The sequence below is a fragment of the Microbacterium sp. 05T445 genome, assembly GCF_056395865.1.
Genome location: NZ_JBFTKJ010000001.1, coordinates 620,702 through 675,844, shown reverse-complemented (window position 1 = coordinate 675,844; position 55,143 = coordinate 620,702). Strand labels below are relative to the sequence as shown.

The following is a 55,143-nucleotide window of genomic DNA, read 5'->3' as shown; positions in this document are numbered from 1 at the left end:
CGACGGTCAAGACGCACCTGCTCAAGGTGTTCGAGAAGCTCGGCGTCGCCGATCGCACCCGCGCCGTGACCCTGGCCATGGAGCGCGGCCTGCTCGGCTGAGAACGACGGATGCCTCGGACCGGCCGGTCCGAGGCATCCGTGGTGTTCGAGGGCAGCGGCCTCAGTTGAACTGGTTCATCGTGTTGTGCTGTCCGCCCGCCTTGAGTGCGGCGTCACCGGCGAAGTACTCCTTGTGGTTGTCGCCGATGTCGCTTCCCGCCATGTTCTGGTGCCTGACGGTGGCGATGCCCTCGCGGATCTCGCGCCGCTGCACGCCCTTCACGTAGGCGAGCATGCCCTCGTCGCCGAAGTACCCCTTCGCGAGGTTGTCGGTCGACAGCGCGGCCGTGTGGTACGTCGGGAGCGTGATGAGGTGGTGGAAGATCCCGGCGCGGGCGGAGCCGTCGCGCTGGAACGTGCGGATCTTCTCGTCGGCCAGCCGCGCCAGCTCGGTGTCGTCGTACGCCGCGCTCATCAGGTCGCCGCGGTCGTAGGCCGAGACATCCTCGCCCTGCTCGGCGAGCAGGTCGTACGCCTGCTGGCGGAAGCTGAGCGTCCAGTTGAACGACGGGCTGTTGTTGTAGACGAGCTTCGCGTTCGGGATCTCCTCGCGGATCGCGTCGACCATGCCGGCGATCTGCTCGACGTGCGGCTTCTCGGTCTCGATCCACAGCAGGTCCGCGCCGTTGCGCAGCGACGTGATGCAGTCGAGCACGACGCGCTCCTCACCGGTTCCTGGGCGGAACTGGTACAGGTTGCTGGCGAGACGCTTCGGTCGCAGCAGCTTGCCGTCGCGCTTGATGACGACGTCGCCGTTGCCGAGGTCGGCGTCCGAGATCTCCTCGACGTCCAGGAACGAGTTGTACTGGTCCCCGAGGTCGCCGGGCTGGTGCGTCACGGCGAGCTTCTGCGTGAGTCCGGCGCCGAGCGAGTCGGTGCGGGCGACGATGATGCCGTTGTCGATGCCCAGCTCGAGGAAGGCGTAGCGCACCGCGGTGAGCTTGGCGATGAAGTCCTCGTGCGGGACGGTGACCTTGCCGTCCTGGTGGCCGCACTGCTTCTCGTCCGACACCTGATTCTCGATCTGGATGGCGCAGGCGCCCGCCTCGATCATCTTCTTCGCGAGCAGGTACGTGGCCTCGGGGTTGCCGAAGCCGGCGTCGATGTCGGCGATGATCGGCACCACGTGGGTCTCGTAGTTGTCGATCTGCGACTGGATGAACTCCACCGCGGTGTCGTCGCCGGCGGCACGCGCCTCGTCGAGCCGCGTGAAGAGCAGGTCCAGCTCGCGGGCGTCGGCCTGGCGCAGGAACGTGTAGAGCTCCTCGATGAGGGCCGGCACCGCGGTCTTCTCGTGCATCGACTGGTCGGGCAGCGGGCCGAACTCCGACCGCAGCGCCGCGACCATCCACCCCGACAGGTAGAGGTAGCGCTTGTTCGTGCTCTTGAGGTGCTTCTTGATCGAGATCAGCTTCTGCTGCCCGATGAAGCCGTGCCACACGCCGAGGGACTGGGTGTAGACCGACGAGTCGGCGTCGTACTCGGCCATGTCGCGGCGCATGATGTCGGCCGTGTACTGGGCGATCTCGAGTCCGGTGCGGAACCGGTTCTGCGCCCGCATGCGGGCGGCCGACTCGGGGTCGATGGCGTCCCAGCTCGATCCGTGCTGCTCCTTGAGCGCCTGGATGGCTTCGATGTCGTCCTGGTAGGCGGTCATGTTCGTCTCCTTGTTGGTCTCGGGGGATCAGTCGGACTCGGCGAGGTACTTCGCGTAGGCCGGCAGCGTCAGGAACGCCGGGAAGTCCTGGCCGAGCGCCACCTCGCGGAAGATGTCCGCCGCGTCGTCGAACCGGTCGCCTTCGCGGCGCTCGACCTCGCCCAGCACCTGCGCGATCAGACCCTCCACGTACTCGCGGGTGATCGGCGTGCCGTCCTCGGTGGTGCGGTCCTGGTGGATCCACTGCCACACCTGGCTGCGGCTGATCTCGGCGGTCGCGGCGTCCTCCATGAGGTTGTCGATGGCGACGGCGCCCAGGCCCCGCAGCCACGCCTCGATGTAGCGCACCGCCACCGACACGTTGCCGTGCACGCCCGTCGCCGTGATCGGGCGTCCGATGTGGACGTCGATCAGGTCGGAGGCCGACACCTCGACCTCGGGGCGCTGGCGGTCGAGCTGGTTCGGCCGGTCGCCCAGCACCGCGTCGAACTCCGCGCGCGCCACCGGGATGAGGTCGGGGTGGGCGACCCAGGTGCCGTCGAAGCCGTCGCCGGCCTCGCGCTTCTTGTCGGCCGCGACCTTCTCGAACGCGCGCTCGGTCACCTCGGGGTCGCGCCGGTTCGGGATGAAGGCGCTCATGCCGCCGATCGCGAAGGCCCCGCGCTTGTGGCACGTCTTCACGAGCAGCTCGGTGTAGGCCCGCATGAACGGCACGGTCATCGTGACCTCGCTGCGGTCGGGGAGCACGAAGCGCGCACCGCGGCCGCGGTAGTTCTTGATGATCGAGAAGATGTAGTCCCAGCGACCGGCGTTCAGGCCCGCGATGTGGTCGCGCAGCTCGAACAGGATCTCCTCCATCTCGAACGCCGCGGGCAGCGTCTCGATGAGCACCGTCGCGCGGATCGTGCCGTGCGGGATGCCGATGTACCGCTCGCTGAAGGTGAAGACGTCGTCCCACAGCTTCGCCTCTTCGCTCGACTCGAGCTTGGCGATGTAGAAGTACGGGCCGCGGCCGTTGGCGATGAGCTGCTGGGCGTTGTGGAAGAAGTACAGCCCGAAGTCCACCAGCGACCCCGACGCGGACATGGTGCGCCCGGCGCGGTCGGTGAAGCGGATGTGCTGCTCGGGCAGGTGCCAGCCGCGCGGGCGCATCACGATCGTGGGCGTCTCGGTCGCCGTGACCTCGTAGCGCTTGCCCTCGGGGCTGGTGAACGAGAGTTCGCCGCGGATCGCGTCGCGCAGGCTCAGCTGGCCTTCGATGACGTTCTTCCAGGTGGGGCTGGTGGCGTCCTCCTGGTCGGCGAGCCACACCTTCGCGCCCGAGTTCAGCGCGTTGATCGTCATCTTCGGGTCGGTCGGGCCCGTGATCTCGACGCGGCGGTCCTCGAGTCCGGGACCGGCGCCGGCGACCTTCCACTCGGCGTCCTCGCGGATGTGCCGGGTGTCGTCGCGGAACTGCGGGTCGTGCCCGTTGCCGATCTCGAACCGGCGGCGCATGCGGTCGGCCAGCCGGTCGTGGCGGCGGGCGCCGAAGCGGTGGTGCAGCTCCGTGAGGAACGCGAGCGCCTCGGGCGTCAGGATCTCGTCGTAGCGGGGGCCGAGGCCGGCGACGATCTCGATCGCGGGCTCGTGGGTCTGGGTGGGGATGGGACCCGTGCGCGTACGCATCGGGGTGGCGGTTGCAGGTGTCATGTCCCTGCCTTCCTGTGAACGAATGTGTGGAGAGTGAGGGATGCCTCGACTCGGCGTGTGCGTCGGGTCGCGGCATCCGGTGATCCGGGTCCGGGTCCATCAGTAGGTCGTGACACCACTCTGCGGTGAAGTTCGGGGGTGGACCTGACGAAATCGGGTGTGAAGTTTTCGCAGATTTCTGTTTTCGTGACAGAATCGGCCCATGACGACGACGTTGACCCCCGATGTGCGCGGTGAAGTCCCGGACGATGAATCCGTGGATCCGCTCACCATGGGCCGCCGCATCCGGCAGCTGCGCACCGATCGCGGCATGACGCTCGAAGAGCTCGCCGCCGCCGTCGACCGCGCGCCGAGTCAGTTGTCGATGATCGAGAACGGCCGCCGCGAGCCGAAGCTCACGCTGCTGCAGGCGATCGCGCGGGCACTGGGGTCGTCGATCGACGCGATCCTCGAGTCGGAGCCGCTCGACGAGCGGGCCACCCTCGAGATCTCGCTCGAGCGGGCCATGCGGGGGCAGACGTTCCAGGCGCTCGGCATCCCGCCGTTCCGCATCGGCAAGACGGTGCCGACGGAGGCGCTGAAGGCCATGCTGGCACTGCAGGGCGAGATCGAGCGGCTCCGTGACGAGCGCGCCGCGACCCCCGAGGAGGCCCGTCGCGCCAACGTCGCCCTCCGCAAGCTGATGCGCACGCAGAACAACTACTTCGCCGAGCTCGAGCAGCAGGCGCGCGGGATCCTCGACGCGGTCGACCACCCCGGCGGTCCGCTGACGCAGCGGACGGCATCCGACATCGCCGCGCATCTCGGGTTCACGCTGCACTACGTGCCCGACCTGCCGCAGACCACCCGCTCGATCGCCGACATCAAGAACGGCCGGCTGTACCTGTCCAGCCGCCTCGCCACGAAGGGCGACCCGCGCACGGCGGTGCTGCAGGCGCTGTCGAGCCGGATCCTCGGGCACCGCGAACCGACCTCGTACGCGGACTTCCTGCGTCAGCGCGTCGAGACCAACTACCTCACCGGCGCGCTCCTCATCCCCGAGGCGCACGCGGTGCCGTTCCTGCAGGAGGCGAAGAAGGATCGCTCGATCTCGATCGAGGACCTCCGTGACGCCTACTCGGTGTCGTACGAGACGGCCGCGCACCGCTTCACGAACCTCGCGACGGTGCACCTCGGACTGCCGGTGCACTTCCTCAAGGTGCACGAGTCCGGCGTCATCACGAAGGTGTACGAGAACGACGACGTGAACTTCCCGACCGACCGGCTCGGGTCGATCGAGGGGCAGATGTGCTGCCGGAAGTGGACCTCGCGCGTCGTCTTCGACGTCGACGACCACTTCAACCCCTACTACCAGTACACCGACACCGGCAACGGCACGTACTGGTGCACCGCCCGCGTGGAGCTCTCCAGCGAGGGCGCGCACTCCATCAGCGTCGGCGTGCGCTTCGACGACACCAAGTGGTTCCTCGGCCGCGACACCCCGAACCGCGGCGTCTCGAAGCACTCCGTCGAGGTGTGCTGCCGGCGGGCCCCCGCCGAGCTGGAGGCATCCTGGCGCGAGCAGGCGTGGCCGAACGTGCGCACACCGCGCACGCTGCTCGCGACGCTCCCCACGGGCGCGTTCCCGGGCGTGGACACCACCGACCTGTACGCGTTCCTCGAGGCGCACGCGCCGCGCTGAGCCCCGTCCGGCTACCGGACGATCCGCCGCAGGGGGGCGCATCGCGTGCGTGCCCGGAGAGGTCGCGGCGACGCGGGGTTGCCGCTGCGGCTCCGTCCACGTTCGTCACACAATGGTTCGATCTTGTTTAGTCAAGCTTGACTATGTTAGTTTTGAGCTGCCATCAATGACGAACGGCCGAGAAGGGACTCTCAATGGCTCAGACCTCTGCGGAACGGACCCGAATCCGCGCAGCCGCCACCCTGACGTGCGTACTCGCTGCCGCGCTGACCCTCGCGGGATGCGCCACGCAGCCCGCCGGCGGCGGGAGCACCCCCGCCGACGCGGCAGTCGACGCGGACACCTGCAAGCGCAATCAGGATGCCGGCACCATCACCTACATCTCCGGCTACGGCTACTCCGCCAGCGCCGGCCAGCTGGACGTGTTCCTCGCCGACGAGCTCGGCTACTTCGACGACCTCTGCCTGGACGTCGAGATCAACGCGTCCGGGGCCAACGGGCAGCAGCTGGTCGCCTCCGGCCAGGCGCAGTTCACCGCGCTGGGCTCGGCATCCGATGTCATGCTCGCCGCCGCCAACAGCAAGAACCTCACCGCGGTCGCGACCTACGGCACGACCTCGCCGTTCTCGATCTTCGGCAACGAGCGGCTCGAGAGCCTGAAGGACCTCGAAGGCGGATCGCTCGGCTACTTCATCAACCTCACGCCCATCGCCTCCGCGATGCTCGACAACGCCGGCGTGGACGTCTCGAAGGTCGAACTGGTCAAGATGACCAACTACGACCCCACCGTCGTGGTGCGCGGCCAGGTCGACGCGATCGTCGGCTACGCCTCCAACCAGCCGCAGTCGCTGAAGGCGATGGGCGAGCCGTTCTCCGAGTTCCTCCCCGCCGACCTCGGCGTCGAGGGCACGTACAACGTGATGGAGGCGAACTCGAAGTTCCTCGCCGAGCACCGCGAGGTCGCCGCCGACTTCATGCGCGCGACGCTGCGCGCCCTGCAGTTCTGCCTGGACGACGCCGACGAGTGCATCGACATCCTGGCGAAGCTCGCCGAGGACGGCGGCCAGGGCGCCGCGTTCCCGCGGGAGCAGCTCGCCCGCACCTGGGCCGTCGAGTCCGAGTGGGTGCGCACCAGCGCCGGCGGCAACCCCGGCGTGCAGACCGAGGCGATGTGGGAGCCCGAGTACGAGCTCGTGCTGAAGTACGGCGACGTGAAGAAGCTCCCCGAGATCGCGGACATGATGGACGTCGACCTCGTGGCCGGCCTCTACGACGGCGACACCCTCGTGTGGCCGGAGGGCAAGTGATGTCGGCGATGGGAACCGGTGTCGAGGTCCGCGGGGTGTCGAAGTCCTTCGGCGTCGACGGCCGCCGGGTCACCGTGCTCGACGACATCAACCTCACCATCGGCATGGGCGAGTTCGTCTCGGTCATCGGCCCCAGCGGCTGCGGGAAGTCGACGCTGCTGAAGGTCGTCGCCGGCCTCATCGACGCCGACGAGGGCTCCGTCACGATCGACGGCGAGAGCGTCAGCGCGGCATCGCGCGACAAGAAGATCGGCCTGGTGCCGCAGTCGCCGGCGCTGCTGCCGTGGAAGACCGTGCTCGACAACGTCCGCCTGCCGCTGCGCATCAACCGCAAGGCCGACGACAGCCGCACCCTCGGCGACGCCGAGTCGCTGCTGTCGCAGTTCGGCCTCGGCGCCGCGATGTCGAAGTACCCGGGGCAGCTGTCGGGCGGCATGCAGCAGCGCGCCGCGATCGCCCGGGCGTTCGTGTTCGACCCCGCGATCATGCTGATGGACGAGCCGTTCTCGGCGCTGGACGAGATGAACCGCGACCTGCAGCGCATGGCGCTGCTGGAGTTCTGGCAGTCCAACCGCAAGGCGGTGATGTTCGTCACGCACTCTGTGCCGGAGGCGATCATGCTCTCCGACCGCATCGTCGTCATGGCGGCGCACCCCGGCCGCATCGCCGAGGTGATCGACGTGAACCTGCCGCGACCGCGCACCGAGGACGCGTACGCCACCGACGAGTTCCGCGACCTGGAAGCCGTCGTGCGCGGCTCGCTGCGCGCGCAGATGGAGAAGGCCCATGTCTGAGACGACCCTCCGCGACACCACCGCGACGCTGGCCACCGCGGCCGCCCGCAAGAACCCCCGCTCGGGCATGCCGGCGTGGCTGCACTGGCGGGGATGGGTTCCCACGGTCATCACGTTCCTCGTCGCGGCCATCCTGTGGCAGCTGACCGCGATCGCGAACCCGTACGTCGTGCCCACGCTGGACGCGATCGCCGCGAGCCTCATCGAAGACGCGGACATGTACTGGTCCAACTTCCTGGTGACGCTCCTCGAGGTCGTCGTCGGTGCATCGGTCGGCATCCTCGCAGGGTTCGCCCTGGCCGTCGTGATGGCCGAGTTCCAGATCATCGAGCGGGCCATCATGCCGCTCGTGATCGTGGTGATGGTCACCCCGATCGTGGCCATCGCGCCGGCGCTCGTCGTGGCGTTCGGGTTCGGCATGATCCCGAAGTTCATCGTCACCGGGCTCGTGGTGTTCTTCCCGATGCTCGTCAACTCCCTCGCCGGGCTGCGCGACGTCGACCAGAAGGCGCTCGACGTCTTCAAGACGCTGCACGCGAGCCGGTGGGAGATCTTCCGCGAGCTGCGCTTCCCGGGGAGCATGCCCTACGTGTTCGCCGGCCTGCGGATCGCCCTCCCGCTGGCGGTCGTCGGCGCCGCCGTGGCCGAGTTCGTCGCCGCCGGTCAGCAGGCGGGCCTCGGCTCGCTCGTGACCACCTCGGCCGCGCAGGCGAACCTCCCCGTGACGTGGGGCGCCATCACGCTGCTGTGCGTGCTCGGCGTGCTCCTCATCGTCCTCCTCGCCCTGGTGCGCAAGCGCGTCCTGTGGTGGAGCGAGGGCGACGTCACCGCTCGCTGACGCCGCGAGGCGATCCCGCGAGGCCCGTGCCCCGCGGGGTCTCCTCGGCGCGCCTGAAATCGGCGGCATCCGGGCTCCGCCCCCTGACCCCTTCATCGAACGAAAGGCATCACTCATGGTGAAGCAGCTGCGTCTCGGACTCTTCGAGAACGCCCAGGCGAACGACTCGGGCACGGCGACCTGGCGCCATCCCGACAATCAGCGGTACCTCTTCGACCGCCTGGACTACTGGCGCGACACCGCGACCCTCGTCGAGGACGCCGGGTTCGACTTCATGTTCCTGGCCGACGCCTGGGGCTGGGCGGATGTCGCGGGCTCCCGCCCCGACGTCTGCTCCATCGAGGGGCTCGACCTGCCCCGCCTCGACCCCGCCATCGTGCTGGCGGCGCTCATCCCGCAGACCAGCCGCCTCGGCCTCGTCGCCACCGGTTCGACGCTGCTGGAGGCGCCCTACGCCTTCGCCCGCCGCATGGCGACGCTCGACATCCTCTCGGGTGGGCGCATCGGCTGGAACGTGGTGACCACGGGCACCGCCGACACCGCCGTGCAGGGGTTCGGCGTGCCGATGGTCGGCCACGACGAGCGGTACGCGATGGCCGACGACTTCATGCAGGTCGTCTACAAGCTGTGGGAGCAGGCATGGGACGAGGGCGCGCTCGAGCGCGACAAGTCCGGCCGCTTCGCCGATCCCGCCAAGGTCCACCGCATCGCGCACGACGGGCCGTACTTCCGTTCGCACGGCTACGGCAACACCTCGCGCTCGCCGCAGGGCACGCCGGTGCTGTTCCAGGCCGGAGCGTCCCCGGCGGGCCGTGCGTTCGGCGGCAAGCACGGCGAGGCGATCTTCGTCGGCAGCGGAACCGTCGAGCAGCTGCGCGACCACTCCTCCGGCATCCGCGCGGAGGCCGTGAAGAACGGCCGCGCCGCGTCGGACGTCAAGATCATGTCGGCGTTCGCGGCCGTGGTCGGCTCGACCGAGGAGGAGGCGCGCCGCACCTACGCCGAGGTCGCCGACGCGCAGAACCCGGAGGTGACGGTAGCGTCCTACGCATGGTTCACGGGTCTCGACCTCTCGTCGTACGATCCGGCCACGCCCATGGCCGAGCTGAGCACCGAGCTGTCGCAGACCCAGGTCGCCCGCTTCGCCGACAAGACGGTCGGCGACGTGCTGGGGGACTGGCACGCGCACGGCGTCGGGGCGCGGCCGATCGTGGGGACCCCCGAGCAGATCGCCGACCGGATGTGCGAGCTCGCGGAGGGCGCCGACCTCGACGGCTTCCTGTTCTCGCCGGTCATCCCGCCCGCGTCGACGAAGGACTTCATCGACCACGTCCTGCCCATCCTCAAGGACCGCGGCGTGATCGCGCCGCAGCCCGCCGAGCCGCAGTCGCTGCGCGAGCGCCTCATGGGCACGCCGACGGCCGCCCTCGCGGCGTCGCACACCGGCTCCGGCTACCGGCGTTCGGTCTGACGAGGGCCCCGGCATGACGACGCAGCTGTCCGGCGTCGCCGTCGTGGGGAGCGCGAATCTCGACCTCGTGGTCGGGATCTCGCGCCTCCCCGTGCTCGGCGAGACCCTGCTCGGCACCGCCGTGGGCCGGTTCTCGGGCGGCAAGGGCCTGAATCAGGCGGTGGCGTCCGCCCGTTACGGTGGGCCGACCGTCCTGTGCGCGATGGTCGGCGACGACGAGGCGGGCGAGTTCCTGCAGCGGGCGGCGACGGATGCCGGGGTGCGCGGTTCGCTGCGGCGGACCGCTGCGCCCACCGGTGTCGCGCACGTGCTCTCGGTCGGCGGCGACAACAGTATCGTCGTGGCTCCCGGAGCCAACGCCGAGCTCACCGCCGAAGACGCCGTCGCCGACATCTCCGGCGCGGCCGTCGTGCTCGCCCAGCTCGAGGTGCCCGTCGAGGCCGTCGCCGCTGCGCTGGCCGCCGGCAGGGCGGCCGGAGCGGTCACGATCCTGAATGCGGCGCCCGCCTCGCCGGCCGCGCTGCCGCTGCTGCCCGACGTGGATGTGCTGGTGGTCAACGAGACCGAGTGCGACGAGCTCGGCGGCCTCGAGTGCCTCAGCGCCGCGGGCATCGTGGTGCGCACCGAGGGCGCCGCGGGCGTGACCGTCCATCGCGCCGGCATGTCGCCGCTGGCGATCCCCGCGTTCCGGGTCGATCCCGTCGACACCACTGGCGCCGGCGACGCCTTCTGCGGCGTGCTCGCCGCTGCGCTGGCGGCGGGGGAGGCGATCGAGGATGCCGTCGTGCAGGCGTCGGCGGCGGGGGCGATCGTCGTCCAGCACCTGGGCGCGACGACCGCTCACCTGACGCCGGCGGCGGTCGCCGCGCTCATCGCGCGCTGATCCGCGCCGCGACCCGCGTGCCGACCGGCGCGCGGGTCAGGCGGTCGCGGCGGCCGGCTCCTCGCCGGCGAAGGTGTACTCGCCGGCGCGGATGCGCTCGATCAGCGCGATCGCCCATTCCTTCTCGGCCTTCAGGCGTGCCGTGGACAGGTCGAAGATCTCGCGTACGTACTTGGGCGTCGACTCCGACCGCAGCGTGTCCTGCACGTGGAAGCCGTTGGTCGTGATGATCGCGTCGCTCTTGGTGAGCCGGTGTTCGAGACCCGCGATCACTTCCTGCCGGCTCAGCACGAACATGAACGACGCGATGGTCATGATGCGCTGCGTGTCGAACGGCTCGACGTTCCACAGGTTCTCACGCAGCATCCGCTGAAGTTCGATCTCCCCGGACGGGGTGATGCGGTAGGTCGTGCGCGCGGGCCGCTTGCCCTCGGCCTCGGTGCCGCTCTCGGCGATGTAGCCGTCCACCTCGAGCGCGCGCAGCGCGTTGTAGATCGAGCCGGGCTGGATGTGGGCCCATTCGTCGACGTGCCAGGTCATGAGCTCGCGCCGCAGGAAGTACCCGTGGACGGGCTGGAACTGCTTGACGGCGCCGAGGATGACGAGTCGCGTGGTCGACATGGTCCTCATGCTATCGAGGGAGGGCCCGATCCGTCCTTGTTTGTATGGTCAAGAATGCGTATGATCTTACATAGTCAAAGTTGACGAAGAAAGGATGTCGCGATGACGACCGTCACCACCGAGACCCTTCCCTGGGACCTGGCGCTGCGCCGCGCCTTCTCGTCGTTCCCCACCGGCGTCGTCGCCCTCGGCGCCCGCGTCGGCGACCGGACGGTGGGCATGGCCGTCAACTCCTTCACGTCGATCTCGCTCGAGCCGGCGCTGGTCGGTGTCAGCGCCGCGCGCACCTCCAAGACCTGGCCACTGCTGCGCTCCGCTCCGGCATTGGGGATGAGCGTCCTGGCCGCAGGGCACGAGCCGCTCAGTCGCCGGCTGTCGGCGCGCGACCAGGAGGATCGCTTCGGCGACCACGGTCGGCACGTGACCGACGACGGCGCCGTCCTCATCGAGGGTGCGGCCCTCTGGCTCACTTGCCGGCCGCACAGCTTCTTCGACGGCGGCGACCACGAGGTCGCGCTGTTCGAGCTCGCCGACGTCACGGTGTTCGACGACGTGGAGCCCCTCGTCTTCCACCAGAGCCGCTACCGCGCGTTCGCCGGCGACGTCCCGCCGCCGGCGTGAGCGCACTCCCGTCCCTGCACGGGCTCGTCGTCCACGGTGACGGACGGGGGAGGGGCATGGGGTTTCCCACGGCGAATCTGCTCGTGGACCCCGGCGACCTGCCCGCGGACGGCATCTACGCCGCGCGGGCGGGCCGACAGGGAGAAGGTCTTCCCTGGTGCGCGACCGTCAGCGTGGGCGCCAACCCGACCTTCGCCGGTGACCGCGAACGACGGCTCGAAGTGCACCTGCACGACGTCGACGTCGACCTGTACGGCACGACGCTCGTCGTCGAGTTCGTCGAGTTCCTGCGACCGACGGCGCGCTTCGACGACGTCGCGCACCTCATCCGGCAGTCGGCGCTGGACGTGACGCTGTGCCGAGAGCGGCTCGCCGCGGCGGCCTCCGGGCACCTGCAGGAGCGCTGACGGGCGGATGCCGCTGCGTCAATGGCGGCCCGCCACCAGGTCTGCCACGTGCGCGGGCCATGCCGTGCGCTCGGAGCCGGACGCCTCCATGCGGTCGGCCATCCCGTAGGCGGTGTAGATCGCGTTCACGGCCGTCCACCGCAGTGGTTCGACCTCCCACCGCTTGGCGCGGTGACCCACCCACGGCAGACGCGCGAGCTCGGTGTCGCGTCCGAGCACGAGATCGGCGAGCGTGCGCCCGGCGAGGTTGGTCGCGGTGACGCCGGTACCGACGTAGCCGCCCGCCCAGCCGAGGCCGGTCGCCGCGTCGTGCACGACGGCCGCGGCCCAGTCGCGCGGCACGCCGAGCACACCGGCCCAGGCGTGGGCGATCGGCGTGGTCGCGGCATCCGGGAAGAACCGTCGCAGCAGCGCCGTGAGCGAGCGGATCGTGCGCTCCTGGGTGGTGCCGTCGGTGTCGACGCGCGAGCCGTAGCGGTAGGGCACGCCGCGCCCGCCGAAGGCGATGCGGTCGTCGCCGGTGCGCTGCGCGTACATGTAGACGTGGGCGAAGTCGCCGAGCACGTCGCGGCCGTCCCAGCCGACGGCGTCCCAGAACGACGCCGGCAGCGGCTCGGTCACGATCATCGACGAGTTCATCGGCAGCCACGTGCGGTGCTCGCCCCGCAGATCGGCGGTGAAGCCCTCGGTCGCCCGCAGCACGTGCGCAGCGCGCACCGTGCCGCGGTCGGTGAGCGCGCGGCCGGGAGCGATCTCGCGGACATGGGTCTGCTCGTAGATCGGCACCCCCAGGCGCTCGACCGCCTCCGCGAGCCCGCGCGCGAGCTTCGCCGGGTGCACGCGGGCGCAGTGCGGGTGCCACAGGGCGCCCAGCGCGCCGTCGATGCGGATCCGGGATGCCGCGGCTGCGGCATCCAGCATCTCCACATCGGTGTGCGGCCACTCCTGCTGGGCCGCCGCGGTCGCGCGCAGCCGGGCGAGCTGCGACGGGGTGCGGGCGACGTCGAACTCGCCGCCCTTGACGATGTCGGCGTCGATGCCCTCGCGGGCGGCGACGGCGATGACCTCGTCGACGGTGTCGTTGAGGGCGCGCTGCTGGGCGTTCGCGGCATCCCTGCCGTGGGACGCGACGTAGCGGCCGCGGCCCCCCGTCACGGTGTTCGTGAGCCAGCCGCCGTTGCGACCGGATGCCCCGAACCCGGCGAAGCGCTGCTCGAGCACGACGATGCGCAGGTCGGGCTGCGCCCGCTTGAGGTAGTACGCGGTCCACAGTCCGGTGTACCCGCCGCCCACGATCGCGACGTCGGCGTCGATGTCGCCGGGCAGCGCGGGGCGCGGTGCCGGCGTCCCGCCGAGGCTCCGCCACCACCACGACACCTCACCGTTGGGCACTGCGGGCTCGGTCATGGGCCCATCCTGCCGTGCCGCGCGGGCGCGCTCGGCGGGCAATCCGTCCCGATCTCCGGCCCGCGCCGGTCGATCGAACCGGCGACGTCCCCGGCGGCCGGCCACCCCCTGCACCAACCCCTCGCCCGCGAGAACGTACGTGCTCGCCGAGACCGCACGTCGTCGCTGTCGACGACATGTGGAATCGCCGAGACCGTACGTCCTCGACCGGCGAAGGAGAGCGCCGGCCGGGCCTCGTCAGGCGTCGAGTGCCCGCAGCGCCGCCCACAGCTCCGCGCGCGTGGCGAACGACGACAGGTCCCGGCCGAGCACGCGCTCGAGCAGGGCGAGCCGGGTGCGCACGGTGTGGCGATGGACGCCCAGCGCCTGCGCCGTCGCCTCGTGGGAACAGTCCTCGTCGAGCCACACCCGAAGGGTCTCGACCAGCCGCGTGCCCTGCGCGGCGTCGTGTGCGTACAGCGGCTCGAGCTCGGCGCGCGCCAGCGAGCGCGCCTCGTCGGTGAAGGCCGACAGCACGCCGCCGCGCGAGACCTCCGCGAACGCCGTCACCGGCCCTGCGCCGCGGTCGCGTGCGACCCGCGCCTGGCCGACCGCCGCGGCGAAGCCGTCGTAGGCGGTGGGGTCCGAGATCCCGATGTGCACGTCGAACCGCTCGGCGAGCTCCTCGACGCCCGACAGGTCCCCGGCGGGCACCACGAGCACCAGGCCGTCGTCGCCGCGGCCGAAGAACAGCGCGCCGCGGCGCTCGTCGGCCCACAGCTCCAGCAGCTCCGCGATGCCGTCGACGCGTGCGGCTGCGGCATCCGTCACTCCGACGACCACCGGCGCCGACGGCAGGGGTCCCCACAGCTCGCGCGAGGTGCGGCGGGCCAGCGCCGGGTCGCCGGCCATCAGCGACTGCACGAGGCCCGCGCGCAGCGCGCTGCGCGCGCGGGTGAGGCCCTGCTGCTGCTCGAGGGCGAGCCCGGCCATGGCGATGACGGCGGTCACGACCACCCGGCCCTCCTGGTCGAGGTCTCCCGCGGCGATCGCGATGACGCCCCGCAGATGCCCGCCACGGCCGAGGGTCTGCAGCGTGAACGGGGTCTCGCCGATCCGCAGCGACGAGCCCGCCCTGGCGCCGCGGTGCAGCACGCCGGTCACCTCGCGCTGCAGGCCGTCGGCGGTCTCGTGGCCGAGGCCGCCCGCGGGGTGCTCGCGCGCCAGCTCGCCTGCCGCGTCGAACATGCCCACCCAGGTGTCCAGCTGCTTGGCGAGCTCGGCGACGGTGGCGCCGAGCCCGTCCGGGCGGAGCGCCGCGAGGGCGATGGCGCGCTGCGCGGCCAGCGCCCAGCTGCGACGGGCGTAGGCCTCTGCGGCGATGGCCTCGGCGTTGGCGCGCGCGACCGCGATGAAAGGGGTCCGGTACGGCACCTCGAACAGCGGCATCCGCTCGGTGCGGCACGCGTCGACGAGGGCAGGAGGGATGCCGGCGCGCACGACCTCCGTGCCGAAACCGAGCCCGACGACGCCCCGCGCGGCCAGGCGCTGCACGTAGAAGTGGTAGGCCTCGGTGCTGTCCCCGCCGTCGCCGTGGGGGAACTGCGTGCCGGTGGTCAGCAGCACCAGCCCCTCGGACAGGAACGGGGTCGGGTCGACCAGGTCGGAGCTGTGCACCCACCGGATCGCGCGGTCCAGCGCGGCCGGTTCGACGTCGTCGACCGCGAGCGACAGCTTCAGGTCGCGGCGCGCCAGCAGGGCGCGAAGGGTGGGGGCGTCGGAGGCGTCCATGATGCTCCGAGTGTACGGCCGGTACAGCTGGGCGGGCAGAATGTACAGCGAGGCAGGTGCGGGTGTTCGCGGGCACGACATACGCTCCCCACCATGAGCAGCGCAGCCGACACCCTCACCGAAACGCCCCTCGGCGGACCCACCCTGCCCCAGGAGCGCCGCCTGGTCACCAGCATCCCCGGACCCCGTTCGCAGGAGCTGATCGACCGCAAGTCCGACGCCGTCGCCGCGGGCGTCGGCCACACCGCGCCGGTGCACGCCGTCGCTGCGGGCGGCGGAGTCATCGTCGACGCCGACGGCAACTCGCTCATCGATCTCGGCTCGGGCATCGCGGTGACCACGATCGGCAACGCGCACCCCAAGGTCGTCAAGGCCGTGCAGGACCAGGTCGCGCAGTTCACCCACACCTGCTTCATGATCGCGCCCTACGACTCCTACGTGTCGGTCGCCGAGGCGCTCAACCGCATCACCCCGGGCGACCACGCCAAGAAGAGCGCCCTGTTCAACTCGGGCGCCGAGGCGGTCGAGAACGCGATCAAGATCGCTCGCAAGTACACCGGCAAGCAGGCCGTCGTCGCGTTCGACCACGGCTACCACGGCCGCACCAACCTCACGATGGCGCTCACCGCCAAGGCGATGCCCTACAAGAGCGGCTTCGGCCCGTTCGCGTCGGAGATCTACCGCGCCCCCGTCTCGTACCCGTACCGCGACGGTCTCGACGGCGGTCTCGCCGCCAAGAAGGCCATCTCGATGATCGAGAAGCAGGTCGGGGCCGAGAACCTCGCCGCCGTCATCATCGAGCCCATCCAGGGCGAGGGCGGCTTCATCGTCCCCGCCGACGGCTACCTCCCCGCGCTCGTCGAGTGGTGCCGTGCCAACGACGTCGTCTTCATCGCCGACGAGATCCAGACCGGCTTCGCCCGCACCGGCCGCATGTTCGCCAGCGAGGTCTTCGGCATCGTCCCCGACCTCATCACCACGGCCAAGGGCATCGCCGGCGGCCTGCCGCTGGCGGCGGTGACCGGTCGCGCCGAGATCATGGACGCCTCGCACTCCGGCGGCCTGGGCGGCACCTACGGCGGCAACCCGGTCGCGTGCGCCGCGGCCGTCGCCGCCATCGACGTGTTCGAGAACGACGGCATGATCGAGCGCGCCCGCGAGATCGAGAGCATCCTCAAGGGCCGCCTGCAGCAGCTGCAGGCCGCCGACCCGCGCGTGGGTGACGTGCGCGGTCACGGCGCCATGATCGCCGCCGAGTTCGTGGACCCCGCGACGGGGGAGCCGGATGCCGCGCTCACCGCCGCGGTCGCGAAGGCGTCCATCGCACAGGGCGTCATCGTGCTCACCTGCGGCACCTACGGGAACGTGATCCGTTTCCTGCCGCCGCTGTCGATCACCGACGACCTGCTCCACGAGGGCCTGGACGTGGTCGCGGCAGCGCTCGCGGCATCCTGATCCTCCGATCCCGCCTGACAACACCAGATCCGCATCGGATCGTTCCCGCGGCGGCCTGATCGGCCGCCGCGGGTTCCCGAACGAATCCCACCAACGAACGAAGCGCGCACGCGCGCGCCCTGACGAAGGAGTCCGAATGACCGAGCTGACCCGCGACGTCGTCATCGTCGGCGCCGGCGCCGCCGGCCTCACGGCCGCCAACCAGCTGAAGAAGGCGGGCCTGTCGGTCGTCGTGCTCGAGGCGCGCGATCGCGTCGGCGGACGCCTGTGGACCGACGTCGTCGACGGCGCCATGCTCGAGATCGGCGGCCAGTGGGTCTCGCCCGATCAGGACGCGCTGAAGGAGACGCTCGCCGAGCTGGGGCTGGAGACGTACAGCCGCTACCGCGAGGGCGACTCGGTCTACATCGGCCAGGACGGCGAGCTCACCCGCTTCACCGGCGAGATCTTCCCGGTCGCCCCCGAGACCGAGAAGGAGATCGTGCGCCTCATCGAGGTGCTGGACGGCATGGTGGCCGAGATCGACCCCGACAAGCCGTGGGAGCACCCCGACGCCGAGGCCCTCGACCGCATCTCGTTCGAGGCGTGGCTGGAGGAGCAGACCCAGGACCAGGAGGCGCGCGACAACATCGCCCTCTTCATCGCCGGTGCCATGCTCACCAAGCCCGCGTACGCGTTCTCCGCGCTGCAGGCGCTCCTCATGGCCGCCAGCGCGGGCAGCTTCTCGCACCTGGTCGACGCCGACTTCATCCTCGACGAGCGCGTCGTGGGCGGGCTGCAGCAGGTTCCGCTGCTGCTGGCCGAGCGCCTCGGCGACGACGTCGTGCTGGACCAGCCGGTCAACGAGGTGCACTGGTCCGAGGACGGTGTCCGCATCGTCACCGACAACGGCCTCGAGGTGCGCGCCCGCTACGTCATCCTCGCCCACGCGCCGATCCTCTACCCGTGGATCGAGTTCCAGCCGGCGCTGCCGCGCCTGAAGCAGCAGATGCACCAGCACATCTCGATGGGCTTCGTCATCAAGGTGCACGCCGTCTACGACCGCCCGTTCTGGCGCGAGCAGGGCCTGTCGGGCACCGCCTTCAGCCCCTACGAGATCTCGCACGAGGCGTACGACAACACCAACCACGGCGACGAGCGCGGCACCCTCGTGGGCTTCGTGTCGGACCGCAACGCCGACGACCTGTTCCGCGTGTCGGCCGAGGAGCGCAAGGAGCGCATCCTCGAGTCGCTGTCGCACTACTACGGCGACGAGGCGAAGAGCCCGCTCGTCTACTTCGAGAGCGACTGGGGCGCGGAGGAGTGGACGCGCGGCGCGTACGCCGCGAGCTTCGACCTCGGCGGCCTCGCCCGCTACGGCGCGGACCTGCGCACCCCGGTCGGCCCGATCCACTTCGCGTGCAGCGACATGGCCGGCGCCGGGTACCAGCACGTCGACGGCGCGATCCGCATGGGTCGCCTGGTCGCCGACAACATCCTCGAAGCGGCCCGACGATGAGCGCGCGCGTCGTCGTCGGCTATACGGCGACCGATGCCGGGGCCGACGCGGTCGCCCTCGGCATCCGGCTCGCCCAGGCGACGGCGGCGCCGCTCGCCCTCGTGCTGGTGCTCCCGGGTGAGGACCGCAGCGTCATCACCCCGCCGGACGCCGGCTACGACCGCTACCTGGTGACCCAGGCGGAGGCCTGGCTGGCGGAGGCGGCGGCCTCGATCCCGGATGCCGTCGCCCACACGCTGCACGTGCGCTTCGGCGAGTCGTTCGCCGAAGGCCTGATCGCCGCGGCGCACGAGCTGGACGCCTCCCACATCGTGGTCGGCGCCGCCAACGGCGGCCGTCGCGGGCGCCACCGCCTCGGCACCGTCGCGAACGAGCTGCTGCACTCCTCGGACGTGCCCGTGGTGCTCGCTCCCGAAGGCTCCCGCCGCCTCGAGGTCGCCGGGGTCACCCGGGTCACCGCCGCGATCGGCACGCGTCCCGGCGCGAGCGCGTTGCTCGAGGAGAGCGTCGCGCTGGCCACGGCCACCGGCGCCGGGCTGCGGCTGCTGTCGCTGGTCTCGGTCGACCTGCCGTCCAGCGTCGACACCGGCGTCATCCGCATCGCGGGTGCCGCCCACGCCGATGACGTGCTGAGCAAGGTGATCGCGGCACTGCCCGACGGCCTCACGCCCGAGGTCGTGGTGGCACGCGGCGACAGCATCGAGGATGCCGTCGCGCACCTCGCGTGGGAGCCCGGCGAGCTCGCCGTGGTCGGCTCCAGCCGCCTCGCGCAGCCCCGATTCCTGTTCCTCGGCTCGACGGCGGCGAAGATGCTGCACGAGCTGCCCGTCCCGATGGTCGTCGTGCCCCGCACCCGCGGCCAGGAAGGTTCCCGCGCATGAGCGCTCCTCGCAACGCGGCGGCACCGCTGGCCCCGTCCTCCGGCGCCCACTCCGGCGAGCTGTCGAAGAAGGGCCTGAGCGCCGGCGCCGTCGGCGTGCTCGGCGCCGTCGTCATCGGCGTGTCGACGATCGCCCCCGCCTACACGCTGACCGCGTCGCTCGGTCCCACCGTCGCCGTCGTCGGCACCCAGGTGCCCGCGATCATCCTGGTCGGCTTCATCCCGATGCTGCTCACCGCGTTCGGGTACCGCGAGCTGAACCGGGCGATGCCCGACTCCGGCACGTCGTTCACATGGGGAGTGAAGGCCTTCGGCCCCTGGATCGGCTGGATGACCGGGTGGGGCCTCATCGCCGCGACCGTCATCGTGCTGTCGAACCTCGCCGGCATCGCCGTGGAGTTCCTCTTCCTGCTGATCTCGCAGCTCAGCGGCAACCCCGACATCGCCGATCTCGCGTTCAACCCGTTCGTGAACGTGATCGTCTGCCTGCTGTTCATGCTCGGCGCGACCCTCATCTCGTACCGCGACATGCAGACCACGCAGAAGTTCCAGTACGTCCTGGTCGGCTTCCAGGTCGTCGTGCTCGTGCTGTTCGCCGTCGTCGCGATCGTCAAGGCCGTCGACGGCGACGCGCCCGACCCCACCGCCTTCTCGTGGTCGTGGTTCAACCCGTTCGAGGTGCCCACCTTCAGCGCGTTCGCCGCGGGCCTGTCGCTGTCGATCTTCATCTTCTGGGGCTGGGACGTCGTCCTCACCATGAACGAGGAGACCAAGAACCCGGCGAAGACCCCTGGCCGCGCCGCGATGCTCACCGTGGTGATCGTCGTCTCGCTGTACCTCCTGCTCTCGATCGGCCTCATCATGTTCGCGGGCGTCGGCGACGGCCCGCTGGGCCTTGCCAACGAGGACATCTCGGCGAACGTGTTCTTCGCGCTCTCCGACCCGGTCCTGGGCCCGCTGGCGTTCCTGGTGTCGCTCGCGGTGCTGTCGAGCTCGGCCGCCTCGCTGCAGTCCACGGCCGTCGGCCCCGCCCGCACGCTCCTCGCCATGGGGCACTACGGCGCACTGCCGTCGAAGTTCGCGAAGGTGAGCCCGCGGTTCTTCACGCCCGGCTACGCCACCGTGGTCTCGGCGATCGTCGCGTCGGTGTTCTACGCCGTCATGCGCGTGATCAGCGAGAACGTCCTCACCGACACGATCCTGTCGCTCGGCATGATGATCTGCTTCTACTACGGCCTGACCGCGTTCGCGTGCGTGTGGTACTTCCGCAAGCAGTGGTTCGACTCGGTGCGCAGCTTCTTCTTCACGTTCCTGTTCCCACTGGTGGGCGGCGGCATCCTCGCGGTGCTGTTCGTCACGACCCTCCGCGACTCGATGGACCCTGCCTACGGCAGCGGATCGAGCATCGCGGGACTGGGCCTCGTGTTCGTCCTGGGCGTCACGATCATCCTCGCGGGGGTCGTCGTGATGATCTGGCAGGCGATCAAGCGTCCGGCCTTCTTCCGCGGTGAGACACTCAGTATCGACGCACCCGAAAGCCTTCGACGTTCCCGCCGGTGACCGGCAGAATGACCCCCATCCATCCGATCGGAGAGCAAGCATGACCGACTACGCCGTCGTCAACCCGGCCACGGGAGAGACCCTGGCCACGTATCCGACCATCACCGACGAGGCCCTCGAGGCCGCCATCGCGCAGGCGGATGCCGCCTACCGCACGTGGCGCGACGTGCCCGTCGCCGAGCGTGCGGCCCGCATCCGCAAGGTCGCGGAGCTCCACCGCGAGCGCCGCGACGAGCTCGCCGCGATCATCGTGCGCGAGATGGGCAAGCCGCTCGACGCCGCGCTCGGCGAGGTCGACTTCGCGGCCGACATCACCGAGTACTACGCCGACCAGGCCGAGAAGATCACCGGCGACCAGCCGATCGACATCCTCGGCGAGGGCACTGCGGTGATCCGCCGCTCGCCGCTGGGCGTGCTCCTGGGCATCATGCCGTGGAACTTCCCGTACTACCAGGTCGCCCGTTTCGCCGCGCCGAACATCGTGGTGGGCAACACCATCCTGCTCAAGCACGCCAGCCAGTGCCCCGAGTCGGCCGCCGCCATGGAGCAGATGTACATCGACGCCGGACTCGAGGGCGTGTACGTCAACATCTACGCGAGCAACGAGCAGGCCGCCGACGTCATCGCCGACCCGCGCGTGCACGGCGTCTCGGTCACGGGCTCCGAGCGCGCCGGTGCCGCCGTCGCGTCGCAGGCCGGCCAGCACCTCAAGAAGGTCGCCCTCGAGCTCGGCGGATCCGACCCGTTCATCGTGCTGTCGACGGACGACCTCGACGCCACCGTGGGTGCCGCGGTCGCCGCCCGCATGGACAACAACGGCCAGTCGTGCAACGCGCCCAAGCGCTTCATCGTGCAGGAGGGGCTGTACGACGCCTTCCTCGAGAAGTTCACGGCGGCGATGACCGCGGCCAAGATGGGCGACCCGTTCGCCGAGGACACGACCCTCGGGCCGCTGTCGTCGCTGACGGCCGCGAAGGGCCTCGAGGCGCAGGTCGATCGCGCGGTGGCGCAGGGCGCGACCCTCGTGGCCGGTGGCAAGCGCGACGGCGCGTTCTACGAGCCGACCGTCCTGACGGACGTCACGCCCGAGATGGACGTCTACCGCGAGGAGCTCTTCGGGCCCGCCGGTGTCGTCTACAAGGTCGCCGACGAGGACGAAGCGGTGAAGGTCGCCAACGACACCAGCTTCGGCCTCGGGTCGTACGTCTACACGACCGACCCCGAGCAGGCGGCCCGCATCGCCGACAAGATCGACGCCGGCATGGTGTACGTCAACGTCGTGCTCGCCGACGAGCCGGGACTGCCCTTCGGCGGCGTGAAGCGCTCCGGCACCTCGCGCGAGATGGGCCTGCTGGCCGCGGACGAGTTCGTCAACAAGAAGCTCATCCGCGTCGGCGCCTGACGCTGCTCTCAGCGCGTTTCGTCTCGCTCGTTCCTCGCTCGCTCAACGACCGAGCGTGTCGCTCGTTCCTCGCTCGCTCAACGACCGGCCATCCCGGTCGTTGAGCGGGCGAAGCGAGACGGAACGCGCTCACGCGTCTGCGGCGGCCCGCACCTCCGCGAGCGCCTCGTCTGCCCACTGCACCTGCTGCGGGGTGCCCCAGCGGGCAGCCGCGTCCCGTGCCGCCTCGAACGCCGTGACCGCGTCGTCGAGCCGGCCGGCGTCGAACAGCCGCCAGCCGGCGTTGTTGTGCAGCGCGACGCGCCAGCGCAGCGTCCGAGCATCCGCCACGCCGTCGAGGGCCGCCAGCGCCGCATCCGTCCACGCCTCGGCCTGATCGGCGTCGGCGATCGCGAGCATGTGGAGCGCGTCCACCTGCAGGAAGGTGAGCGCGGAAGCGGATGCCGCGTTCGCGGCCGCCAGGAAGTACGGCACCGCCGCGTCGGGGTTCCCGGAGGAGTTGCGGACCCTGCCGCGTTCGAGGGCCGCACGTGCCGCGACGGCGGCATCCTCGATCGACACCGCGTCCAGCACGGCGTCGGCCTCGTCGTAGCGCTCCTGGAGGCCCAGCGCCCGGGCGATCTGGGTCTCGAGCTCGGCACGGGAGGCGGCATCCGGCTCCTGCGCGGCAGCGGCGCGCAGCCTCGTCTCGGAGGCCGCCGGGTCGGAGAAGTCCCACAGCTCGTCGAGCCGGGTCTGCGCGAGGGTCATGGCGGCATGGTATTCCGACTTCCGGGGGTGTCGCCGGAGCACCGGTCCGCGCGAGGATGGGGTCATGGCAGAGACATCGGACCCCGTCATCGCCCTCACCGATGAGCAGTGCTGGGAGCATCTGCGCGGCCAGGAGCTCGGCCGCCTCGTCACGCGGGTGGGGAATGTGCTCGACATCTTCCCGGTGAACTACGTGGTCGACGGCGACAGCGTCCTGTTCCGCACCGCGCAGGGGAGCAAGCTGTTCGAGCTCACCGTCAACGACGAAGTCCTCTTCGAGGTCGACGATCACACCGACACCGACGCGTGGAGCGTGATCCTGCGCGGTCACGCGTACCCGCTGGACCGGGCGGCCGATGTCGAGCGCGCCGACGGGCTGGGCCTGCGGCCCTGGATCCCTACGCTGAAGTACACCTACGTGCGGGTGGAGCCGGCGTCGCTGTCGGGCCGGGCGTTCGCCCGCGGCCCGGAGCCGGATCGCTACGGCGTGCAGCAGTACTGAGTCAGACCCGCGCCAGCCAGGGTGCGAGCGCGTCGCGCACCGCCGCCGACAGTGCGGCGCGGCGCTCGTCCTCCGACGCCGCCGGAAGGTCGCGCATGACCACGGCCACGGCGCCGGAGGTCGCACCCATGAACGCCCCGACCAGGGCTGCCGCCTGGACGGCGGTGTACCGGTCGGGGTAGGCGCGGTGCAGTGCCTCGCCGATGGCCGCCTGCGCGTCGGCGAGCCGGCGCAGGGCGTGTCCGCGCACCGACGCCTCGCTCTGGATGAGCGCAGTCCGCAGGACGGCGCGCTCGCTCACCAGGTCGGTGGCCGCGACGTCGGCGCGCTCCAGGGCGCGCAACAGCGCCATCACCGGTTCGTCGCCGTCGGCGCGGGGCTCGAGGGCGTCGACGGCGGCGCGGATCCGTGCGTCGGCGTCGGGGAAGAGCAGATCGTCCTTGGTGGGGAAGTAGGCGAAAGCGGTCCGCGTGGACACGCCTGCCGCGGCGGCGATGTCGGCGACGGTCGTCTCGCCGTACCCGCGCTCGCGGAACAGCCGGTCGGCCGATTCGACGAGCAGCCGGCGCGTCTGCTCGCGCTTCTGTTCCCGCAGTCCTGCCATGCCCGGCAGTCTAACGGATCTGCATCGACTGCAGAAGTGCAGTCAATGCTAATATGCAGTGCATGCAGAAATATCGTGTGCTGATCGTCGGGGCGGGCATCGCCGGTGCCGCCGCGGCGGCGTTCCTCGGGCGCAGCGGGCACGACGTGACCGTCGTCGAACGCGGAGCGGGCGCCAGATCCAGCGGGAGTCCCGTCGACATCCGCGGTGCGGCGCTCGATGTCATGCGGGCTCTCGACGTCGAGGCGCAGGCGCGGGAGCGCGACACCGGCGCGCGCACGCTGGCTCTCGTCGACCGCGACGGGCGTGCGTTCACGACCCTCGCCCTCCGCAGCGACGCGGACGACATCGAGATCGCACGCGTCGATCTCGCCGCGGTGCTGGTGGAGGCGGCCCGCGACGTCGCCGACGTCCGCTACGGCGACACCTTCTCCACCCTGGCCGCCGATGCCGGCGGTGTCGACGTCGGGTTCGCGGCGGGGGGCCACGGGCGGTTCGACATCGTCGTGGGCGCCGACGGCCAGCACTCCGCCACCCGCCGTGCGGCGTGGGGAGAGGATGCCGTCGCCCGCGCGCCGCTGCCCCTGGCGATCGCCACCGCCCGGCTCCCGCTCGAGATCGACGACCCGCGGATCATCCGCATGCACAACGAGCCGGGGGTCTCGCTGACCGTGCATCCCGCCGGCGGCCGGCCCGGGGCGGCGTTCATCTTCCGCACCGGGGCCGAGCCGTCGGGGCGTGCGGAGCAGGTCGCGCTGCTGCGGACGCGCTATGCGTCGATGGGCTGGCGGGCGGGGGAGTTCCTGGCCGCGCTCGACGATGTCGAAGACCTCTACTTCGACCGGGTGAGCCGCGTGGCCGCGGACTCGTGGTCGCACGGGCGTGTCGTGCTGCTGGGCGACGCCGCGTCGAGCCTCACGATCCTGGGCGACGGGTCGAGCATGGCGCTCGTCGGCGCGCGCGAGCTCGATCGCGCCCTTCGCTCCGAGCGCGACCCGGCGACCGCCTTCGCCGCGCTCGAGGCCCGGCACCGGCCCGTCGTCGAGCGCGCGCAGCGCGGCGCACGGATGGGCGCGGCCTTCCTCGTCCCGGCCGGCGCGGCAGCGCTCGGCATCCGCAATCTCGTGGCTCGGATGATGCGCGGCTTCTGAGGCGGGACCGCCGCGGTTCGCGGGGCCCGCGGGCATGCCGTACACTGGATCGTGCAGTTGAAGTCTGCATTCTTTCGCTGTGCCTGCCGGTCCCATGGGGTCGATCGGGTGCGGCTCCCGGTCTCATGGCGGGGGAGGAGTGCGGGCTTCAGAGACTTCCGGGTCTCTAGGGCGGTAGCTCAATTGGCAGAGCAGCGGTCTCCAAAACCGCAGGTTGCAGGTTCGATTCCTGTCCGCCCTGCGCGTCAGCGCAAACACCGATGGCAGACATCGGTGGTTGACAACACAGTGTGCCGACCCGTGTCGGCCCACGGAAGGTAATCAGGTGGCATCGATGGTTCAGGACGAGCCGAAGGGCGAGGTCGTCCCCGCTGAGGGAACGGCCGCGCCTCGCGAGAAGAAGCCCAACGTCTTCGCTCGTATCGCCCTGTTCATCCGCCAGGTCTTCGCCGAGCTCCGCAAGGTCGTCACGCCGACGCGCCAGGAGCTGCTGAAGTACACGCTGGTGGTGCTCGGGTTCGTCGTCGTGATGATGCTCGTCGTCTACGGCCTCGACGTGCTGTTCGTGTGGATCACGACGGCCGTGTTCGGAGTGCCCGGCGCCTGATCCCGGATGCCCCGGCTCGCGCCGGGAGCGTGACACGGGCGGACCCGCAGGTCCGGCAGCGGACGAAACGGAAGTGAACCCACGTGACTGAAAGATATGCCGACGACGCCGATTGGGCGACGGCCGCCGAGCAGTCCTCGGAGGACGACGAGGCCCAGGAGGGCAACGTCCTGGCCGCCGAGGAGCGGTCCGTCGAGGCCGCCGAGCACGTCGCGATCCACGTGGTCGACGACATCGACGACGAAGACGACGCCGATCTGGACGACATCGACATCGACGACCCGGAGGCCGACGCGATCGTGAACGACGCACTGAACCTGGACGAAGCAGCCGAGACCGAGGCCGCCGCCGAGGTGCTCAACGACTCCATCGCAGAAGAGGTCGCCGACCGCGAGGCGGAGGAAGCCTCCGAGGTGACCCCCTACGACGGTCCCGACGTGAACGGCGACGAGGACGAGCCCGTCCTCGACGAGGACTTCGTCGCCGAGGTGGATGATGCCGCCGCCGTGGTCGACGAGGTCGAGGCCGACGAAGAGGTCGACGAGGTCGAGGCCGACGAAGAGGCCGACGAGGACGAGGACCCGTACGAGGCGTACCGCGCCGAGCTGCGCACCCTCCCGGGCAAGTGGTACGTCATCCACTCCTACGCCGGCTTCGAGCGCAAGGTGAAGGCCAACATCGAGCAGCGCAAGTCGACGCTCGAGGTCGAGGAGGAGATCTACCAGATCGAGGTCCCGATGGAGGACGTCGTCGAGATCAAGAACGGCCAGCGCAAGATGGTCACGCGCGTCCGGATCCCCGGCTACGTGCTCGTGCGCATGGAGCTCAACGAGGACACCTGGTCGGTCGTGCGCCACACGCCCGGTGTGACCGGCTTCGTCGGCAACGCCCACAACCCGACGCCGCTGCGCTTCGAAGAGGCCTTCAACATGCTGAAGAGCCTCGTCGAGGTCAAGGAGGTCGCCGGCGCCAAGGGCGGTGCGGCCAAGAAGGGTGCCGCCGCCGCGGCCCGCGTCATCCCCGCCGAGGTCGACTTCGAGGTGGGCGAGACCATCACGATCAAGGAAGGCTCGTTCGCGGGTCTGCCCGGCACGATCAGCGAGATCAAGCCCGAGAGCGGCAAGCTCACGGTCCTCGTCTCGCTCTTCGAGCGCGAGACCCCGGTCGAGCTGTCGTTCGACCAGGTCACCAAGCTCTGACACAGACTTCCCGGGTATCGTCCCGGGGGAACCGCTGTCCGGAGATGCCGGACGTGCGGGAGAAGGGATGCCTCGCGGCATCCGTTCGTTGAAAGGAAACAAGAATGGCACCGAAGAAGAAGGTGACCGGCCTGATCAAGCTTCAGATCAACGCCGGTGCAGCCAACCCGGCGCCGCCGATCGGCCCCGCGCTCGGTCAGCATGGCGTCAACATCATGGAGTTCTGCAAGGCGTACAACGCCGCGACCGAGTCGCAGCGCGGCAACGTCATCCCCGTGGAGATCACCGTCTACGAGGACCGCAGCTTCACGTTCATCCTGAAGACCCCGCCGGCCGCTGAGCTCATCAAGAAGGCTGCGGGCGTCCAGAAGGGCTCCAAGACCCCTCACACGGTCAAGGTCGCCAAGCTCACCAAGGAGCAGGTGCGCCAGATCGCCGAGACGAAGCAGCCTGACCTGAACGCGAACGACATCGAGGCCGCCTCGAAGATCATCGCCGGCACCGCCCGTTCCATGGGCATCACGGTCGAGGACTGAGGGGGATAGGAAACATGGCTACCAAGTCCAAGGCCTTCCAGGCCGCTGCCGCCAAGATCGAGGCGGACAAGTTCTACACCCCGACCGAGGCCGTCGCCCTCGCGAAGGAGACCGGTTCGGCGAAGTTCGACTCGACCGTCGAGGTCGCGCTGAAGCTCTCGGTCGACCCCCGCAAGGCCGACCAGATGGTGCGCGGCACCGTCATCCTCCCGCACGGCACCGGCAAGACCGCCCGCGTCATCGTGTTCGCGACGGGTCCGGCCGCTGAGGCCGCGATCGCCGCGGGTGCGGACGAGGTCGGCGGCGCCGAGCTCATCGAGAAGGTCGCCGCAGGCTGGACCGCGTTCGACGCGGCCGTCTCGACGCCCGAGCTCATGGGCCAGGTCGGTCGTCTCGGCAAGGTGCTCGGCCCCCGTGGCCTCATGCCCAACCCGAAGACCGGCACCGTGACCCCCAACCCGGCCAAGGCCGTGGAGGAGATCAAGGGCGGCAAGATCGAGTTCCGCGTCGACAAGCACGCCAACGTGCACTTCGTCGTCGGCAAGGCGTCGTTCTCGGCCGACCAGCTCGACGAGAACCTGAAGGCCGCGCTCGAGGAGATCATCCGCCTCAAGCCGTCGAGCTCGAAGGGCCGCTACATCCAGAAGGGCGCCGTGTCGACCACGTTCGGCCCCGGCATCCCGCTGGACGTCAACGCTCTCGTCTGAGCTTTCGGCACACGCTGAACGCAAGGGGCTCCACCTTCGGGTGGGGCCCCTTCGTCGTCTGCGCACGCCGTCACACACGAGGGGTCCGGTCGGACGGGGAGTAGCGTCGGGGCATGGCCGATACGCTCCAGGACCTGTTCGGAATCGACGCCCCGATCGTGCTGGGGCCGTTCGGCGGGCTGTCGTCGGTCGAGCTGACCGCGGCGGTGAGCGAGGCCGGCGGACTGGGCTCGTATGGGCTGTACGGGTACACCGCCGATCGCATCAGCGACACCGTCGCGGCACTGCGCTCGGCGACCTCGCGTCCGTTCGCGGTGAACCTGTGGCTCCCCACGGGCGACGAGGTCACGCCGGGCGAGGTCGACCTGGCGCCGGCGATCGCTGCGGTCGCGCCGCTGTACGACGAGCTCGGCCTCGCTCATCCCACGCCTCCGATCGAGTTCCTGCCCGATCTCGACGCGCAGGTGACGGCAGTGCTGGATGCCGCGCCGGCGGCGCTGAGCCTGGTCTTCGGGGTGCCCTCGCCGCGGCTCGTGGCGGCGGCGCGCAGTCGCGGCATCCGGATCATCGGGACGGCCACGACCGTCGCTGAAGCGGTCGCCCTCGCCGAGGCCGGAATCGACGCGATCGTCGCGACCGGGGCGGAGGCCGGCGGGCACCGGGTGTCGTTCCTGCGCCCGGCGGAGCAGTCGCTCGTCGGCACGTTCGCGCTCGTGCCGCAGGTGGTCGACGCGGTGGACGTGCCGGTGATCGCGGCCGGCGGTATCGCCGATCGGCGCGGCGTGGCCGCGGCGTTCGCGCTCGGCGCGTCGGGCGTGCAAGTGGGGTCGGCGTTCCTGCGCACCCGTCAGTCGGCCGCGACGCAGGCGCACCGTCAGGCCCTCGCGGACGCCGCCGACACCGCGACCGTGCTCACCCGGGCCATGAGCGGCCGGCTGGCCCGCGGCATCCCGAACCGCGCCATGCGCGAGATCGAGACCACGGGGATCATCGCGCCGTTCCCCGCGCAGAACTGGCTCACGGGCCAGTTCCGTGCCGAGGCCGGGCGGCGCGGCGACGGCGAACTGGTGTCGCTGTGGGCGGGGCAGTCCGCGGGGCTTGCGCCCAGCGACGACGCGGCCGAGGTGTTCGCCGAGCTCGCGGCGGGCCTCCCAGACTGACGGCGCCTCACGCCGTGGGCAGCACCTCGAAGCCCCGCGCACCGGTGGTCTCGGCATCCGTCACCGTCGCGCTCTCGACGCGTGCCCCCGGCGGTCCCTGCGCCATCCACGCCAGCACCTCGTCGACCTGACCGTCGGTGCCCTCGACCTCGGCCTCGACCGAACCGTCGCGGCGATTGCGGACCCAGCCCGAGACGCCGGTGTCGCGGGCGACCATGAGCATCGTGTAGCGGTAGCCGACGCCCTGGACGCCACCGCGGACCGTCACGCGCACCCGTCTCATGCCGCCATCTTGCCGTGCGCCGCCGGCGTGGGCGAGGATGCCGCCATGGGAACCGTCGACGAGTACCTCGAGACCCTGGACCCCGACGACCGCGCCGTGGTCGCGCACGTGTTCGATGTGGTGCGCGAACTGCTCCCCGACGTCGAGCAGGGCAAGAGCTACGGCATGCCCGCGCTGCTGTACCGCGGCAAGGCGCTCATCGCGGTGATGCGCACCAGGAAGCACATCGGCGTGTATCCGTTCAGCGGCCGCGTGCCCGAGGTGGTGGCGGGCTCGCTGACCGGGGCCGATCACGACGTACTCGATTTCGACAAGGGCACGATCCGGTTCCAGCCCGAGCGGCCGCTGTCCGACGACACGATCCGCGCCATCGTGACAGCTCGCGTGGCCGAGATCGAGGACCCGGCGCTGCGCAAGCGCTGACGCCGGCGCAGGGTCAGCCCGCGAGCGCCGCCCGCTCGCGGGAGGCCAGCAGTTCGGGCACGTGCCGCTCGGCCCAGTCGCGCATCGCCTGGATCGGCTCCAGCAGCGACAGCCCCAGCGGGGTCAGCGCGTACTCGACGCGCGGCGGAGACTCGCGGTAGGCCGCGCGAGAGACGAGCCCGTCGGCCTCGAGGGCGCGCAGGGTCTCGGTGAGCACCTTCGCGGTGACCACACCCACTCGCGCCTTGACCTCGGTGAACCGCTTCGGGCGGCCGTCGGCGAGGGCGAGGATGACGAACATCGTCCACCGTTCGCCGATGCGGCCGAACACGATCCGGCTGGGGCAGTCCGGCGAGAGCACGTCCATGACGGTGACGTCGCGGGGCGTCGGATCGTCGGTCATCGCATCCTCGTTCTCGGCTCGGCGGCTGCTCGGTTACCTCCGGGGAAGTTCCGTTGAAGTAACCGGTTTCGAATCCATACTGTTGCGGGCATGAGGATTCTACTGACCGGTTCCACCGGCTACATCGGTTCAGCCCTGCTCGAGCGGCTCGTCGCCTCCGGCCACGAGGTCCTCGCGGTGGTGCGCTCGCCCGAGGCGGCCGCGCGGGTCGCCGCTCTCGGAGCGGAGCCCGCGCAGGGCGATGCCGCTGACGCCGTCTGGCTCGCCGGCCTGCTCGCCGACGTCGATGCGGCGGCGCACACCGCGGCACCCGCGGACGGCGCGGCGGCGTTCAACACCGCGGTGGTGGATGCCGCGATCGCCGCGTTCTCCGGCACAGGCAGGCGCTTCGTCCTCACCAGCGGCATCTGGCTGTGGGGTGCGGGAGCCGACATCGTCGAGACGACGGCGCTGGACGCGCCCGAGCTCGTCGCCTGGCGTGCGCCGATCGAGGAGCGGCTGCTCGCCGCGGACGTCGATGCCACGGTCCTCGCCCCGGGGGTGGTCTACGGCCGCGGCGGAGGAATGATCGGCATGATCGTCGACGGCCCGCGCACCGCCGACGGCGCGATCGGTCTCATCGGCGACGGCGCGCAGCGGTGGACCTGGGTGCACGTCGACGACCTCGCCCGGCTCTACGAGATCGCGCTGACCCGACCCGAGGCCCGCGGTCGCCTCATCGCCTCGGACGGCTCGCCCACGACCGTGCGCGCGATCGCCGAACGCGCCGCCGGAGCCGCCGGCGTGAGCGCCGAGACGCCCGAGGCAACCCGCGCGCGGCTCGGCGCGGTGTTCGCCGATGCGATCCTGCTCGACCAGGCGGCCTCCGGTGCCCGTGCCCGCGCGCTCGGCTGGATCCCGGAGCACGAGAGCGTGCTCGACGAGGTGGGGCAGCCGGCATCCGTCTCGTGAACGCGTGCATCCGGGCGCGCCGGAAGGGCGCCCGGATGCCGCCGGGACCGCTCAGTGCGGCAGCACGAGCGAAATGCCGAGGGCGATCATGACGACGGCGATCACCGCGTCGAGGATGCGCCAGGCGCGCGGCGTCGACAGCCAGCGACCCAGCAGCCGCGCGCCGAACGCGAGTCCGAAGAACCAGACGACGCTGGCGACCATGGCGCCGGCGGCGAAGAGCCAGCGGTCGTCGCCGTGCGTGTTCGCCACGGTCCCGAGGAGGAACACCGTGTCGAGGTAGACGTGGGGGTTCAGCCACGTGAGCGCGAGACACGTGAGCACCACGGTCACCAGGCGCGTGCGCGTGGCCGGGGCCGGGGCCGTGCGGATGTCGCCGCGCACCTGCGAGGACGACGCGCCGGGTTCGGGCACGATGTCCGCCAGGCGATCGCCGGCAGGCGCGTCGTCCCCGAGTGTCCGGCCCGACGGCCGCCACGCGCGCCGGGCGGCGAGCAGGCCGTAGCCCACGAGGAACAGGGCGCCCGCCCACCGCACCACGTCGATCAGCCAGGGCGCCGCCTGCAGCACGAGGCCGATGCCCGACACGCCCAGCGCGATCAGGACGGCATCGGATGCCGCGCAGATCGCCGCGACGGCGAGCACGTGCTCGCGGCGCAGCCCTTGCCTCAGCACGAAAAGGTTCTGCGCACCTATGGCGACGATGAGCGAGAAGCCGAGTCCGAGACCGGCGAGCAGGGGAGCGAGCACTCCTCGACGCTACGGCCGACGGCATCCGTAGTACAGCTCATGGATCTTCAGTACCATTAGCCGAACTCATGATGCGGATTCCGTTCGACCTGGCAGAGACCCTCGCCGTCGTCGTCGACGAGGGCACGCTGGATGCCGCCGCGCGGCGTCTGCACGTCACCCCGTCGGCGGTCAGCCAGCGGATCAAGGCGCTGGAGGAGCAGCTCGGGCGCCTCGTGCTCGTGCGGTCGAAGCCGGTGCGTCCCACCGAGGCCGGGGTCGCGGTGATCCGCCTGGCCCGGCAGACGGCGCTGCTCGAGCACGACGCCCTCGCCGAGCTGGGCGCCGATCCCGGCGAGACCGCGCTCACCAGCGTGGCCCTGGCCGTCAACGCGGACTCGCTGGCCACGTGGTTCTTGGAGCCGCTCGCGCAGCTGTCGCTGCGGCATCCGGTCGTCTTCGATCTGCACCGCGACGACCAGGAGTTCACTGCGGGGCTGCTCGAGTCGGGAACGGTGATGGGGGCCGTGACCTCGCGGGCGGCGCCGGTGCCGGGATGCCGCAGCGCGGCGCTGGGCGCGATGCGCTACGAGGCCGTGGCGACCCCCGCCTACGCGACGCAGTGGCTCGGCGGCGACCGCGTCACGGCGCTCGCGGCCGCCCCGCTGGTCGACTTCGACCGCCGCGACGATCTGCAGAACGAGTGGCTCGCGCGGCAGGGCGTGGATCCCGCGACGCCGCCGCGGCACTACGTGCCGGCCTCCAGCGACTTCGCGGCGGCGGTGCGGCTCGGGCTCGGGTGGGCGATGCTGCCGAGGTTCCAGTCGCACGAGGCGCTGGAACGCGGGGAGCTCGTGCTGCTCGGCGGGCCGCCGGTGGACGTCGCGCTGCACTGGCAGCAGTGGAACCTGCGCTCGCCGCTGCTGGACGCCATCGCCGAGGAGGTCATCGCCGAGGGGCGCAGGGTGCTCGCCCCCGCTCCCGCGGCGTGAGGCCGCCTCCGCGTCAGCCGTCGCTGACGCGGAGCACGACCTTGCCGCGGGTGTGGCCGGTCTCGATCGCGCGAAGAGCGTCGGCCGCGTCGGCGAGGTCGAACACCTGCTCGATGTAGACCTGCACCGATCCGGCGTCGAGGAGGCGGGCGACCGTCGCCAGCGCACCGCCGTCGGGGATCACCTTGTACGACGTCGTCCGCACGCCGGCCTCCGCCGCCGCCTCGGCGTAGCCGGGCCACGAGCCGGTGGGCACCAGCACGTAGAGCCCTCCCGGGCGCAGCACGGTCAGCGAACGGGTGCCGGTGTCGCCTCCCACGTTGCCGACGAGGTCGATCACGACGTCGACGTCCGCCACGACTTCCTCGAATCGCGTCGTGGCGTAGTCGATCACCACCGCCGCTCCCAGCTCGCGCAGCCAGGACGTGTTCCTCGCCGACGCGGTGACCGTCACGTGGGCCCCGAAGTACGCGGCGAACTGCACCGCGAAATGACCGACCCCGCCGCTGCCGGCGTGGATGAGCACGCGCTGCCCCTCGTGCGCGTGCGCCGTCTCGACCACGAGCCCCCACGCGGTGAGGGCGGCGAGGGGCACCCCCGCAGCCTCGACGTGCGAGAGGGTCGTGGGCTTGCGTGCGACCGAGAGCGTGGGAGCGACGACGTACTCGCCGTACGATCCGCCGGTGCGGGGGAAGGACGCCATGCCGAACACCTCGGTGCCTGGCGGGAACGGGTGCGCCTCGTACGGGCTCTTCACGACGATCCCGCTGAAGTCGTAGCCCAGGGTGGCGGGGTAGTCGGCGATGGCCCCCGATACCCCCTTGCCCGCGCGCGTCTTGGCGTCGATCGGGTTCACACCCGCCGCGACGACCCTCACCAGAACCTCGCTCAGCACGGGGGAGGGGACGGGCACGGATGCCGCACGCAGCGCCTCGTCCTCACCGGTGGCGTGAACGACCATGGCGCGCATCTGCGTGGGCGGGTCATCCACCGAGGCGAGCGTGGACACCGGCGTCGATCGCAGCGGTCGGAACCTCATCGCGCACTCCCTCCGCGGGGGTGCCGCCGTCGGCACCGATCTGAATCCCGGTGGCTCCAGTCAAGCGCGCCAATGTCTCGCTGGTGTTACGCGGGTGCTAAGGCTCGCACGCGGTATGGCGGCGGGTTCTCGGTCCGTCTCAACGGAATCCGGCGGCCAGCGCCTCGGGAGACAGCGCGTGCTCGACGGCAAGCATGCTCGCGCCCAGCACAGCGGCGCGTTCCGCGGTCACGGACTGGACGATGGAGAGGTGCTCGGTCGCAAGCGGCGTCGAGCGGGTGTACACGATCTCCCTGACGCCGGCGATCAGGTGCTCGCCGACCCGCGCCATCGATCCGCCGATGGTGATGACCGACGGATTGACCAGGCTGACGCACGCGGTGAGCACCTCGCCGATGTCCCTGCCGGCCTGGCGCACCGCCTGCACGGCCTCGACGCTCCCGCGCTTGACGAGGTCGACCACGTCGGAGCTGCTCCTCGCGGCGATGCCCTGATCGCGCAGCGTCCGCGCGATCGCCGGCCCGGAGGCGACGGCTTCGAGGCATCCCCGGTTGCCGCAGCGGCAGGCCACGTTCTCCGCGCGCGTGACGTGCACATGCCCGATGTCGCCCGCGACGCCCTGCGCTCCGCGCTGCAGCGTGCCGCCCGAGATCAGTCCGGCGCCGATCCCTGTCGCGACCTTCACGAAGAGGAGGTGGTCGGTGCTGGGCCAGGCGACCGCGCGCTCGCCCAGCGCCATGATGTTCACGTCGTTGTCGACGAGCACGGGGGCATTGAGGTGCTGATCGAGCCAGCCGGGGATGTCGAAGCGGTCCCAGCCGGGCATGATCGGAGGATTCACGGGCTGTCCGGTGGAGTGCTCGACCGGACCGGGGACTCCGATGCCCACGGCGGCGACCTGTGCGGGGTCGCGGCCCACGTGCTCCAGCAGTCGGGTGGAGCTCTCGACGAGCCACGTGAGCACGGGAACCGGTCCGAGGGCGATGTCCAGCGGCTCGGAATGCTCGGCGAGCACGCTTCCGGTGAGGTCGGTGATCGCCACTGTCGCGTGCGACGCTCCCACGTCGGCCGCGATCACGACCCTCGCGCCAGGATTGAGTGCGAACTGAGACGGTGGCCTGCCCCCGGTCGACACGCCGTCCGCCACCGAGGTGATCAGTCCCATCCTCATCAGCTGATCGACCCGGGCTGCGACCGTGGATCTCGCGAGCCCGGTCGACTTCGCCAGCTCCGCACGTGTGCGAGGGACGCCGTCCCGCAGGAGCTGGAACAGCTGCGTCACGCCCGTTCCGGCGGTCGTATCGGTGCTCATGTCGTTCACTCACATTATCGCCGCGCGAGGTGGACGCGCGCCGCATGACAGTCGAAGCCAAGGCCGCGCTGCGCCGACGGGACCGCACGGGCCGCCGACGCCGGGGCGCGGTCGATGCTCATGTCGCGCGACCGGTGGGCTTGGCGAAGCGCTGCTGGAGCAGCACCGCGACGACGATGATGACGCCCTTGGCAACGGCCTGCACCGAGGAGGTGAGATTGTTCTGGACGAAGACGTTGGTGAGCGTGGCGAAGATCAGCACGCCGAACACCGTGCCCGTGATCGTGCCGCGACCGCCCGCGAGGAGCGTGCCGCCCACCACGACGGCGGCGATCGCATCGAGTTCGAGGAGCTGACCGTGGGTCGAGGTGCCCGCGGTGGTGCGCCCGAGGAACATGACCGCCGCGATGCCGGCCGTCAGGCCGGAGATCGCATAGAGCCACATGATGTGCCTTCTGACGTTGATGCCGGCCAGGCGCGCCGCCTCGCGGTTGCCGCCGATGGCGACGGTGCGGCGTCCGAAGGTCGTGCGGTTGAGCACGACCCAGCCGAGGACGGCGACGATCGCGAAGATCCAGATCAGCACGTCCACTCCGATGAAGTCGGCGTTCATCGCCTGGATGAACCCACGATCCTTGACCTGGAGCGTGCGCCTCTCGGCGAGGATCTCGGCGAGCCCGCGCGCGGCGACGAGCATCGCGAGTGTCGCCATGAACGCCACGACCTTGCCGTACGCGATGATGACCCCGTTGATGAGGCCGGCGGCCAGACCGACGAGGAGCGCGATCACGATCATGACGACCCAGTGGACCTGGTCGGCGAGGTCCTGCACCGCGGCGATCGTGGCGACGACGGACGCAAGACCGAGCACCGATCCCACCGAGAGGTCGATGCCGCCCGCGATGATCACCAGCGTCATGCCGATGCTGACCACGCCGATGATCGAGGCCTGGCGGAGGATCGTGAGGATGTTGCTGACGCTCGTGAACGTGTCGGGTGCCGTGACCGCGCCGACGATGACGAGCAGCAGCAGCGCCACGACGAGGCCGAGGTTGCGGCCGACGGATCCCGACATGAAGCGCTGGAAACGAGTCCTGTCGGATCCGCGCGGCGCGCCTGCGGGTGGTGGTACCTCGCCTGCGGTGGGGACCCCTGCGGTCCGGGTGGTCTGCTCGCTCACGCGGCGGTTCCTTTCATGACGAGGTCGAGCACGCCGTGCTCATCGATCTGGGATGCCGGACGCGTCTCGAGCACGCGGCCGTCGGCGATGACCAGGACGGTGTCGGCCAGGCCGAGCACCTCCTCGATCTCGCTCGAGACGATGACCAGGGCGTTCCCTGCCGCGGCCAGTCGTCTGATCAGGGCATAGATCTCGGCACGGGCTCCGACGTCGACGCCCCGTGTCGGCTCGTCCAGCAGCAGCACCCTCGTCCCGTGCACGAGCCACCGTGCGAGCAGGATCTTCTGCTGGTTTCCGCCCGAGAGGGTGATCGCCTCCCGGTCCGGGTCCGCCGGACGCAGCTCGAGGGCTTCGATCTGCTCACGCGCGCCCTCGCGCTCCGCGCGCTCGTCCAGGAACCCTGCTCGCGCGAACCTCGACATGGACGACAGCGTCACGTTGACGAAGATCGGCTCGTCGAGCACGAGTCCCTGGCTCTTGCGCTCCTCCGGTGACAGGCCGATGCCGGCGCGGACCGCAGCGACCACTGATCCGCGACGCAGTTTCTCGCCGCCCACGCGCACCGTCCCCGACGTGGCGCGTCGTGCGCCGTACACCGTTTCGAGGATCTCTGACCGACCCGACCCGACCAGTCCCGCGAGGCCCACGACCTCTCCGGCGCGGACGGAGAACGACACCTCCTCGAAGACGCCGTCCACCGACAGATCCGAGACCTCCAGCACCGTCGGAGCGTCTTCGGGGACCGGCGTCGCGGGCGGGAAGACGTTCTCGACCGTTCGGCCGGTCATGAGCCGGATCAGCTCCGGTGTCGGGGTGTCGGCCACCGGCAGGCCGTTCGCCATGGATCGCCCGTCCTTCAGGACGGTGATCCTGTCGCCGATCTGCCGGATCTCTTCCAGGCGGTGGGTGATGTAGATCACGGCGATGCCCGAGGAAGTGAGTTCGCGGACGACATGGAAGAGGTTCTTCACCTCTTCGCCGTCGAGCACCGCGGACGGCTCGTCCATGATGATCAGCTTGATGTCGTGGGAGAGCGCCCTCGCCATGCTCACGATCTGCTTGTTCGCCGCGCTGAGCCGGCCGACCTCCGCGTGAGGGGACAGGCCGCCGTGCCCCAGTCGTCGCAACAGGTCTCGTGTCTGCCGCGCCGCTTCGCCGCGCTTGGTGAATCCGCCGCGGGCGAGTTCGTGCCCCAGGAAGATGTTCTCGGCGATCGTCAAGCCGTCGACCACGTCCAGTTCCTGGTACATGGTCGCGATGCCGAGCGAGATGGCAGCCTCGGGCGTGGAGATGTCGACCGGCTCGCCGAGCCACGCGATCTCGCCCTCGTCCGGTCGGTGCACTCCGGCGAGCGTCTTGATCAGCGTCGACTTCCCGGCGCCGTTCTGACCGAGGATGCAATGCACCTCACCGGGCAGGACTCGCAGGTCGACGCCTCGCAGTGCCTGGACACCCGCGAACGTCTTCGTCACTCCTCGAACGTCGAGTAATGCCGAATCATGGTCATCTTTGATCACGCGACGAACATAACATGTCGGCGATCTCCCGTCAGCCGGAGTTTGTTCCGGTCTGCCGTCCGGGTTCTCGCCTCTGAAGTCAATCAATCAGCGGCCAGAACGATCATGATCCCGTATTCAGCTTTTGCCGCAACAAAAACAAAAGATGTCGGTCTGGTGTCCCGTTCTGCTACGGTGATGCCGTCAGCGTGGACTCCTCGGGTGTGGGGCTCGACTATTCCTTCTCGAAGGCGGGCGCTGTCAGAGCTGCATCACATTCAAGGAGGAAACATGCGCTCATACCTGAAAGCGCGCACGAGGCTGGTTCTCACCGGTGCCGCCGTCGTCGCGGCCGCAGGGCTTCTGGTCGGATGCACGGGCTCCGGGGCCGACGAAGGCGACGTCGTAGACCAAGGCACCACGACCGAGGAGAACGCGGCGGAGGGCGACACCGTCGTGATCGGATTCTCCGGACCCGCGGCCGACCACGGCTGGCTGGGTGCGATCAACTCCGGGGCGCAGGCAGCTGCGGACAGCTTCCCCGACGTGGACCTGCGCGTAGCCGAAGGGACGAACGACCCGATCGCGCAGATCGCAGCGGTCGAGACCTTCGTCACCGATGGCGTGGACGCGATCGTCCTTCTCCCGACGGACGGAGCAGCCCTCACCGAAGCGGCCATCGCCGCGATGGAGGCGGGCATCCCCGTCATCAACGTCGACCGCGAGTTCTCGAGCCCGTTCGCTGCGCGCGCCACCGTGCTCGGTGACAACTACGGCATGGGGGTCAGCGCCGGCACGTACATCTGCGAGCAGCTCGACGGCAAGTCCGACGCGGTCGTGGCCGAGATCGCCGGCATCGACTCCCTGCCGCTCACGCAGGATCGCTCGCAGGGCTTCGCCGACGCGCTCGAGGACTGCGGACTGGAAGTCTCCGCACGCGTGGCGGCGGACTTCACGGTCGCGGGCGGCGAGGCGGCGGCATCCCAGCTGCTCTCCGCCAACCCGCACATCGACGCGATCTGGAACCATGACGATGACCAGGGGATCGGCGTCCTCGCGGCGATCGAATCGGCCGGTCGGGACGAGTTCTTCATGATGGGCGGGGCGGGAAGCCGCAGCGCCATGGAGGCGATCGAGGCCGACGACTCCGTGCTGAAGGCGACCGTCATCTATCCCTCCACGCAGGCCGCCGACGGCGTCGCGCTGGCCCGGCTGATCGCTCAGGGCAAGACGCTCGGCGACATCATCACACCCGGCATCCCGAATCGGATCGTTCTGGACGCCCCGGTCGTGACCAAGGAGAACGTCGACCAGTACATCGACCTCGCGTTCGAGTGACCCGCCCGATGGATGGGGGCGTCCGCTGCGTGCCGGCCGACGCCCTCACCCGTCCCCCGCAGAAAAGAGACGGGCTTGACCGACAGCCTTCGCATCGCCATGATCGGCCACGGATTCATGGGCTCGGCGCACTCGCAGGGGTGGCGGGTCGCGCCCCGCTTCTTCGACCTCCCGCGTCATCCCGACATGACCGTGGTGGTCGGACGCAACGCCGATTCCGTCCGCGCGGCAGCGGAGAAGTGGGGTTGGTCCGAGAGCGCCACGGACTGGCGGCAGGTGATCGCCCGCGATGACATCGACGTCGTCGACATCGTCACGCCTGGCAACACGCACGCCGAGATCGCGATCGCCGCGCTCGAAGCGGGCAAGCACGTGCTCTGCGAGAAGCCGCTCGCGAACACCGTCGCCGAAGCCGAGGCGATGCAGCAGGCGGCCGCCGTCGCGGCCGGACACGGCGTGCGCTCCATGGTCGGCTTCACCTACCGTCGCGTCCCCGCGACGACGTTCGCCCGTGACCTGATCGCCGCCGGCCGCATCGGTGAGATCCGCCAGGTGCGTGCCGAGTACCTGCAGGACTGGCTCATGGACCCTGAGGCGCCACTCACGTGGCGACTCGACAAGGAGCTCGCCGGCTCCGGCGCCCTCGGCGACATCGGAGCGCATGCGGTCGATCTGGCGGAGTTCATCACCGGCCAGCGACTGGTCTCGGTATCGGGAGTGATCGAGACGCTCGTCTCCGAGCGCCCTGTCCTGGGCGAAGGGGTCGGGCTCTCCGGCACCGCCGGAACCGCTCGGGGTCCTGTGACGGTGGACGATGTCGCCCTCTTCGCCGGGCGGCTGGAGTCGGGGGCGCTCGCGTCCTTCGAAGCGACGAGGTTCCGCACCGGGCGCAAGAACGCGCTGCGCATCGAGGTGTCCGGATCGAGAGGCGCCATCGCCTTCGACCTCGAGCGCCTGAACGAACTCGAACTCTACGACGCGGCCGCGCCGGGTCTGGAGCAGGGATTCCGCCGGATCCTGGTGACCGAGCACGACCACCCCTACGTCGCGCCGTGGTGGCCGCCCGGCCACGTGCTCGGTTACGAGCACGGGTTCTCCCATCAGGTCCGGGACTTCGTCACCGCGATCGACGAAGGGTCCCAGCCTCGCCCGTCGTTCGCCGACGGGCTGCACGTGCAGCACGTGCTCGACGCCGTCCAGCGCAGCTCGGCCGAGGGCAGCATCTGGACTCCCATAGCCGGCTGAGCCGGGCATCCGGAATGAAAGGCATGTCGACGATGACACGACCCATCACATTGTTCACCGGCCAATGGGCCGACCTCCCGTTCGAGGAGGTCGCCCGCCTCGCCGGAGAGTGGGGCTATGACGGCCTCGAGATCGCCTGCTGGGGCGACCACCTCGACGTCTCGCGATGGGACGACGCGGACTACGTGCAGGGCAGGCTCGACGTGCTCGAGCGCAACGGCCTCAGTGCGTGGACGATCTCGAACCACCTCGCAGGTCAAGCGGTGTGCGACGACCCGATCGACGTGCGGCATCGCGACATCCTGAACGACCGCGTGTGGGGCGACGGCGACCCCGAAGGCGTGCGCCGTCGTGCCGCCGACGAGCTGAAGATGACGGCCCGCATGGCGTCCCGTCTCGGGGTGAAGACGGTCACCGGCTTCACCGGCTCCTCGATCTGGAAGGCGGTCGCGATGTTCCCGCCGGCATCCGACGAGTTCGTGGAGGCGGGCTACCAGGACTTCGCCGACCGGTTCCACCCCATCCTCGACGTGTTCGACGAGGTGGGGGTGCGCTTCGCCCACGAGGTGCACCCGTCCGAGATCGCCTACGACTACTGGACGACCAGGCGCACCCTGGAGGCCATCGGCCACCGTGAGGCGTTCGGTTTGAACTGGGACCCCTCGCACATGGTCTGGCAGGATCTCGACCCTGTCGGATTCCTCTGGGACTTCCAGGACCGGATCTACCACGTGCACTGCAAAGACACGAAGAAGCGGACCGGCAACGGGCGCAACGGTCGATTGTCGTCGCACCTGGCCTGGGCCGACCCGCGGCGAGGATGGGACTTCATCTCGACCGGTCACGGCGATGTCCCGTGGGAGGACGCCTTCCGCATGCTGAACGCGATCGACTACGCCGGTCCGCTCTCGGTGGAATGGGAGGACGCGGGGATGGATCGGCTCGTCGGGGCGCCCGAGGCGCTCGGATTCGTCCGCCGGTTGTCGACCTACCGCCCCGCCGCCGCCGCATTCGACGCCGCATTCAGCAATCGCTGAGTGACGAGAGGCGCCGATCACCGGCTGCCGGCGGCGGCGATCGGCGACGCGTCAGACGTTCGGAGTCTCGCCCACGCTCAGGGCGTGCAGCAGGCGCGTCAGGTTGACGATGTCGTCGAGGGGCCAGTCCTGGAGGGCGTCCACCAGCAGGCTCTCCTGCGGCGCGCGGGCCTCAGCGAGGCGCTCCAATCCGTGCGGGGTGGGGGAGAGCAGGCTCGAGCGACCGTCGTCGGGATCGGGGGCGCGCTCGACGAGACCGAGCTGCTCCAGTTCCCGAACGGTGCGGGAGATCTGGCCCTTGTCGCTCATGAGCGCCTCGGCGAGCACCGAGATGGTGACCGGTGATCGCCGAACGATCGTGGTGAACACCTTGTAGGCGCCGGGCAGCATCCCCGGGCTCACGCGGTTCGCGTTGTCCATCAGGATGCGGCGGAACCGGTTGATCAGCTCCCCGAACTCCGCCTCGAGGGCGCGCACCGCATCGGTGCGCGCCGCTCGGGTGTCTTCGGAGATCATCGGGTCCATTATCTCGTGGTGGCCGCGTCGCCGGTGGCCTCGGCGCGCGCGCGGGAGGCGGCATCCGCTTCCTCGTCCGCACCGGCCGGCGCGAGCGCCTCCATGCCCTCGGCGGTGGAGACTGTCGCGAGGTCGGCCTCGCTGGCTGCGACGCGCTCGCTCGTCGTCATGCGCGTGAGCGGCTTGTTGGGCAGGAAGATGATCGCGATGAGGCTGATCACGGCCAGCGGCACGGCGATCAGGAACGAGTGGGCGATGGCCTGCGCGTAGATGTCCTCGACGATCACGCGGATCGCCTCGGGCAGCGCCGACACCTGCGGGATGGTGCCCGACTGCAGCTGCGCGCCGATCGCGGCGCCCTTCTCGCCCAGCGTCATGATGGCCGCGACGATGTCGTCCTTGCGTTCGGTGAACAGGTTCGTCGCCGAGGTCGCCAGCGCGGCACCCATCACCGACACGCCGATCGTGCCGCCGAGGCTGCGGAAGAACGTGACCCCCGAGCTCGCGACGCCGATCTCGGTCGGCTTGGACGTGTTCTGCACGATGAGCACCAGGTTCTGCATCGTCATGCCGACGCCGGCGCCGAGCAGGAACATGTAGAGCGAGACGAGCACGAAGTTCGTGTCGTAGTGGATGGTCGACAGCAGGTACGAGCCGGCGATGAGCAGCACGCCGCCCACGATGAGGTACGGCTTCCAGTGCCCGGTGCGGGTCACCAGACCGCCGATGACGATCGACGCGAGGAGAAGACCGGCGATCATCGGGATCGTCATGAGGCCCGCCTCGGTCGGGGTCGCGCCGCGCGCCAGCTGCATGTATTGGCTGAGGAACACCGACGTGCCGAACATCGCGATGCCGATCGAGATCGACGCGATGACAGCGAGGGTGAACGTGCGGTTGCGGAACATGGTCAGCGGGATGAGCGGCTCCTTCGAGCGCAGCTCGACGACCACGAACAGCACGGCCGCCACGAGCGCGCCGCCGACCATGAGGATGGTCTCGGTGCTCCACCAGTCGTAGTCCTTGCCCGCGTTGGTGACCCAGATGAGCAGCAGCGAGACCGCCGTCGACAGCAGCACGATGCCGAAGTAGTCGATGCGCGCCTTCTTCTTGGGGCGCGGCGGCAGGTGCAGCGTGCGCTGCATCATGATGAGGGCTGCGACGGCGAAGGGCAGCGCGATGAAGAAGTTCCAGCGCCAGTCGAACGTGTCGGTGATGAACCCGCCCAGGAGCGGGCCGCCGACGGTCGCGACGGCCATGACCGCGCCGAACAGGCCCATGTATCGTCCGCGCTCGCGCGGGCTGATGATGTCGGCCATGATGACCTGGCTGAGCGCGGCGAGTCCGCCGGCGCCGATGCCCTGCACCGCGCGGAAGGCGATGAGCGTGCCGGGCTCCTGAGAGAAGCCGGCGGCCGCGGTGGCGAGCACGAAGATCACGATCGCGATCTGGATGAGCAGCTTGCGGTTGAACAGGTCGGCGAGCTTGCCCCAGATCGGGGTGGAGATCGCCGTCGTCAGCAGCGTCGCGGTGACGACCCACGTGAACGCCGCCTGGTTGCCGCCCAGATCGTGGACGATCACGGGGAGCGACGTCGAGACGACCGTCGACGCGAGCATCGACACGAACATGCCGAGCAGCAGGCCGGTGAGCGCCTGCAGCACGCGGCGGTGCTGACGCTTCTCGTCGGCTGTGGCGACCGAGCCGGTCGCGGAGGTGGGCGTGGCCATAGGGGAGAGTCCTTCAGAGCAACGGACAGGAGGATGCGGCGACGGCGGCGCGAAGACATGTTGACGTAAGTCAACAGTTGAGATGTGTCAACTATACGCCGATCGTTGATATGCGTCAACTATCGGCGTACGCGTCTGCGCGGCCGTCGGCGACGACCGGTCGCTCCTTCGTCAGGCGGTGCGCGCGACCTGGTCGGCCGAATGGATGACGGCCTCCACCCCGAGGGCGAACAGCTCGCGATCCTCGAGGTCGAGGAGCTTCGCGGACGTCGCGGCGATGAGGGGGTGCGTGCGAGGGTCCACGAGCAGCGGGCCCTCGAACCAGGGGCTCGGGGTGTCGGGTGGCAGGTCGCGTTCGGCGCGGGCGCGGGCGACGCCGGCCGCGCTGGAGAGTACGTGCGACGCCAACAGCGCGTAGTGCCGCACCACGTCGTCGCCCGACAGGCCCGCCCGCGTGAACGCGTCGAGCATGAATTCGATCGCGTCGAGCTCGCCGGGGCCGTGCGTGGTGAGGACGACCGCCTCCTGCCCCACGGCGGGGTACTGGGAGAACAACGTCAGGGTCTCGTCGGCGAACTGCCGCAGGCGATCCTGCCAGTCCTCGGGTGACGCCGTGACGGCCAGGAGGGCGCGGGCGGTCAGCTCGTCGAGCAGGGCGCCCATCAGGTCGTCCTTGCTGCGGAAGTGCCGGTAGATCGCGGTCGGGTCGGTGCCGAGCTTCGCTCCGAGCTCGCGGATCGACAGGGATGTCGTCGCGCGCTCGCTCGCGAGCTCCAGGCCCGCCGCGATGATCGTCTCGCGATCCAGGCGCTTGCCGCTCGCCTTGTCCGGCGTGGCCCCGGTGCGTGCCGCCATGATCCCCCGCTTTCGCCCGTCGTCTCATCGTGCCATGCGCAGGCCTCGCGGCCCCGCTGCCGGATCGAGCCTAGACCGTCGCGTCACAGTTGTGTCAACAGTGTTGACACTGGTGATGACAGCGCATTACATTCAGTCGACCGTTCGATGATGAAGGAGAGGTCTCGTGGTCTCTGAGGTACCTGCAGGCACTGACGCCCCGTTCGCGGACACCGTGTTCACCGGGGGAGCACTTTTCACATCGGATGCCGTCCCCTCCGGCAGCACCGAGCCGGTGCGCGGACGCACCGTCGCCGTGCGGGCGGGCCGTATCGTCGCGGTCTGCGCCGACGAGGAGGCATCCGCTCTCATCGGGTCCGACACCGTCGTCGTCGACCTCGACGGCGCACTGCTGGCCCCCGGCTTCCAGGACGCGCACATCCACCCCGGTTCGGGCGGCGTCGAGCTGCTGCAGTGCAACCTCACCGGTTCCGAGGACGCGGCGGACACCCTCGACAGGATCGCGCGCTACGCCGCCGAGAACCCCGACGTCGAGTGGATCGTCGGGGCCGGCTGGTCGATGGACCACTTCCCCGGCGGCGCTCCGCTGCGCGGCGCGCTCGACGCGATCGTCCCCGATCGTCCAGTGCTGCTGGCCAGCCGCGACCACCACAGCTCGTGGGCCAACACCGCGGCGATCCGTGCCGCCGGGCTGACCGCCGAGACCGCGGATCCCGCCGACGGCCGCATCGAGCGCGAGGCCGACGGGTTCCCCGCGGGAACCTTCCACGAGGGCGCCTCGGACTACTTCGCCGACATCCGCCCCGTCGTCACGCCCGACCTCGCCTACGCGGGCCTGCTCCGCGCGCAGGAGGAGCTCATCGCGCTCGGCATCACCGGCTGGCAGGACGCCCTGATCGGCAGGTTCCCCGGCATGGACAGCGGGCTCTCCGCCTACCGCCGCGCGCTCGAGGACGACACGCTCAAGGTGCACGTCGTGGGCGCCCAGTGGTGGGAGCGCTCGGAAGGCATCGAGCAGCTCCAGGAGATGATCAGCCTGCGCGACGAGGTCGCCGCGCTCGGCCGCGAGGACCGCCTCGCGATCGGCTCGATCAAGTTCATGGTCGACGGCGTCGCCGAGAACCACACCGCCGCGATGCTCGAGCCGTATCGCGACGGCCACGGGCACTCGACCGACAACCGCGGGCTCTCGTTCATCCCGGCCGAGCGCTTGCGCGAGTTCGCGGTCGCGGCAGACGCCGCCGGCTTCCAGCTGCACTTCCACGCGCTCGGCGACCGCGCCGTGCGCGACGCGCTGGACGCTGTCGAGGCCGCTGCGGAGGTCAACGGCCGCACCGACGGCCGCCACCACCTCGCGCACATCCAGGTCGTCGACGAGGCCGACGTCGCCCGCTTCACCGCAGCCGGCGCCGTCGCCAACATGCAGCCGCTGTGGGCCTGCCACGAAGACCAGATGGACGAGCTGACGCTGCCGTTCCTCGCCGAGTCCGCGGCATCCCGGCAGTACCCCTTCGGAGACCTTCACCGTGCCGGCGCCCACCTGGCGGGCGGCAGCGACTGGCCGGTCTCGAGCGCCGACCCCATGGCGGGCGTCCACATCGCCGTCAACCGCGTCTCGCCGGGGGCGGACGACGAGCCGCTCGGCGGTGCGCACCAGCGCCTGGACCTGGCGACCGCGCTCGCCGCCTACACGTCGGGCACCGCCTACGTGAACCACCGCGACCACGACACCGGGTACGTGCGCGAGGGCTACCTCGCCAACCTCGTCGTCGTCGAGCCCAACCCGTTCGACGTGCCCGTCGACGAGCTGTACCTCTGCCGCGTCGCGTCGACCTGGATCGACGGCGAACGCGTCTACTCCCGCGCGGATGCCGCACCCGGCGACGTCGCGGCGACCCGTCCGGAGGGCGGCCACGAACCTGTGGCAGCGGCATCCGGCGCCTCTTGAAACCCTTCTCCACCATCCGACACCGCAGTCAGCACCGAGGAGCATCATGATTCGCACCCGACGCACCGTCCGTCGCCTGTCCGCGATCGCGGGCATCGGCGTCATCGGCGCGCTCGCCCTGTCCGCCTGCAGCGGCGGCACCGCGAGCCCCGATTCCAGCGCCGCTCCCGAATGGGAGTACACCGACACCACCGCCGCGCCGTCCGGCGACATCGACTCGTTCACGTGGGTCAGCTACGCCGAGCCGTACTCGCTCGACTACGCCTACGCGTTCGACTACGCCGACAACCAGGTGCTGTCCAACGTGTGCGAGTCGCTGCTGCGGCTCAATCCCGACTACACGCTCTCGCCCGGCCTGGCCGAGGCGTACAACCACCCCACCCCCGACACGTGGGTGTACACGATCCGCGACGGCGTCACCTTCCACGACGGCACCCCGCTTACCGCGGACGACGTCGTGGCGTCCATGAGCCGCCACATCGACCCCGAGGTCGGCTCGTCGTGGTTCTCGACGTACCAGAACGTCGCGTCGATCGAGAAGACCGGGGACCGCCAGGTCACCGTCACGATGACGCAGGCCGACTCGCAGTTCAACCTCGGCATGGGTGGTTCGGCGGGCGTCATCGAGTCCGCGGCCACTCTGGCCGAGAAGGGCTCCGACTACGGCAACTCCACGGGCCTGGTCAACTGCACCGGTCCGTTCGCGCTCACCGAGTGGAAGTCGGGCGAGTCGGTCACGCTGACCCGCTACGACGACTACTGGGACGACTCGCTCAAGGCCAAGGCCGGCGAGGTGAAGATCCTCTTCATGAACGACTCCAACGCCCGCGTCAACGCCCTCAAGTCGGGTGAGGTCGACGGCGGGTTCATGATCCCGACCGACGCGATCGCCCAGCTGCAGGCGTCCGGCAAGGGCGACGTCTACTTCGGCCTGAACACGGCCGTCGGCAGTCTCATCGTGAGCAACCTCGACGGGCCGCTCGGCGACGTGCGGGTGCGTCAGGCGCTGCTCATGGCGATGGACCGCAAGGGCATCCTGGATGCCGCAGCCAAGGGCTACGGCGAGGTCACGAACGCCCTCACCACGCAGTCCGTGTGGGTCGGCGCGAGCGACGCGGCGGTGAAGAACGCGTTCGACGGTCTCGAGGAGTACCCGTACGACGTCGAAGCCGCCAAGAAGCTCATCGACGAAGCCGGTGTCGCAGGCGAGGAGGTCGTGATCGCCACGGCTCCGATCGGGAACGACTTCGCCGTCATCTCGCAGGCGGCCGCCGCGGCGGCGCAGGCCATCGGGCTGAAGGCGACGATCCAGACCGTCAGCCCGAACGCGTACACCGCGCTGTTCTCCGACCCGAGCGCGCGCGAAGGCGTCGACCTGTTCTACACGTCGTGGTACCTCTCCAGCCCCGACCCGCTGGAGATGTACGGAGTGCTGCGCACCGGCGAGTTCAGCAACTACGGCAACTGGAGCGACCCCGACTTCGATGCGCTCGTGAACGAGGCCGTCACCATCGACGACCCCGCTGCGCGCAGCGAGGTCACCGCGAAGGCGCAGCGCATCGCGAACGAACAGCTGCCCTGGCTGCCGCTGTTCTCGGGCCCGATGACGATGTTCATGGGCGATCGAGTCACCGGCGCCTCGCCCTCGGTCGCATACCTCTACTACCCGTGGGCGGCGACAATTGGCGCCGTCTGATCTGCGGGCCCGGCGGGCCCACGCCGCGCCGGGGGCCCTCCAGGCCCCCGGCGCGGCCGGATGCCGGGGAGCCCTCGCCGGAGCGGAGGCCGCACGATGACCGCCGTCCGCCGGATCGCCGGCAAACTCGGGGGCCTGCTGCTCACGCTGTTCCTGGCATCCCTCCTCGTGTTCTTCTCGCGCTTCCTGGTGCCGGGGGATCCGGTCGCCTTCCTGCTGCGCGGCCGCAAGCCGAGCCCTGAGGCGGTGACGCAGATCACCGCGCAGTACGGCCTCGACCTGCCCCCGTGGCAGCAGTACGTCAACTGGGTCGCAGGCATCCTGCACGGCGACCTCGGTCGTTCGCTGCAGTACCGCCAGGACGTCACCACCGTGCTCGGCGACAGGTTGCCGGTGACCCTCGGGCTGGTCGTCATGGCGGGCACGATGATCGCCGTCGTGGGTCTGATCGCCGGTGCGCTCGCCGCGCTCAACCGCGGTCGCTTCGCCGACCGCGCGATCCTCATCGGTCTCACGGTGCTCGGCGCGATCCCGTCCTTCGTCGGGTCGATCGTGCTCATCGCGATCTTCGCGGTGCAGCTCGGCTGGTTCCCGTCGTTCGGGTCGGGCGAAGGATTCTGGGACACGGTGTACCACCTGGTCCTGCCGTCCACGGCCCTGGCCATCGTGTTCGTCGTGCTCGTGGGCAAGGTGACCCGCTCGGCGATGGTCGACCAGCTCGACCGCGAGCACGTCGAGGTCGCGCTCAGCCGCGGCATCAAGCGAGGCACCGTGGTCCGTCGTCACGTCTTCCGCAACGCGGTGGGCCCGATCCTCACCGTCAGCGGCATGCTCGTCGCGGGCCTGCTCGTGGCCAGCGCGATCGTCGAGGCGGCCTTCGGTCTCGCCGGCATCGGCTCGCTGCTCGTGCAGTCGGTCGACCGGCTCGACTTCCCGGTCGTGCAGGCGATCGTCCTCCTCGTCGTGACGGCGTTCGTGCTCGTGAACGCCGTGATCGACATCCTCGAACCCTGGATCGACCCGCGATCCGCTGCCGGAGCCGGTGCCCGATGACCGCCACACCCACTCTCGCCGTCAAGGTGCTGCGTGCGCCGCGCATGCCGCGTGCCACCCTCACCTTCACGATCGCCCTCGGCGTCGTCGCCGCGATGACGCTCGCCGCGATCTTCGCGCCGTTCCTGGCGCCCTACAACCCCGATGCCGTCGACTTCGGTGCCGTCTACGCGTCACCGAGCCCCGCGCATTGGCTGGGCACCGACGGGCTCGGCCGCGACACGCTGAGCCGTCTCATCTACGGTGCGCGCACCGCGCTGCTCGGACCGTTGCTCGTGGTGATCGCCTCGACCGTCATCGGCATCCTGCTGGGCCTGCTCGCCGGGTGGCGCGGCGGCTGGATCGATGCCGTGCTCGGCCGCGTGTTCGACGTGCTGTTCGCCTTCCCGTCGCTGCTCATCGCGATCATGGCGGTGGCGCTGTTCGGCAAGGGGCTGATCGCGCCGGTGATCGCGATGAGCATCTCGTATGCGCCGTTCGTCGCGCGCCTGACACGGTCGCTGATCGCCGCCGAGCGCAGCCGGCCCTATGTCGCGGCCTATCGCGTGCAGGGCTTCAGCGGTGCCTGGATCGCGCTTCGCCGTGTGCTCCCGAACGTCACGCCGATCGTCGGCGCGCAGTCCACCCTGAACTTCGGATACGTGCTCGCAGAGCTCGCCGGACTGTCGTTCCTCGGCTTGGGCGTGCAACCGCCCACCGCCGACTGGGGCGCCATGATCAACGAGGCGCAGGCAGGTCTGCTCGGCGGGCACTTCATGCCCGCGATCGCCCCGGCCGTGGCCGTGGTCATCGTGGTGGTGGCCGTCAACATCATCGGAGAAGAGCTCTCCGACCGCATCGGAGGGGAGATCCCGGCATGAGCGCGTCCGAATCCGCCGTCGTTCCTGCCGCGGCCGCCGGTGCTTCCGGCGACGCCCTGCTCGACATCCGCGACCTCTTCCTCGACCTGCCGGACGGCACGCGACTGCTCCACGGCATCTCGCTGTCGATCGCCACGGGCGAGACGGTGGGCCTGGTCGGCGAGTCCGGCTCGGGCAAGTCGCTGACCGCGCGTACCGTGCTGGGGCTGGTGCCGGACCGCTCGACGCTGGACGGGCAGGTCCTGCTCGACGGCGCCGACGTCCTCACCGCCACCGGCCCCGCGCTGCGGCAGATGCGCCGGCACGGCGCCGCGATGATCTTCCAGGATCCCCGCGCGGGCATCAACCCGATGCGCACGATCGGCGACCATCTCACCGAATCGCTGCGCCTTGCTGAGGGATGGTCGGCGGATGCCGCGCGCGCACGCGCCGTCGAGCTGCTCGCCGCGGTGCGGCTGCCGCGGCCCGAGGACCACATGCGGCAGTACCCGCATGAGTTCTCGGGCGGCATGCTGCAGCGCGTCATGATCGCCGGCGCCCTCACGACCTCGCCGAAGCTGCTGGTGTGCGACGAGCCCACGACGGCGCTGGACGTGACGACGCAGGCCGAGATCATCGGCGTGCTCACCGAGCAGCGCGCGAGCCGGGGCATGGGGATGCTGTTCATCACCCACGACCTCAACCTCGCGGCGTCGCTGTGCGACCGCGTGTACGTGATGAGCGGCGGGAACGTCGTGGAGCAGGGCCGCGCGCACGACGTGCTGCGCAGCCCGCAGGCGGAGTACACGCGGCGCCTGGTCGCCGCGACGCCGACGCTGGTCGGCGCCGCACCGGGTGCGGCCACCGAGCCGGAAGCCGCACCGCCGGCCGAGGTCGAGACGACCGCGGCAGCCCAGCCCGACGACGAGCCGGCGGGGGAGGCCCCCACGACGGGCGGGATCTTCAAGCCAGGACCGGAGGAGGACACCGCGCCGCCGGTCGGTCGGGCGTCGACGAAGGGCACTCCGGCTGCGGAGAGCATGCTCGAGGCCGCGGGGATCTCCAAGACCTACCACCGCCGCGGCAAGGAGCCGGTGCGCGCCGTCATCGACGCGTCCGTCGCGATCCCGCGCGGCGGGGCGCTGGGCGTCGTCGGCGAATCGGGGTCGGGCAAGTCCACCCTCGCGCGCATGATCGTCGGCCTCGAGCGCGCCGACAGCGGCGACATCCGCATCGACGGTCGTGAGCGCACCGCAGTCCCGCGCAGCCGCGCGGAGCGTCTGGCGCACGCGCGGAGCGTGCAGATGGTGTTCCAGGATCCGTACCTGTCGCTGGACCCCCGCATCACCGCGGGGCGGGCGATCGAGGACGCCCTGCGCCTGCATGCCCGGCTGAGCTCGACCGACGCGCGCGCCCGCGTGATCGACCTCCTCACCCAGGTGGGCCTGGGCGAGAAGCATGCGGCTGCGCGCCCGCGCACGCTCTCGGGCGGTCAGCGGCAGCGCGTCGCGATCGCGCGCGCTCTCGCGATCGAGCCGGACGTGCTCGTGATGGACGAGGCGACCAGCGCTCTGGACGTGTCGGTGCAGGCGCAGGTGCTCGCCCTCGTCGACCGCATCCGTCGTGAGCGCGGGCTCACGGTGCTGTTCATCAGCCACGACCTCGCCGTGGTGAGGCGCGTCTGCGATGAGACGGTCGTGATGCGTCGCGGCGAGATCGTCGAGCGCGGCAACACGGTCCAGCTGCTGGCGGCGCCGCAGCACGAGTACACACGGCTCCTCATCGACTCGGTGCCCAAGCCCGGCTGGGATGCCGAGGCCGTGGGCGCCGAGGTCGAGGCGGCCGATGCCGCGGCCGACGGCCCCGATGCGACCGCGCCGCGGACGGACGACCGGACGGACGACGTCGACGACGAGGCCGCAGCCGCGGAGGCGGCGAGGGTCGAGGCGTCGGGACAGGCTCGATGACCGGACGCGTCTTCGTCGCGCGGCACGGCGAGAGCCTGCTCAACGCGGTCGGCCGCGTGCAGGGGTGGAGCGATGCTCCGCTCACGGCACGCGGCCGGGCCGAGGCGCAGGCGCTGGGCGGTGCGCTGACGGCCGCCGGTGCGGTCATCGGCGCCGCGTCCTGCGCCGACCTCGGACGCCACCGGGAGACGGCCGCCCTCGCGCTGGCGATCGTCGCCCCGCACGTGTCGGCGCGTCCCGACGAACGCTGGCGGGAGATCGCTTTCGGCGCGTACGAGGGTGCCCGTGGCCGTCGGCTGTGGACCGACCTCGCGCAGGCGCACGGAATGGCGGATGCCGCATCCCTCCGCGCGGCCGATGTCGGCGTGCTCGAGATCCTCGAGGCGCTGCCGACGATCGCAGCCCACGCCGGCGCACCCGTGGAATCCGTCGTCCAGGTGCAGGCCCGTGCCCTTGCGGCGCTCGAGGATGCCGCCGTGGCGTCTCGCAGCGGGGACGTCCTCATCGTCACGAGCGGGCTCACGCTGCTCGCGCTCCTGGCCGCCGTCGGCATCGACACCGAGCCGTTCGAGGGCGGCGTCGGCAACGGGGCGTATGTGACGCTCGTCCGGGAGGACGCGGGAGACCGCGGGCAGTGGGTGCTCGCGTCGCCGGATGCGACACCGGAGTCCGAGGCGGAGGCATCCGTCCCCGCGTGACGCCGCCCGGCGCGGCGCAGCAGCCGCGGGGTGCCGCCGAAGACATCGGCGCAGCAGGATGGAGGCGTGTTCAGCGTCGAGCTGCTGCCTGACCCACGCCTGGACCAGGCGGTGCGGGAGGACTGGTCGCGACTGGTCGACGCCGGCCTCCCCAGCGCGGGCCGCAACCCGGCAGCCGGCAACCGTCCCCACATCACGCTCGCCGTGCGGGATGCGCTCGCGCTCTCCGATCTCGACGGGATCGCCGCCGCGCTCCCGCTGCCGGTCACACTCAGCGGCGTCCTCCTCTTCGGCCGCAACCGGTTCGTGCTGACCCGGCACGTGGTCGTGGGTGAGCCCCTGCGAGAGCTGCACGTCGAGGTCGCCGCCAGGCTCGGCCCGCCGGAGGCGCGCTATGCCAACACGGCCCCCGGCCACTGGTCGCCGCACATCACGCTCGCGCGCGGGCTCGATCCCGACCGGCTGGCGCGGGCGCTGCGCGCGATCCTCGCCCCCTCCGTGTCGGGGGAGGCGATCGGGCTGCGCGTGTGGGATGCCGCAGCCCGGACGGTCACGGCCCTCGGCTGAGGCGGGTCAGTCGGCCAGCGCCAGCGCCCGGAACGGTTCGCGTGGTGCGGCGGGCTGCTGCGGCATCCGCGATCCTGCCTGACGGGTGCGCATCGTGCGCAGGTAGAGCTCGTCGATGAGGCAGGTGGCCAGGCGCACGAGCTTCGCGATCTCGGCGTCGTCGCGGTCGACCCACGCGCAGCGCGGCTCGTCGCCGACGGGTACGAAGTCGTCGTGCTGCTCCCACGCCACCAGGGTGCGCTCGGCGCCCAGCACGTGCTGCTGCCACCACACCTGACGCAGGTAGGAGCGGGGGATGCTGCGCCACGCCTTGTTCGTCGTCTTGATCTCGGCCAGGGTGATGCGGCCCGTCGCGTCGACGGCGATGCCGTCGGGGGTCGCGAGATGGCGCTTCTCGACGACGGCGTGGAACAGCGCGGACGAGGGTTGGATGCCGTGGGTCGCGGCCACCCACGCCGCGATCTCGGGTTCGCGCGCCCGGCCGTGGGCCGTATAGGCGTTGCCCGAGAAGCCCGAGCCGAGCAGCTTCGCGTCCGCGGCGCGGGCGATCGCCTTCTCGGAGGTGAGGGTCGCCACGTCGGTCGCGGTGATGCCGCGCGATCGCGCACGCACCCAGGCGACCCGGTCGCGCGAGTCCGCGACGATACGGGCGGCGACCTCCGGTGCCTGCACCGCGAGCCCGGAGGGGCGTGCGGCGGCGTGCTCGGGGTTCACTCCTCGAGGCTACGCCGCCGACCCGACATCCGCCGCCTGCGACCCGCCATCGGGCCGCCTCCGCACGGCGGCAGCGGGAGGGGTTGCGCGCGCGGCGCGCGGTGGCATCCTCGGGGGCATGGACACCATCACGACCAGAGAGTTCCGTGCGTTCCCCGGAGTCGAGGGCTGGCGTCCGCGCGTCACCGGAGCGTTCGCGCTGTTCCGCACCGGCACGTTCGCGGCGGGGGCGCAGCTGTTCGATGCGATCGCAGAGCTGGCGGATGCCGCCGACCACCACCCCGACGTCGACGTGCGCTACGCCACGGTGCGCGTGCGCCTGTTCACCCATTCGGCCGGCGGGCTCACCGCGAAGGACGCGACGCTCGCGGCGCAGATCTCCGACGCGGCACGGGAGCTCGACATCCCCGCCGTCACCGATCGCATGCAGGACCTCATGCTGGCCGTGGCCACCTCCGATGCCGAGGCGGTCGTCCCGTTCTGGAAGGCGGTGACCGGCTTCTCGGAGGTCGCCGACGGCGTGCTCTTCGACGCCGACGGCCGCGGCCCGCTCATCTGGTTCCAGCCTCTCGACAGGCCGCTGCGCGGCAAGTCGCACCTCGACGTGAACGCGCCGCGGGACGTCATCGAGCGGCGCCTGGAGGCCGCGCTCGCCGCGGGCGGCGTCCTGGTCGACGACTCCCATGCCCCGCGCTGGTGGACACTCGCCGACACCGACGGACACAAGATCGACCTCAGCCCCTGGCGGTCGTAGCTCCGCCCCTCCTTCGGCACCGTTGCTGCCCATTGGGCGAGAACGTATGGTCTCGCCGAGACGCTGTGTCCTCAACGCGCATGACCTACGTACTCGGCGAGGACGTATGGCTCGGCC

Annotated in this window: 53 protein-coding genes and 1 tRNA gene (1 of these 54 running past the window's edge); 36 read left to right on the top strand and 18 right to left on the bottom strand. The window is 70.6% G+C overall.

What is annotated here, in order from left to right:
• A protein-coding gene (locus AC1DDU_RS03260; protein WP_477431192.1) for a response regulator crosses the window boundary here: on the top strand, positions 1–101 show its 3' end. 532 nt of this gene lie to the left of the window's left edge; only the last 101 of its 633 coding nucleotides appear in the window; the start codon falls outside the window, past its left edge; its stop codon occupies positions 99–101.
• 61 nt (positions 102–162) lie between these two features.
• Here the strand turns inward: AC1DDU_RS03260 and AC1DDU_RS03255 are convergent, their stop codons facing one another.
• The gene (locus AC1DDU_RS03255; protein WP_477431191.1) at positions 163–1,758 is read right to left on the bottom strand and encodes an isocitrate lyase; all 1,596 of its coding nucleotides are present in this window, start codon (positions 1,756–1,758) and stop codon (positions 163–165) included.
• Positions 1,759–1,785: 27 nt separating this feature from the next.
• On the bottom strand, positions 1,786–3,450 hold the full coding sequence (aceB, locus tag AC1DDU_RS03250) for a malate synthase A (protein WP_477431190.1): 1,665 nt from the start codon (positions 3,448–3,450) through the stop codon (positions 1,786–1,788).
• Between the two features lie 202 nt (positions 3,451–3,652).
• Here aceB and AC1DDU_RS03245 point away from each other — a divergent pair, with 202 nt between their 5' ends.
• From AC1DDU_RS03245 to AC1DDU_RS03220, 6 genes are all read left to right on the top strand, one after another.
• A complete protein-coding gene (locus AC1DDU_RS03245) occupies positions 3,653–5,131 on the top strand; it encodes a helix-turn-helix domain-containing protein (RefSeq protein WP_477431189.1) in 1,479 nt (492 codons plus the stop codon).
• Between the two features lie 194 nt (positions 5,132–5,325).
• The gene (locus AC1DDU_RS03240) at positions 5,326–6,438 is read left to right on the top strand and encodes an ABC transporter substrate-binding protein (RefSeq protein ID WP_477431188.1); all 1,113 of its coding nucleotides are present in this window, start codon (positions 5,326–5,328) and stop codon (positions 6,436–6,438) included.
• The gene (locus AC1DDU_RS03235) at positions 6,438–7,232 is read left to right on the top strand and encodes an ABC transporter ATP-binding protein (RefSeq protein ID WP_477431187.1); all 795 of its coding nucleotides are present in this window, start codon (positions 6,438–6,440) and stop codon (positions 7,230–7,232) included. The genes AC1DDU_RS03240 and AC1DDU_RS03235 overlap by 1 nt, the downstream gene beginning before the upstream one ends.
• Positions 7,225–8,070: an ABC transporter permease gene (locus AC1DDU_RS03230; protein ID WP_477431186.1), complete on the top strand. Its 846-nt coding sequence runs from the start codon at positions 7,225–7,227 to the stop codon at positions 8,068–8,070. The genes AC1DDU_RS03235 and AC1DDU_RS03230 overlap by 8 nt, the downstream gene beginning before the upstream one ends.
• Before the next feature lie 115 nt (positions 8,071–8,185).
• Positions 8,186–9,541, top strand: a complete 1,356-nt coding sequence (locus AC1DDU_RS03225) for an NtaA/DmoA family FMN-dependent monooxygenase (RefSeq protein WP_477431185.1) — start codon at positions 8,186–8,188, stop codon at positions 9,539–9,541.
• 13 nt (positions 9,542–9,554) lie between these two features.
• On the top strand, positions 9,555–10,424 hold the full coding sequence (locus AC1DDU_RS03220) for a PfkB family carbohydrate kinase (protein ID WP_477431184.1): 870 nt from the start codon (positions 9,555–9,557) through the stop codon (positions 10,422–10,424).
• A gap of 36 nt (positions 10,425–10,460) precedes the next feature.
• Here the strand turns inward: AC1DDU_RS03220 and AC1DDU_RS03215 are convergent, their stop codons facing one another.
• Positions 10,461–11,045 carry a PadR family transcriptional regulator gene (locus tag AC1DDU_RS03215; protein WP_477431183.1) on the bottom strand — a complete coding sequence of 195 codons (585 nt, stop codon included), beginning with the start codon at positions 11,043–11,045 and terminating at the stop codon, positions 10,461–10,463.
• A gap of 102 nt (positions 11,046–11,147) precedes the next feature.
• On the opposite strand from AC1DDU_RS03215, the gene AC1DDU_RS03210 reads away from it, so the two are divergent.
• Together AC1DDU_RS03210 and AC1DDU_RS03205 are read left to right on the top strand one after the other, a co-directional pair.
• Positions 11,148–11,666, top strand: coding sequence for a flavin reductase family protein (locus AC1DDU_RS03210; RefSeq protein ID WP_477431182.1), 519 nt, complete (start codon positions 11,148–11,150; stop codon positions 11,664–11,666).
• Complete coding sequence (locus tag AC1DDU_RS03205) at positions 11,663–12,073, top strand: riboflavin kinase (RefSeq protein ID WP_477431181.1); 411 nt, start codon at positions 11,663–11,665, stop codon at positions 12,071–12,073. Before AC1DDU_RS03210 ends, AC1DDU_RS03205 begins: the two co-directional genes overlap by 4 nt.
• Positions 12,074–12,091: 18 nt before the next feature.
• Here AC1DDU_RS03205 and AC1DDU_RS03200 read toward each other — a convergent pair whose 3' ends face one another.
• Both AC1DDU_RS03200 and AC1DDU_RS03195 read right to left on the bottom strand, forming a co-directional pair.
• Complete coding sequence (locus tag AC1DDU_RS03200; protein WP_477431180.1) at positions 12,092–13,480, bottom strand: NAD(P)/FAD-dependent oxidoreductase; 1,389 nt, start codon at positions 13,478–13,480, stop codon at positions 12,092–12,094.
• A 237-nt stretch (positions 13,481–13,717) separates the two neighbouring features.
• Positions 13,718–15,250, bottom strand: a complete 1,533-nt coding sequence (locus AC1DDU_RS03195; protein WP_477431179.1) for a PucR family transcriptional regulator — start codon at positions 15,248–15,250, stop codon at positions 13,718–13,720.
• 93 nt (positions 15,251–15,343) lie between these two features.
• Between AC1DDU_RS03195 and gabT the strand changes: the two genes are divergently transcribed.
• The 5 genes from gabT to AC1DDU_RS03170 all read left to right on the top strand — a co-directional run bounded on the left by gabT (position 15,344) and on the right by AC1DDU_RS03170 (position 22,045).
• Positions 15,344–16,705 carry a 4-aminobutyrate--2-oxoglutarate transaminase gene (gene gabT / locus AC1DDU_RS03190; RefSeq protein ID WP_477431178.1) on the top strand — a complete coding sequence of 454 codons (1,362 nt, stop codon included), beginning with the start codon at positions 15,344–15,346 and terminating at the stop codon, positions 16,703–16,705.
• Between the two features lie 136 nt (positions 16,706–16,841).
• Positions 16,842–18,203 (top strand): flavin monoamine oxidase family protein, encoded by a 1,362-nt coding sequence (locus AC1DDU_RS03185; RefSeq protein ID WP_477431177.1) that lies wholly within the window; start codon positions 16,842–16,844, stop codon positions 18,201–18,203.
• Entirely contained in the window at positions 18,200–19,084 is an 885-nt protein-coding gene (locus AC1DDU_RS03180) for a universal stress protein (protein ID WP_477431176.1), read from the top strand. Before AC1DDU_RS03185 ends, AC1DDU_RS03180 begins: the two co-directional genes overlap by 4 nt.
• Positions 19,081–20,643, top strand: a complete 1,563-nt coding sequence (locus AC1DDU_RS03175; RefSeq protein WP_477431175.1) for an APC family permease — start codon at positions 19,081–19,083, stop codon at positions 20,641–20,643. Before AC1DDU_RS03180 ends, AC1DDU_RS03175 begins: the two co-directional genes overlap by 4 nt.
• 40 nt (positions 20,644–20,683) lie before the next feature.
• A complete protein-coding gene (locus AC1DDU_RS03170; protein ID WP_477431174.1) occupies positions 20,684–22,045 on the top strand; it encodes an NAD-dependent succinate-semialdehyde dehydrogenase in 1,362 nt (453 codons plus the stop codon).
• 129 nt (positions 22,046–22,174) lie between these two features.
• Here AC1DDU_RS03170 and AC1DDU_RS03165 read toward each other — a convergent pair whose 3' ends face one another.
• A complete protein-coding gene (locus AC1DDU_RS03165) occupies positions 22,175–22,795 on the bottom strand; it encodes a hypothetical protein (RefSeq protein ID WP_477431173.1) in 621 nt (206 codons plus the stop codon).
• 64 nt (positions 22,796–22,859) lie between these two features.
• On the opposite strand from AC1DDU_RS03165, the gene AC1DDU_RS03160 reads away from it, so the two are divergent.
• On the top strand, positions 22,860–23,297 hold the full coding sequence (locus AC1DDU_RS03160; RefSeq protein ID WP_477431172.1) for a pyridoxamine 5'-phosphate oxidase family protein: 438 nt from the start codon (positions 22,860–22,862) through the stop codon (positions 23,295–23,297).
• A 1-nt stretch (position 23,298) separates the two neighbouring features.
• Here AC1DDU_RS03160 and AC1DDU_RS03155 read toward each other — a convergent pair whose 3' ends face one another.
• Positions 23,299–23,901: a TetR/AcrR family transcriptional regulator gene (locus tag AC1DDU_RS03155; protein WP_477431171.1), complete on the bottom strand. Its 603-nt coding sequence runs from the start codon at positions 23,899–23,901 to the stop codon at positions 23,299–23,301.
• Positions 23,902–23,963: 62 nt separating this feature from the next.
• Here AC1DDU_RS03155 and AC1DDU_RS03150 point away from each other — a divergent pair, with 62 nt between their 5' ends.
• From AC1DDU_RS03150 to AC1DDU_RS03120, 7 genes are all read left to right on the top strand, one after another.
• A complete protein-coding gene (locus tag AC1DDU_RS03150; RefSeq protein WP_477431170.1) occupies positions 23,964–25,052 on the top strand; it encodes an FAD-dependent oxidoreductase in 1,089 nt (362 codons plus the stop codon).
• A 168-nt stretch (positions 25,053–25,220) separates the two neighbouring features.
• Positions 25,221–25,293 (top strand) — tRNA-Trp (locus AC1DDU_RS03145).
• 93 nt (positions 25,294–25,386) lie between these two features.
• A complete protein-coding gene (gene secE, locus AC1DDU_RS03140) occupies positions 25,387–25,659 on the top strand; it encodes a preprotein translocase subunit SecE (protein ID WP_477431169.1) in 273 nt (90 codons plus the stop codon).
• 83 nt (positions 25,660–25,742) lie between these two features.
• Positions 25,743–26,858, top strand: coding sequence for a transcription termination/antitermination protein NusG (gene nusG / locus AC1DDU_RS03135; protein WP_477431168.1), 1,116 nt, complete (start codon positions 25,743–25,745; stop codon positions 26,856–26,858).
• A gap of 104 nt (positions 26,859–26,962) precedes the next feature.
• Entirely contained in the window at positions 26,963–27,394 is a 432-nt protein-coding gene (gene rplK / locus AC1DDU_RS03130; protein ID WP_045247325.1) for a 50S ribosomal protein L11, read from the top strand.
• A 14-nt stretch (positions 27,395–27,408) separates the two neighbouring features.
• Positions 27,409–28,101: a 50S ribosomal protein L1 gene (gene rplA / locus AC1DDU_RS03125; RefSeq protein ID WP_477431167.1), complete on the top strand. Its 693-nt coding sequence runs from the start codon at positions 27,409–27,411 to the stop codon at positions 28,099–28,101.
• A 113-nt stretch (positions 28,102–28,214) separates the two neighbouring features.
• Positions 28,215–29,261: an NAD(P)H-dependent flavin oxidoreductase gene (locus AC1DDU_RS03120; protein WP_477431166.1), complete on the top strand. Its 1,047-nt coding sequence runs from the start codon at positions 28,215–28,217 to the stop codon at positions 29,259–29,261.
• A 7-nt stretch (positions 29,262–29,268) separates the two neighbouring features.
• Here the strand turns inward: AC1DDU_RS03120 and AC1DDU_RS03115 are convergent, their stop codons facing one another.
• On the bottom strand, positions 29,269–29,544 hold the full coding sequence (locus AC1DDU_RS03115; RefSeq protein ID WP_477431165.1) for an acylphosphatase: 276 nt from the start codon (positions 29,542–29,544) through the stop codon (positions 29,269–29,271).
• 45 nt (positions 29,545–29,589) lie between these two features.
• On the opposite strand from AC1DDU_RS03115, the gene AC1DDU_RS03110 reads away from it, so the two are divergent.
• Complete coding sequence (locus AC1DDU_RS03110) at positions 29,590–29,967, top strand: iron chaperone (RefSeq protein ID WP_477431164.1); 378 nt, start codon at positions 29,590–29,592, stop codon at positions 29,965–29,967.
• 13 nt (positions 29,968–29,980) lie between these two features.
• Here the strand turns inward: AC1DDU_RS03110 and AC1DDU_RS03105 are convergent, their stop codons facing one another.
• Positions 29,981–30,370, bottom strand: coding sequence for a winged helix-turn-helix transcriptional regulator (locus AC1DDU_RS03105; protein WP_477431163.1), 390 nt, complete (start codon positions 30,368–30,370; stop codon positions 29,981–29,983).
• Positions 30,371–30,460: 90 nt separating this feature from the next.
• On the opposite strand from AC1DDU_RS03105, the gene AC1DDU_RS03100 reads away from it, so the two are divergent.
• A complete protein-coding gene (locus tag AC1DDU_RS03100) occupies positions 30,461–31,321 on the top strand; it encodes an NAD-dependent epimerase/dehydratase family protein (protein WP_477431162.1) in 861 nt (286 codons plus the stop codon).
• A gap of 51 nt (positions 31,322–31,372) precedes the next feature.
• Here AC1DDU_RS03100 and lysE read toward each other — a convergent pair whose 3' ends face one another.
• Entirely contained in the window at positions 31,373–32,071 is a 699-nt protein-coding gene (gene lysE / locus AC1DDU_RS03095; RefSeq protein WP_477431161.1) for an L-lysine exporter, read from the bottom strand.
• Positions 32,072–32,142: 71 nt separating this feature from the next.
• On the opposite strand from lysE, the gene AC1DDU_RS03090 reads away from it, so the two are divergent.
• Positions 32,143–33,042: a LysR family transcriptional regulator ArgP gene (locus AC1DDU_RS03090; protein WP_477433406.1), complete on the top strand. Its 900-nt coding sequence runs from the start codon at positions 32,143–32,145 to the stop codon at positions 33,040–33,042.
• 13 nt (positions 33,043–33,055) lie between these two features.
• Here the strand turns inward: AC1DDU_RS03090 and AC1DDU_RS03085 are convergent, their stop codons facing one another.
• From AC1DDU_RS03085 to AC1DDU_RS03070, 4 genes are all read right to left on the bottom strand, one after another.
• Positions 33,056–34,081, bottom strand: coding sequence for an NADP-dependent oxidoreductase (locus AC1DDU_RS03085; RefSeq protein WP_477431160.1), 1,026 nt, complete (start codon positions 34,079–34,081; stop codon positions 33,056–33,058).
• A gap of 139 nt (positions 34,082–34,220) precedes the next feature.
• Positions 34,221–35,393, bottom strand: a complete 1,173-nt coding sequence (locus tag AC1DDU_RS03080; protein WP_477431159.1) for an ROK family transcriptional regulator — start codon at positions 35,391–35,393, stop codon at positions 34,221–34,223.
• 118 nt (positions 35,394–35,511) lie between these two features.
• The gene (locus tag AC1DDU_RS03075) at positions 35,512–36,573 is read right to left on the bottom strand and encodes an ABC transporter permease (protein WP_477431158.1); all 1,062 of its coding nucleotides are present in this window, start codon (positions 36,571–36,573) and stop codon (positions 35,512–35,514) included.
• Positions 36,570–38,045: a sugar ABC transporter ATP-binding protein gene (locus AC1DDU_RS03070; RefSeq protein WP_477431157.1), complete on the bottom strand. Its 1,476-nt coding sequence runs from the start codon at positions 38,043–38,045 to the stop codon at positions 36,570–36,572. Before AC1DDU_RS03070 ends, AC1DDU_RS03075 begins: the two co-directional genes overlap by 4 nt.
• A 315-nt stretch (positions 38,046–38,360) precedes the next feature.
• Between AC1DDU_RS03070 and AC1DDU_RS03065 the strand changes: the two genes are divergently transcribed.
• The 3 genes from AC1DDU_RS03065 (at position 38,361) to AC1DDU_RS03055 (ending at position 41,689) form a co-directional block, all read left to right on the top strand.
• Positions 38,361–39,407: a substrate-binding domain-containing protein gene (locus AC1DDU_RS03065; protein ID WP_477431156.1), complete on the top strand. Its 1,047-nt coding sequence runs from the start codon at positions 38,361–38,363 to the stop codon at positions 39,405–39,407.
• Between the two features lie 99 nt (positions 39,408–39,506).
• Positions 39,507–40,652, top strand: a complete 1,146-nt coding sequence (locus AC1DDU_RS03060; RefSeq protein ID WP_477433404.1) for a Gfo/Idh/MocA family protein — start codon at positions 39,507–39,509, stop codon at positions 40,650–40,652.
• A gap of 32 nt (positions 40,653–40,684) precedes the next feature.
• Entirely contained in the window at positions 40,685–41,689 is a 1,005-nt protein-coding gene (locus AC1DDU_RS03055; protein WP_477431155.1) for a sugar phosphate isomerase/epimerase family protein, read from the top strand.
• A 51-nt stretch (positions 41,690–41,740) separates the two neighbouring features.
• Here AC1DDU_RS03055 and AC1DDU_RS03050 read toward each other — a convergent pair whose 3' ends face one another.
• The 3 genes from AC1DDU_RS03050 to AC1DDU_RS03040 form a co-directional block, all read right to left on the bottom strand.
• Positions 41,741–42,205: a MarR family winged helix-turn-helix transcriptional regulator gene (locus AC1DDU_RS03050; RefSeq protein ID WP_477431154.1), complete on the bottom strand. Its 465-nt coding sequence runs from the start codon at positions 42,203–42,205 to the stop codon at positions 41,741–41,743.
• Between the two features lie 8 nt (positions 42,206–42,213).
• Positions 42,214–43,935, bottom strand: coding sequence for an MDR family MFS transporter (locus AC1DDU_RS03045; RefSeq protein ID WP_477431153.1), 1,722 nt, complete (start codon positions 43,933–43,935; stop codon positions 42,214–42,216).
• A gap of 171 nt (positions 43,936–44,106) precedes the next feature.
• Positions 44,107–44,790, bottom strand: coding sequence for a TetR/AcrR family transcriptional regulator (locus AC1DDU_RS03040; protein WP_477431152.1), 684 nt, complete (start codon positions 44,788–44,790; stop codon positions 44,107–44,109).
• Positions 44,791–44,956: 166 nt separating this feature from the next.
• Here AC1DDU_RS03040 and AC1DDU_RS03035 point away from each other — a divergent pair, with 166 nt between their 5' ends.
• The 7 genes from AC1DDU_RS03035 to AC1DDU_RS03005 all read left to right on the top strand — a co-directional run bounded on the left by AC1DDU_RS03035 (position 44,957) and on the right by AC1DDU_RS03005 (position 53,558).
• The gene (locus tag AC1DDU_RS03035) at positions 44,957–46,738 is read left to right on the top strand and encodes an amidohydrolase (protein WP_477431151.1); all 1,782 of its coding nucleotides are present in this window, start codon (positions 44,957–44,959) and stop codon (positions 46,736–46,738) included.
• Positions 46,739–46,784: 46 nt separating this feature from the next.
• The gene (locus AC1DDU_RS03030) at positions 46,785–48,434 is read left to right on the top strand and encodes an ABC transporter substrate-binding protein (protein WP_477431150.1); all 1,650 of its coding nucleotides are present in this window, start codon (positions 46,785–46,787) and stop codon (positions 48,432–48,434) included.
• 96 nt (positions 48,435–48,530) lie between these two features.
• Positions 48,531–49,487, top strand: a complete 957-nt coding sequence (locus AC1DDU_RS03025) for an ABC transporter permease (RefSeq protein WP_477431149.1) — start codon at positions 48,531–48,533, stop codon at positions 49,485–49,487.
• Complete coding sequence (locus tag AC1DDU_RS03020) at positions 49,484–50,347, top strand: ABC transporter permease (RefSeq protein ID WP_477431148.1); 864 nt, start codon at positions 49,484–49,486, stop codon at positions 50,345–50,347. The genes AC1DDU_RS03025 and AC1DDU_RS03020 overlap by 4 nt, the downstream gene beginning before the upstream one ends.
• Positions 50,344–52,293 carry a dipeptide ABC transporter ATP-binding protein gene (locus AC1DDU_RS03015; RefSeq protein WP_477431147.1) on the top strand — a complete coding sequence of 650 codons (1,950 nt, stop codon included), beginning with the start codon at positions 50,344–50,346 and terminating at the stop codon, positions 52,291–52,293. The genes AC1DDU_RS03020 and AC1DDU_RS03015 overlap by 4 nt, the downstream gene beginning before the upstream one ends.
• Positions 52,290–52,991 carry a histidine phosphatase family protein gene (locus AC1DDU_RS03010; protein WP_477431146.1) on the top strand — a complete coding sequence of 234 codons (702 nt, stop codon included), beginning with the start codon at positions 52,290–52,292 and terminating at the stop codon, positions 52,989–52,991. The genes AC1DDU_RS03015 and AC1DDU_RS03010 overlap by 4 nt, the downstream gene beginning before the upstream one ends.
• Before the next feature lie 66 nt (positions 52,992–53,057).
• The gene (locus AC1DDU_RS03005) at positions 53,058–53,558 is read left to right on the top strand and encodes a 2'-5' RNA ligase family protein (RefSeq protein ID WP_477431145.1); all 501 of its coding nucleotides are present in this window, start codon (positions 53,058–53,060) and stop codon (positions 53,556–53,558) included.
• A gap of 6 nt (positions 53,559–53,564) precedes the next feature.
• On the opposite strand, the gene AC1DDU_RS03000 is transcribed toward AC1DDU_RS03005, so the two are convergent.
• Positions 53,565–54,272, bottom strand: a complete 708-nt coding sequence (locus tag AC1DDU_RS03000) for a YqaJ viral recombinase family protein (RefSeq protein ID WP_477431144.1) — start codon at positions 54,270–54,272, stop codon at positions 53,565–53,567.
• A 118-nt stretch (positions 54,273–54,390) separates the two neighbouring features.
• Here AC1DDU_RS03000 and AC1DDU_RS02995 point away from each other — a divergent pair, with 118 nt between their 5' ends.
• The gene (locus tag AC1DDU_RS02995) at positions 54,391–55,026 is read left to right on the top strand and encodes a 4a-hydroxytetrahydrobiopterin dehydratase (RefSeq protein ID WP_477431143.1); all 636 of its coding nucleotides are present in this window, start codon (positions 54,391–54,393) and stop codon (positions 55,024–55,026) included.
• Positions 55,027–55,143: the final 117 nt, after the last annotated feature.

Excerpts from the sequence above, each read along its gene's own strand:
- AC1DDU_RS03110 (WP_477431164.1), top strand. The coding sequence starts at position 29,590 with ATGGGAACCGTCGACGAGTACCTCGAGACCCTGGACCCCGACGACCGC.
- AC1DDU_RS03240 (WP_477431188.1), top strand. The coding sequence starts at position 5,326 with ATGGCTCAGACCTCTGCGGAACGGACCCGAATCCGCGCAGCCGCCACC.
- aceB (WP_477431190.1), bottom strand. The coding sequence starts at position 3,450 with ATGACACCTGCAACCGCCACCCCGATGCGTACGCGCACGGGTCCCATC.
- AC1DDU_RS03175 (WP_477431175.1), top strand. The coding sequence starts at position 19,081 with ATGAGCGCTCCTCGCAACGCGGCGGCACCGCTGGCCCCGTCCTCCGGC.
- AC1DDU_RS03010 (WP_477431146.1), top strand. The coding sequence starts at position 52,290 with ATGACCGGACGCGTCTTCGTCGCGCGGCACGGCGAGAGCCTGCTCAAC.
- rplK (WP_045247325.1), top strand. The coding sequence starts at position 26,963 with ATGGCACCGAAGAAGAAGGTGACCGGCCTGATCAAGCTTCAGATCAAC.
- AC1DDU_RS03185 (WP_477431177.1), top strand. The coding sequence starts at position 16,842 with ATGACCGAGCTGACCCGCGACGTCGTCATCGTCGGCGCCGGCGCCGCC.
- AC1DDU_RS03215 (WP_477431183.1), bottom strand. The coding sequence starts at position 11,045 with ATGTCGACCACGCGACTCGTCATCCTCGGCGCCGTCAAGCAGTTCCAG.
- AC1DDU_RS03150 (WP_477431170.1), top strand. The coding sequence starts at position 23,964 with ATGCAGAAATATCGTGTGCTGATCGTCGGGGCGGGCATCGCCGGTGCC.
- AC1DDU_RS03245 (WP_477431189.1), top strand. The coding sequence starts at position 3,653 with ATGACGACGACGTTGACCCCCGATGTGCGCGGTGAAGTCCCGGACGAT.
- AC1DDU_RS03065 (WP_477431156.1), top strand. The coding sequence starts at position 38,361 with ATGCGCTCATACCTGAAAGCGCGCACGAGGCTGGTTCTCACCGGTGCC.
- AC1DDU_RS03220 (WP_477431184.1), top strand. The coding sequence starts at position 9,555 with ATGACGACGCAGCTGTCCGGCGTCGCCGTCGTGGGGAGCGCGAATCTC.
- AC1DDU_RS03085 (WP_477431160.1), bottom strand. The coding sequence starts at position 34,081 with ATGAGGTTCCGACCGCTGCGATCGACGCCGGTGTCCACGCTCGCCTCG.
- AC1DDU_RS03155 (WP_477431171.1), bottom strand. The coding sequence starts at position 23,901 with ATGGCAGGACTGCGGGAACAGAAGCGCGAGCAGACGCGCCGGCTGCTC.
- AC1DDU_RS03015 (WP_477431147.1), top strand. The coding sequence starts at position 50,344 with ATGAGCGCGTCCGAATCCGCCGTCGTTCCTGCCGCGGCCGCCGGTGCT.
- AC1DDU_RS03235 (WP_477431187.1), top strand. The coding sequence starts at position 6,438 with ATGTCGGCGATGGGAACCGGTGTCGAGGTCCGCGGGGTGTCGAAGTCC.
- AC1DDU_RS03225 (WP_477431185.1), top strand. The coding sequence starts at position 8,186 with ATGGTGAAGCAGCTGCGTCTCGGACTCTTCGAGAACGCCCAGGCGAAC.
- AC1DDU_RS03210 (WP_477431182.1), top strand. The coding sequence starts at position 11,148 with ATGACGACCGTCACCACCGAGACCCTTCCCTGGGACCTGGCGCTGCGC.
- AC1DDU_RS03040 (WP_477431152.1), bottom strand. The coding sequence starts at position 44,790 with ATGGCGGCACGCACCGGGGCCACGCCGGACAAGGCGAGCGGCAAGCGC.
- AC1DDU_RS03055 (WP_477431155.1), top strand. The coding sequence starts at position 40,685 with ATGACACGACCCATCACATTGTTCACCGGCCAATGGGCCGACCTCCCG.
- gabT (WP_477431178.1), top strand. The coding sequence starts at position 15,344 with ATGAGCAGCGCAGCCGACACCCTCACCGAAACGCCCCTCGGCGGACCC.
- AC1DDU_RS03120 (WP_477431166.1), top strand. The coding sequence starts at position 28,215 with ATGGCCGATACGCTCCAGGACCTGTTCGGAATCGACGCCCCGATCGTG.
- AC1DDU_RS03230 (WP_477431186.1), top strand. The coding sequence starts at position 7,225 with ATGTCTGAGACGACCCTCCGCGACACCACCGCGACGCTGGCCACCGCG.
- AC1DDU_RS03170 (WP_477431174.1), top strand. The coding sequence starts at position 20,684 with ATGACCGACTACGCCGTCGTCAACCCGGCCACGGGAGAGACCCTGGCC.
- AC1DDU_RS03025 (WP_477431149.1), top strand. The coding sequence starts at position 48,531 with ATGACCGCCGTCCGCCGGATCGCCGGCAAACTCGGGGGCCTGCTGCTC.
- AC1DDU_RS03030 (WP_477431150.1), top strand. The coding sequence starts at position 46,785 with ATGATTCGCACCCGACGCACCGTCCGTCGCCTGTCCGCGATCGCGGGC.
- AC1DDU_RS03090 (WP_477433406.1), top strand. The coding sequence starts at position 32,143 with ATGCGGATTCCGTTCGACCTGGCAGAGACCCTCGCCGTCGTCGTCGAC.
- AC1DDU_RS02995 (WP_477431143.1), top strand. The coding sequence starts at position 54,391 with ATGGACACCATCACGACCAGAGAGTTCCGTGCGTTCCCCGGAGTCGAG.
- AC1DDU_RS03180 (WP_477431176.1), top strand. The coding sequence starts at position 18,200 with ATGAGCGCGCGCGTCGTCGTCGGCTATACGGCGACCGATGCCGGGGCC.
- secE (WP_477431169.1), top strand. The coding sequence starts at position 25,387 with ATGGTTCAGGACGAGCCGAAGGGCGAGGTCGTCCCCGCTGAGGGAACG.
- AC1DDU_RS03115 (WP_477431165.1), bottom strand. The coding sequence starts at position 29,544 with ATGAGACGGGTGCGCGTGACGGTCCGCGGTGGCGTCCAGGGCGTCGGC.
- AC1DDU_RS03255 (WP_477431191.1), bottom strand. The coding sequence starts at position 1,758 with ATGACCGCCTACCAGGACGACATCGAAGCCATCCAGGCGCTCAAGGAG.
- AC1DDU_RS03080 (WP_477431159.1), bottom strand. The coding sequence starts at position 35,393 with ATGAGCACCGATACGACCGCCGGAACGGGCGTGACGCAGCTGTTCCAG.
- AC1DDU_RS03100 (WP_477431162.1), top strand. The coding sequence starts at position 30,461 with ATGAGGATTCTACTGACCGGTTCCACCGGCTACATCGGTTCAGCCCTG.
- AC1DDU_RS03050 (WP_477431154.1), bottom strand. The coding sequence starts at position 42,205 with ATGATCTCCGAAGACACCCGAGCGGCGCGCACCGATGCGGTGCGCGCC.
- AC1DDU_RS03060 (WP_477433404.1), top strand. The coding sequence starts at position 39,507 with ATGATCGGCCACGGATTCATGGGCTCGGCGCACTCGCAGGGGTGGCGG.
- AC1DDU_RS03165 (WP_477431173.1), bottom strand. The coding sequence starts at position 22,795 with ATGACCCTCGCGCAGACCCGGCTCGACGAGCTGTGGGACTTCTCCGAC.
- AC1DDU_RS03020 (WP_477431148.1), top strand. The coding sequence starts at position 49,484 with ATGACCGCCACACCCACTCTCGCCGTCAAGGTGCTGCGTGCGCCGCGC.
- AC1DDU_RS03195 (WP_477431179.1), bottom strand. The coding sequence starts at position 15,250 with ATGGACGCCTCCGACGCCCCCACCCTTCGCGCCCTGCTGGCGCGCCGC.
- AC1DDU_RS03105 (WP_477431163.1), bottom strand. The coding sequence starts at position 30,370 with ATGACCGACGATCCGACGCCCCGCGACGTCACCGTCATGGACGTGCTC.
- AC1DDU_RS03160 (WP_477431172.1), top strand. The coding sequence starts at position 22,860 with ATGGCAGAGACATCGGACCCCGTCATCGCCCTCACCGATGAGCAGTGC.
- AC1DDU_RS03045 (WP_477431153.1), bottom strand. The coding sequence starts at position 43,935 with ATGGCCACGCCCACCTCCGCGACCGGCTCGGTCGCCACAGCCGACGAG.
- rplA (WP_477431167.1), top strand. The coding sequence starts at position 27,409 with ATGGCTACCAAGTCCAAGGCCTTCCAGGCCGCTGCCGCCAAGATCGAG.
- AC1DDU_RS03200 (WP_477431180.1), bottom strand. The coding sequence starts at position 13,480 with ATGACCGAGCCCGCAGTGCCCAACGGTGAGGTGTCGTGGTGGTGGCGG.